Consider the following 55,774-nt stretch of genomic DNA (forward strand, 5'->3'; position numbering starts at 1 on the left):
CCACAAGTACGTGAACGGCGTGCTCAACGGCCTCGCGCCCCAACTGCGCGCCCTCGAAGTGGAAGCCGACAAGGCCAAGAAACCCGCACGCAGCAGCAAGGCCTGACAAGCCCATGCAGATCTCCAGCCGCGCACAGAACATTGAACCGTTTTATGTGATGGAAGTGGCCAAGGCCGCTTCTGCCCTGGCCGCCGAAGTGGCGCACACCGATGCGCCCATGGTGTTCCTCAATATCGGCGAGCCCGACTTCACCGCGCCCCCGCTGGTGCAGGAAGCCGCCGAGCGCGCGGTGCGCAACGGCCATTCGCAGTACACCCAGGCCACGGGCCTGCCGCAGCTGCGTGAACGCATCAGCGCCTGGTATGCCAGCCGCTTTGGCGTGCAGGTGCCAGCCCGGCGCATTGTGGTGACGGCGGGGGCATCAGCGGCGCTGCACCTGGCCTGCCTGGCGCTGATCGAGTCAGGCGACGAGATCCTCATGCCCGACCCGAGCTACCCCTGCAACCGTCACTTTGTGAGCGCAGCAGAGGGCAAGGCGGTGCTGATTCCCACTACCGCCGAAGAGCGCTTCCAGCTCAGCGCCGCCAAGGTAGAAGCCGCATGGGGTCCGCGCACACGCGGCGTGCTACTGGCCTCTCCCAGCAACCCCACCGGCACCTCAATTCACCCCGACGAACTGCGCCGCATCCACCAGGTGGTGCAGGCCCGCGGCGGTGTCACGCTCATCGATGAGATCTACCTGGCGCTGAGCCACGATGCACAGTTCGGCCAGACCGCGCTGGCCATCGATGACCAGATCATCAGCATCAACAGCTTCAGCAAGTACTTCAACATGACGGGCTGGCGCCTGGGCTGGATGGTGGTGCCCGATGCACTGGTGGACGTGGTGGAGCGCCTGGCGCAAAACCTCTTCATCTGCCCCAGCACCATCGCCCAGCACGCAGCACTGCAATGCTTTGAAGAGGCGAGCATCGCCCTCTATGAACAGCGTCGCGCCGAGTTCAAGGCCCGGCGTGACTACTTCATTCCCGCACTCAATGCGCTGGGCCTGCAGGTGCCTGTCATGCCCGACGGCGCCTTTTACGCCTGGGCCGACTGTTCGGAACTTTGCCGCAAACTGGGGCTCAAGGACAGCTGGGACTTTGCCTTTGAAGTCATGCAGCGTGCCCATGTAGCGATCACGCCGGGGCGCGACTTTGGCACGGCGCAGACGGCCCAGTTCGTGCGTTTTTCCACCGCCAGCTCCATGAAACAATTGGAAACAGCGATTGCCCGCCTGCGTGCGATGCTATGACCCTGCCGACCTGAAAACACCGATGAACCAAGATCTCTCCATCCTCCATTTGGTCCTCAATGCCAGCATCGTGGTGCAGGCTGTGATGTTGCTGCTGATGCTGGTGTCCATTGCCAGCTGGGCCGCCATCTTCCGCAAGCTGTTTGCGCTCAAGCGCGTGAAGGCACAGAACGAAACCTTCGAGCGCGAGTTTTGGTCTGGCTCCAGCCTCAATGACCTGTTCAACGCCGCCACCCGCAACGCCCAGCATTGCGGCCCCATGGAACGGATTTTTGCCAGCGGCATGCGCGAGTTCCAGAAACTGCGCGAGCGCCGCGTGGCCGATGTGGGTACGCTGATGGACGGCGCCCGCCGCGCCATGCGCGCGAGCTTCCAGCGCGAGATGGACTCGGTGGAGAGCAACCTCTCCTTCCTCGCCTCGGTTGGTTCGGTTTCGCCCTATGTGGGCCTGTTTGGCACCGTGTGGGGCATCATGCACGCCTTCACCGGCTTGGCCGCCCTCACCCAAGTGACACTGGCCACCGTGGCACCCGGCATTGCCGAGGCCCTGGTGGCTACGGCCATTGGCCTGTTTGCCGCCATCCCTGCCGTGGTGGCTTACAACCGCTTTGCGCGCGACCTGGACCGCATCGCCATCCAGCAGGAGACCTTCATCGAAGAGTTCTCCAACATCCTGCAACGCAATGTGAGCGCCCAGGCCACCGCGGCCGCGGCCCGCTGAGCCAGGAGCGACTATGCCCGCAGTAGCCGGACGCGGCCGAGGCCGCCGCACCATCAACGAAATCAATATGGTGCCCTTCATCGACGTGATGCTGGTGCTGCTGATCATCTTCATGGTGACCGCTCCGCTCATCACACCCAGCATGATTGACCTGCCCAGCGTGGGCAAAGCGGCGCGCCAGCCGGACCAGATCATCCAGATCGTGATCGGCAAGAACGATGCGCTGGAGATGAAGGTCAAGGACCAGAGCAGCAACATCTCCCTCAAGGAACTGGCCGCCGCCGTCAAACGTGCCCAGGGCGCCAAGGACAGCGCAGCTGCTACCAACTCGGCCGTGGTGATCAGCGCCGACAAGGCCGTGAAGTACGAGAGCGTGGTCCAGGTCATGGACACGCTGCAGCGCGCCGGCATCCAGCGCGTGGGCCTCTCGGTACAGCTGGCCAACTGATTGCCCAGCATGAGCGCCGCGCACCGCTACAACGAATTTGCCCCGCCTCCGACGCCGGGTCTGGTTCGGGCCATTGGTCTGGCGCTGGTGGCGCATCTGGTGCTACTGGCAGTGCTGACAGCCGGCGTAGCCTGGAAGCGTGAAAGCCCGCAGGTTGCGGTTGAGGCAGAGTTGTGGTCTTCCGTGCCTCAAGAGGCCGCGCCCTTGCCGCAACCCGATCCGGAACCGGAACCGCCGCAACCCGAACCACCGGCCCCCGTGCGCCCAGCTCCTCCACCGGCTCCGCCCGTGGCTGATACCCCCAAGGCTGCAGACATTGCTTTGGCCCGGGAAAAAGAAAAGGAAAAGGCTCGCCTGGAGAAGGAAAAGGAACTGCAACAGGCCAAACTGGAGCAGGAACGCAAGGACAAGCTGCAACGCGAAAAGCAGGCAGCGGAGAAGCTCGCCGCCGACAAGCAGCGCAAGGAACAGGAAGCCAAGGCCAGCCGCGAGAAAGCCGAAAAGGCCGACAAAGCCAAGGCCGAAGCGCTGGCCAAGCAGAAGGCTGCCAAGGCGGCAGAGCTGGCCGCGCAAAAAACCCGCGAGGACAACCTCAAACGCATGGTGGCGATGGCGGGTGGGTCTACAGGTAGCGGTGGTGCCGGAACAGCGGAGAAAAGCGCCGGCCCTGGCGGCAACTACCTGGGCCGTGTCGCCGCGCGCATCAAGCCCAATGTGACCTACACCGACATCATTGCGGGCAACCCCGTGACCGAGGTGGAAGTCTCGCTGAGCCCCAGCGGCGACATCCTGAGCCGCCGCATCGTCAAGAGCAGCGGCAACAAGTCCTGGGACAACGCTGCACTCAACGCCATCGACAAGACCGAGAAGCTCCCTTCGGACAACGGCAAGATCTGGTCGCCCATGACCATCGTCATGTCACCCCAGACCCTGCTGGCACCCTGATCGCATCCGCTATCGTTCTGATAGCTTCTTGCGCACATTCCACGTGGGCTGAAAGCCAGTTTTCCTATAACTCGTACACAATGGCCGCCTTGCCCTGGTAGGCCTGTGCGCGCCAGCTGGCCAGGGCTGCGTCACTGGGGAAGAACTTGGCGGCCTCGCCCAGGTGCAGCTCGGTGCCAGCGCCGGCCAAGCCCTCAGCACCGGGGGTCATGCATTGCAGCTGCAGGCGCACCGACAAACCGCGCACCACTTCCCCCTGTTCGGACTGCTCCCGCTCGGCGGGGAATTCGCGCACCATGGCCCGCACATCCGGCCCGCGATGCTGGCCGTCGATTTGCACCGCCACGCGCAGGAATTTACCGAAGCGGCAACGCGCCTGTTCCAGGCTCCAGACCTGCTGCACGACAAAGCGCGCCGCAAAGCCGTTTCGCCCCGGCTGCAGGCGTCCGCTTACGATGACCAACGTGTCGTCCTGCAACAGGTTACGGTAGGTGCCCAGCATGGCTTCGTCTGCGGTGGCTTCGATCGCAGCAGACTTGTCATCCAGCGTGAAGATGCCAACCCGACCGCGGTTGCCATTGATGACGCGAAAGCCGCTGATGATGCCGGCCAGCACCTGGGGCTCGCGCGTCTCCAGCACCTCTTCAATCGGCCGCTTGGCAAAGCGACGCACCTCCAGCGCCACCTCGTCAAACAGGTGGCCCGAGAGGTAGAAGCCCACGGCCGTCTTTTCCTGGGTCAGCTGCTCGCGCACGCCCCAGGGCAACACATCGACCAAATCAGGCTCCTGCGTGCTGGAACCGTGGTCGTCTTCGCCGCCCATGTCAAACAGGCCGTGCTGGTTGGCGTTGGCTGCGCTGGCAGCGGCAAAGTCGAAGGCACGGTCAATGCTCTCCACCAAGGCAGCGCGGTTGAGCTGCAGGGTGTCAAAGGCGCCCGCCTTGATGAGGGCTTCCACGCAGCGCTTGTTCAGGCGGCTGCGGTCCACGCGGCGCGCAAAGTCGAACAGGCTCTTGAAGGGACCGGATTCTTCGGTCGGGCCCCGACCCTCGCGCGCGGCCACGATGGCCTCGATCGCCTGCTGGCCGGTTCCCTTGATGGCCCCCAGGCCGTAACGGATTTCCTTGTTGGAGATGGGCTCGAAACGGTAGACGCCGCGGTTGATATTGGGTGGTTCAAAACTAAGGCCCATGCTCACGGCATCTTCATAGAGCACCTTGAGCTTGTCGGTGTCGTCCATTTCCACCGTCATGTTGGCGCAGAAGAACTCAGCCGTGTAATGGACCTTGATCCAGGCCGTGTGGTAGGCCAGGAGCGAGTAGGCAGCGGCGTGCGACTTGTTGAAGCCGTAGCCCGCGAACTTCTCCATCAAGTCGAAGACTTCGTCGGCCTTGTCCTGGGGGATTCCATGCGTCTTGAGCGCACCAGCGCGGAAGATGTCCCGGTGCTGGTCCATCTCCTCTTTCTTCTTCTTGCCCATGGCGCGGCGCAGCAAGTCGGCGCCACCCAGCGAGTAGCCGCCCAGGATCTGCGCGGTCTGCATCACCTGCTCCTGGTAAACCATGATGCCGTAGGTCTCGCTCAGCATCTCGGCCACCGCAGGGTGCGGGTACTCTACCTCTTCCTTGCCGTGCTTGCGCGCCACGAAACTGGGAATCAGGTCCATGGGGCCCGGACGGTATAGCGCGTTCAGCGCAATCAGGTCTTCCAGACGGCTGGGCTTGGCGTCCACCAACATGCGTTGCATGCCCACGCTTTCAAACTGGAACACGGCCTCGGTCTTGCCTTCGGAGAACAGCCTGTAGACCTTGGGGTCGTCCAGCGGCAAGTTTTCATACGCAAACTTTTCTTGCCCCGGATGGCGCTTGCGGATGAACTCGGCCGCGATCTCCAGAATGGTGAGCGTGGCCAACCCCAAGAAGTCGAACTTCACCAGGCCAATGGCTTCGACGTCGTCCTTGTCGTACTGGCTCACCGCGGATTCGCTACCGGGCTGCTGGTACAACGGGCAGAAATCGGTCAGCTTGCCCGGCGCGATGAGCACGCCCCCGGCGTGCATGCCGATGTTGCGGGTCATGCCTTCGAGCTTGCGCGCCATCTCCAGCAGAGTCTTGACGTCTTCTTCCTTGGCTTCGCGCTCGGCCAGAATGGGCTCGGCCTCGGTGGCATAAACGTACTTGTCGTTTTTCTTGCCATCCGTGGGCGGCAACTGCAGCGTGACGTTGGTGCCAGGCTTGTTGGGGATGAGCTTGCTGATGCCGTCGCAAAAGGTGTAGCTCATGTCCAGCACCCGCCCCACGTCGCGCACCACGCCGCGCGCGGCCATGGTGCCGAAGGTGGCAATCTGGCTCACCGCGTCCTTGCCGTACTTGTCCTTCACATAGTCAATCACCAGATTGCGGTTGGTCTGGCAGAAGTCGATGTCGAAGTCGGGCATGGAGACCCGCTCAGGGTTCAGGAAACGCTCGAACAGCAGCTTGTAGCGGATCGGATCCAGATCGGTAATCTTGAGCGCATAGGCCACCAGCGAACCGGCGCCCGAGCCCCGGCCCGGCCCCACGGGGCAGCCGTTGTTCTTGGCCCAGTTGATGAAGTCCCCCACGATGAGGAAGTAGCCCGGGAAGCCCATCTTCAGAATGGTGGTGAGCTCAAACTCCAGGCGCTCCACGTATTCGGGCATGCGCTTTTCGCGCTCAGCCGCATCGGGGTAGAGGTGCACCATGCGCTCCTTCAGCCCTTCGTGCGAGGCATAGCGGAAATACTCTTCCGGCGTCATGCGCTGGCCATTGACCTCGGGTGTAGGGAAGGCTGGCAACTGAGGCTTGCCCAGCACCAGCGTCAGACTGCAACGCTTGGCGATCTCCAGCGTATTGGCAATGGCGGATGGAATGTCTGCAAACAACTCCTCCATCTGCGCGGCCGTCTTGAAATACTGCTCGCGCGTGAACCGGCGCACACGTTTGGGGTTGCTGAGGATTTCGCCATCGGCAATGCAGACACGCGCCTCGTGTGCCTCAAAGTCATCGGGCTCCGTGAATTGAATGGGGTGGGTAGCAACCACCGGCAGCATCATCCGCGCGGCCAATTGCACCGTGGCAACCACATGCGGTTCATCATCGGAGCGGCCCACGCGCTGCACTTCTAGGTAGAAGCGATGCGTAAAGACATTGGCCAGCTGCATGGCGGCCTCGTATGCACGCCCCGTGTCGCCCTGCACCAGCGCCTGGCCCACAGGGCCGGCCTGGGCGCCAGCCAGACAGATCAGGCCCTCGTTCAGTTCCTTGAGCCAGGCCATTTTCACCACGGCTTGGTTCTTCACCACGTTTTGGGTGAAGGCGCGAGCAATGATTTCGGAGATATTCAGATAGCCCTGCTTGTTTTGCACCAGCAGGATGACGCGGGATAAGGCCCCGGTATCCGCGCCAAGCCCTTCGAGGACGATTTCTGCGCCCAGAACCGGCTTGACGCCCTTGCCACGGCCTTCTTTGTAGAACTTGAGCGCCCCGAACAGGTTGTTCAGGTCGGTGATGGCCATGGCGGGCTGGCCATCCTTGGCCGCCGCCTTGACCACCTCATCAATGCGGCAGGTGGAATCCACCACGGAAAACTCGGTGTGAAGGCGCAGGTGTACAAACATCCTGCCATTGTAGTTTTGCCACCCCGCCGCAAGCGGCTACAGGGACATCGCCTTGCGTCACAATGGCAGCACACGAGCCCCCCCAACGCGGGCCCACTCGCCAGTCCCCCCGGAGCACAGTAGCCATGTCCAGCCCCCTCTTCCGCCCTCACGGAGCAGCCCAGGTCGAGCGATCCGGCTCCGTCCTGACCGTGCACATGCGGGGCGACTGGAACCCGGAAATGCGCCGCCTGGTGGCCCAGCAGATGATGGAGCACGTGCCGCAACTCAGCGGGCTGGGGCCCTGGGGCATCATTAACCACCTGCACGACACCCTGGTCTACAGCGAAGAAATCTATGCCCAGACCCGCCAGGACTACGCGGCGCGACCGCCACACTCGCTGTTGCGCGCCGTGGCCTTTGTGATCGACTCGCGCGTGGAAGGAGCCCGCCTGCTCAAGCCCCGCTTTGAGGTCCTGCTGGATGGTGTCATCGAATCCCGCGTTTTTTCTGACAGCGCCAGCGCGCAGAACTGGATACAGCAGCAGCTGGCCGCGGGCTGAAAAAACTAAAATCAGGGGGTGAACACCATCCTGAACATCTCCACCTACAAGTTTGTGCCACTGAACGACGCGCCCGCGCTGCGCGAACTGCTGCTGGCGCGTGCCACGGCACTGAACCTCAAGGGCACCATCCTGCTGGCCGAGGAAGGCATCAACATGTTCCTGGCCGGACCGGCCGATGATGTGCGCGGCTTTGTGGCCCAGTTGCATACCGACCCGCGTTTTGCCGATATCAACCCCAAGGAAAGCTGGTCGGACACACATCCCTTCAAGAAGATGCTGGTGAAGGTCAAGGGCGAAATCATCCGCATGAACCATCCCGCCATCAAGCCGGCCGATGGCCGCGCGCCGGCGGTGGCACCGGCGACTGTCAAGCGTTGGCTGGACCAGGGCCACGACGATGAGGGCCGCCCCGTGGTGACGCTGGACACACGCAACGACTTCGAGGTAGACGAAGGCACCTTCGATGGCGCCATTGACTGGCGCATCACCAAATTCACCGAATTCCCCGGTGCGCTGCGCAGCCACCTGGATGAGCTGAAGGACAAGACCGTGGTGAGCTTTTGCACCGGTGGCATCCGCTGCGAGAAAGCCGCCATTCTGATGCGCGAAGAGGGACTGGAACACGTCTACCAGCTCGAAGGCGGCATCCTCAAATACTTCGAAGAAACCGATGGCAGCCACTACCACGGCGGCTGCTTTGTCTTTGACGAGCGCCGCGCCCTGGGCGCCGACCTGCAGACCGTGGGCCTGGCAGCCGGCGAAGACCAGCCCGCCTGAGCCAGCTAGCGCAGCTTGGTCACCGGCTGGCTGGTGAGCTTGGCGCGCTGCATCCAGTCAAACACCGAATCCACCGTCACCGTTTCAATGCGGTCGGAAAACCGCTTGGAATTGGGGTGGTCGTCGAAGGCGATGTTGGCCGCCGTCATGCGGCCACCCAGACGTGTCAGAGCGCCGATCTTCAGTGGGGTGGGCTGGTAGTCGCGTGACTGCAACCAGGCCTGTGCCTGCTCCCGCCCGACCTGCCCTCCCCGGTCCGTGCCACCCATGGCCAGCGCCAGGGTTTCTATGGCCCACTGGTTGGACTGCTGGTACTTCTGGCTCCAGGCATAGCTCACCATGCTGTAGGGCCTGTGGTGCAGCGAGACGGAGCGCGGCTCGTCGCGCAACACCTTCAGCAGCTGGGCCTGTACCTCAGGTGTAGGCATCGCCCAGGCCGCTTCGTAGCGCCATAGGTCATCCAGAAAAAATTCGCCCAGCCCCTGGCGGTAAATGGCCGATACGGCCGTGCCGCAGAGGTTGAGCTTGTGCAGCACACGCCAGACATGACCGTTGGCACCATCGGGCTGGCGGTAGGCAAAGCCCAGGTGCGAGTAGTACACGCCGTACTTGCTCAGGTCTTGCCCGGCGCGGGCCAGCACCACCACATCCGCACCACTGGCGTCCAGCGCGGTGAGCGTGCGCGCAGCCAGCCCCATGCCACGCTCCAGCACGCTGGATTTCAGCGGCAACTGCACATCGCAGTTGCGCCCCGCCAGGGCTTGCGCAGGCGCCAGAGCCACCCCAGCCAGCACGCCGCCGGTTACCCACCCGGCAAGCCGGGCCCTGCATACCATGCTGATGCTCACAAGGCCACGCGCTCGTTGTGCAACAGGGCGCGGCCCAAGGCGTTGGGAATGAAAGCCAGCACTTCACCCGCCGCAGACAGCACAGTGCCTGCGCCGATCACGCTCACCGTCACGGCAGTGCCGACGGCTGCGGAGGCCAATATGGCGCCACCCGACGCCACCTGCACGCTGACCTGGGCACCATCCGACGCACGCTCCAGCAGGTAGACCGTGCCCTTGGCGCTGACCTCGATGGTCTTGATCACCAGCACCGTGCCGGCTGTGGACAGCATGACCGGAATGGCCACCACTGCCCCCGCCGCTGCGCTGGCACCCACCACCACCGAGGCCACCGGCATGGCCGAGATGGCGCTCAGGGCCGAGGCTTCACTCTGGGCCTGGGCATGAAAACTGGCTCCAGCCCCCACCAACAGTGCGCAAACAGCTACCAAAACAGTAGCAATCGGACGACGAACAGGCGTGTGCATACGAGGCTCCTTTCGGACGTTGGCTTACTCAGTGTCAGCGCTGGCGCGCTGCATGCGGCCCTGCAGGCGGGCTTCGGCCATGTCAGCCTCGTGACGGTCGCGCAGGGTCTTGGCCAGGGTGAAGGTGCAGGTGATGAGGTAGAGCCAGCTCACGCCCAGGAAGGCCTTGTAGGTGTCGTTCACCTCCATGCGCACCAGGCCCCAGCCTGTCAGGCCCATGGCCAGGAAGAAGCCGCCCCACACCACCATGCCGAACATGGGGGTGTCGCCACCACGGTCATCGCGACGGTTGCGCTCGTTGTCGCGCACAAACTTCGCCAGCACGAAGGCCGCAGAGAGGCAGAAGAAGTAGCCCATCACCATGAACACGCGGTCCAGATCGGCACCGGGCAGATAGGCCAAGCCCACTGCGCAGAGAAAAACCGCCAGACCGAAAGACACCCAGACCTGCAGCGTCCAGGCCTTGGTGTCGCGTTGAATCAGAACTTTGGAAGCAACTTGCATGGTGATCCCCGAAAAAGAAGGAAAGAAAATGAAGACGAAACGGATGCTAGCCAGCCCCGGAGCCCAAGTCTCGCGAAACTAAAGCAGTAGAAATAGACACAACAAGAAGTACCGGATTACGGTACTTTCAGGTCCCCAGAAGGGCCGCCACACGCTGCTGCAGCAACGCAGGTTGCACCTCGCTGGATGCCAGCGGCGCGCCAGCGTTCAGGCCCACGCGGGTAAACATACCCCGGCGGAAGGGACGCACCATGGCGTCACCCTGCTCCACGCGGCTGAAGAAGGAGCCCCAGAGGTTGGTCAGCGCCATGGGGATGACCTGCACCGGCACGCCTGCAGCCTGGGTGCGCTCCAGAATCTTCATGATGCCGCCCTTGAACTCCTGCAGCTTGCCGTCGCGGGTGATGCCGCCTTCAGGGAAGATGCAGACCAGATCACCCTCGCCCAGCTTGCCGGCTGCCGCCTCGAAGGCCGACTCATAAGCCTGCGGGTCTTGCGTGCGCGGCGCGATGGGGATGGCCTTGGCCAGGCGGAACAGCCAGCCCAGCACGGGCACCTTGAAGATCTGGTGGTCCATGATGAAGTAGATGGGGCGCGGGCTGGCCGCCATGAGCAGCACCGCGTCCACAAAGCTCACGTGGTTGCACACCAGGATGGCGGCACCGGTGGTGGGGATGTTGTCATCGCCCTGCACCTTGAAGCGGTAGACACAGCGCGACAGCACCCAGGCCACAAAGCGCAGTAGGTACTCGGGCACCAGCAGGAAGATATAGCCCGCCACCACCGCATTGGCCAGGCCGGTGAACAGGAAGATCTGCGGAATGCTGAAGCCCGCCCCCAGCAGCGCACCGGCGATGACCGAGCTGGCGATCATGAACAGCGCGTTGAGGATGTTGTTGGCCGCGATGATGCGGGCGCGGTGCGTGGGCTGGCTGCGCATCTGGATCAGCGCATACATGGGCACGCTGTAGAGGCCGGCGAAAAGGCTCAGCAGCATCAGGTCCATCAACACGCGCCAGTTCGCGCCCACGTCCAGAAAGGCGCCCACGCCCATGGCCGCGCTGGCGGGCAGGCCTCGGGTGGCGAAGTACAGGTCGATGGAAAACACGCTCATGCCAATGGCGCCCAGCGGCACCAGACCGATCTCCACCTGGCGGCGGCTCAGGATCTCGCACAGCAGCGAGCCCACGCCAATACCAATAGAGAACACCACCAGCAGCAGCGAGGCCACATGTTCATCGCCATGCAGCACTTCCTTGGCCAGGCTGGGGAACTGGCTCAGGAACACAGCGCCGAAGAACCACATCCAGCTGATGCCCAGCAGCGAGCGGAACACCACCACGTTTTCGTTGGCCAGTTTGAGGTTGCGCCAGGTCTCCGTCACCGGGTTCCAGTTGATCTTGAGCTGCGGATCGGTGGCGGGCGAATCGGGAATCCAGTGCGCGGTCAGGCGCCCCACAATGGCCATGCCCACACAGGCAAAGCCCACGTGGTGCGCGCCAATCTCGGGCACGGCAATGATGAGCCCGCCGGCCACATTGCCCAGCAGGATGGCCACAAAGGTGCCCATTTCCACCATGCCATTGCCACCGGTCAGCTCCCGCTCGTTCAGCACCTGCGGCAGGTAGGCAAACTTGACCGGACCAAACAGCGTGGAGTGCACGCCCATGAGGAAGGTGCAGAGCAGCAGCACCGGAATCTGGGCGCTGAAAAAGCCCCAGGCCGCCAGCGCCATGATGAAGATCTCCAGCCGCTTCACAAAGATGATGAGAATGCGCTTGTCGTACTTGTCTGCCAGCTGGCCGCTGGTAGCGGAGAACAGCAGAAACGGCAGGATGAACAGCGCACCGATGACCAGACCGGCCATAGCCGGCGGCAGCCAGCTCACTTGCAGCTGGTAGGTCACCATCACGGTGAAGGCGAATTTGAAGAGGTTGTCGTTCGCGGCGCCGGAGAACTGCGTCCAGAAGAAAGGCGCAAACCGGCGCTGTGACAGCAGCGCGAACTGATTGGGGTGCTCGGGGTGACTCATATGCATTCCTCGGGTCTGTGGGTCATCGTTGCATGCAGGTCACTTGAGGCTCAGGCCCAGTGACTCTTGTGTTGGGCGCCATTGTGCATGAGGCGCAAGACCGGCCAGGCGGCACACGCAGCAGCCACGTGTTTGAGGCTGTGGCCAGATACCCAGCCGCCGCTCAACGCATACACGGGGTGGTCTGCGAGCTCCAGAAACTTGGCCAATCCATACCAGCCGATGCTGGCCAGCAGCGGCAAACTCCAGGCTCCGGCCAAAGGCCTGCGCATGGCCATGACCACTACCAGCAACACGCCGCCGCCCTGCAGCACAGCCCAGGGCAGCAGATTGCCGTTGTGCCACCACAGCAGCACGCTCAGCGGGCCCAGCGCCAGCACCAGGGCGGCTACCAAACTGCCCATGCGCAGGCTTACGCGGTCTGCCACCGCAGCCCCCAGCAGGCCGGCAAACGCCAGCACCATGCCGCCGCGGTCAATGGCCAGACCGGTGTTGTCCGGCTGCCAGTGGTAGTAGCTGGAGCAGGCTGCAGTCACAAGCAAGCCTGCAAAGAAAAGCGCTGCCAATTGCCAACGGGCGTCACCCCGCAATGCGGCGCCCTGCTCCGCCACGCGCACCAGTCCCCACATGCCGAACACGGCAAACGGCAGGTTAGACAGCACGTCCATCGCGTGGGGCAGGCCCGGCCAGCCGCGCTGGTCCGCAAAGGCGTGGTAGTCCGCGTACTGCGCCACCGCCGGTCCGAACACGGCCAGACAGACTGCGGCCAGCAAGCCGAGCAGCAGCAGCACTTCTGCGCGTGACAGGCGGGACCGCCCGGGCGCCAGCGGCTGGGAGGAAGACAGGGAGTGAAGCAACATACATGTGTCTCTTGAGGCTTGTGATGGACGCAGTGTGCAAAGCCGCCCCCTTTACATCATCAAAAAGTGCCTCCGTATTGCACCCATCGCCACAAAGTATCAATAATCGATACTTATGAGCACCACCACCGACCTGGTCATCGCCCTCAAGAAGGAACTCAAGGCCGCCCAGATGACCTATGCCGACCTAGCCGTCGCGCTGGGTATGGCCGAATCCAGCGTGAAGCGCATGCTGGCCAAGGGCGACATGCCGCTCTCCCGCATTGACGCCATCTGCCGCGCGCTAACGCTGGACTTTGCCGACCTGGCCCGTACGGTGGCGGACAACCAGCCCCTGCTCAACCAGCTGACGCAGGCGCAGGAGAGTGCCGTGGTGGCCGACAAAAAGCTGCTGCTGGTGGCCATCAGCGTGCTGAGCCACTGGACGCTGGAACAGATCGTCGGCAGCTACCGGCTGAGCGAGGCCGAATGCATCCAGGCGCTCGCCCAGCTGGACCGCATCGGCATCATCGAGCTGCGCCCGCTCAACCGCTACCGGCTCAAGCTGGCCAAGACCTTCCGCTGGCGCCCGCACGGGCCGGTGATGACCTTCTTCCGCGAGCACGCGTTGCTGGACTATTTCTCCGGCGGCTTTGACGGCAATGACGAAGGCCTGATGTTGGTGCACGGCTCCATCAGCCGCAGCCTGGCACCAGCCTTCCTGGAACGCATGCAGCGCGTGGCGCTGGATTTTTCACGCCAACACCTGGCGGACCAGAAGGTGCCAGAGCATGAGCGCGAGGGATACACCCTGCTGTTGGCGATTCGGCGGTGGGAGTTTGGAGCCTTTACGCAGTTGCGGCGCTAGGAACTCTGGCTCCCCAAATTCTCAATAACCAAGGCATCCAGCGACGGCAATGAACTTCCAGTTCTGGAAGTTATAGGCATCGGGTGCCAGCGTGGCCAGCCGGACGAGTTCCTGCATTTACGTGTTGCTGACCGGACGTATTGTGTCAAACGCATTTGCAGAAATACGGGATTCGATGAGTTTTTGGACCGTGGACATGGTTGTCTCCTGATGCGATTGAGGGGGGAAGATTTATTCGGTTAGCCCGGCGACGTCCTGCATGCGGCGCGAGATTTCTGAATTGCGTTTGAGCAGAAAGGCATGCAAAAGCTCGGGGTAGTTCGGCCGAACAGCAGCCTTGACTGACGGACGACTTTGCAGGGCGCTACGCCACTGACAGACTCGGGGTACGTTGGTGAAGACACCAAAATCGCCAATCGTGTCGAAGACGTCGAAATACCGAAATACGGGACCAAAGGCAGCGTCCACAAGACGGAAAGTCGCGCCGTCAAAGAAGGGGCCCTGATTGCCCGCTGCTGCCAGTTCAGCCTCCAACTGGCGGAACTTGCTGTTGATCTCTGCTGCCTTCGCATCGAACGTCTTTGTATCTTGTGCGCAATACAAGCCGCCGATGCCGTTCAAGGTGGCAGATGCAAACTCCATCCATGACCGGTGACGCGCACGCTGCAACGGATCGGCGGGATGGAGGGCAGGAACTTGCGTGTCTTCCAGGTATTCGCAAATCACCGCTGACTCAAAAATCGGTTGCCCGTCCACCAGCAAGACCGGCGTCTTGCCCAGGGGTGAAATCTTGAGGAACCAATCAGGCTTGTTGGCAAGGTCAATGTCAATGCGCTCAAACTCGACCTTCTTTTCATTGAGAGCGATAACTGCGCGCTGAACGTAAGGGCACAACACGTGGCTGACGAGCGTAAGTTTTTGGGTCATGGCGTTCACCTCAGAGGCTGGGTGTAAAACGCTGTGATGCACGGGTGGTGCAGGCACCGTCACCCAGAAGCCAAAGCGCTAGCGACGCCACAGTGAGAAAAACGGGGTACTCCCATCCACCGTTTGGGCTGGTATGAACCCAGCCGTTGCCAAAGTGTACCGATGCGGCCACAGCCATTACCGGAACCAGTGCCAATGAAACCTGCCGGGCATAAAAGCCCAGTGCCAAGGCGATGCCACCCAGCAACTCAACCGCGAAGACCGGATAAGCCAAGAACCCAGGAAGGCCGATGCTCTGAAAGAACTGGGCTGTGCCAGGGAGTGTGAATACAAGCAGCTTGAGCAAGGCATGTGCAATCCACATGACGCCAAGGCTTACGCGCAAGAGCATGATTCCAAAGCTGGTTGATCGTGTGTCTCGGTTTGAAGTCATTGCATGGTTCCATTGAAGTTGCGAAGAATGGAATGTAGTTTTGCGATTTCGCAATTGAAATAGGCAAAAATTCAAACTATGAATGCAAAAACGCAATACAAAATTTCCGCTGCAGACCTGGAAGTCGTTTTGGCGCTGAGCCGCACTGGCACCCTCGCCATGGCCGGAGAGCGCTTAGGCCAGGACGCATCGACTGTCTTCAGAAGCCTTCAAAGGATCGAAAAGGGAATGGGGCAACGCCTGTTTGAACGATCCCGTCAGGGATACCAGAGTTCTGAGCTCGCGCAAGAATTGGCCACCGAGGCAGAACAGATGGAAGTGCATCTGGAGGCAGCTCGTTCGTTGACCCAACTCAGTCCTGAACATGTCTCTGGATCAGTGCGGATAACTACAACCGACACGATCCTTCATGCCCTGGTAGCACCCGCGCTACATGCCTTGCACAAGCAATATCCCTTGCTGTCGTTTGATCTGCACGCGGGTAATGAGCTTGCAAGCCTCACGCGAAGAGATGCTGACATTGCTGTGCGTGCCACACGTCGGCCTCCGAACCACCTTGTGGGAAAGCATGTAGGTCCCATTCGCGTGGCCGTTTATGCCGCCCGCTCTTCATCTGTACGCAAGTTTGACGAAACTTTGGCCAGAGACTATTGCTGGATTGCGCCTGATGATGCTTTGCCCGAACATCCATCTGTGGTCTGGCGCAAAAAGCATTTCCCAAAGGTCATGCCCACTTACCGTGTTAACAGCATTCTGACGGTGGCAGATTTGGTTGCGAAGGATTTCGGCATTGGACTGCTCCCACTGTTTCTTGCGGAAGGCAATGTGCAACTTCGAAGAATCTCAGACGTGCTGGACGAGTGCCAGACAGAGTTATGGCTGCTAACCCATACCGAATCCCGACACCTGCGTCGCGTCTCCACCGTTTTCAGCCACTTGTCGCAGTGCCTTAGTTTGGAATAGTCGGCGGAATCCATGGTGATGAATGGCAACTCAACGAGCTTCAATCCGGGGACTGCTCCGAACTTGACATCGGCAATCATCAGCGAATGATGGCGACTGGGCCCTACCCATCTCAGCAACCGACCCAAATCGGCCCTCTAGCAACCCGGATTCATGACCCGCAAGCGGACATTCAACGGAAGCTTACAAGGTAGGTACGATGGGCAGTCTATGAACGCCTTAGCAGAAGCACTTGTCTAGCAACGGGGTACGTTGCCGCCCAATGTGATGCGCCCGATTGCGACCGAGCAATTTGGGTCAAAAATGAGGTGAGCAGTGCATTGACAAATTGTTACAAGTCGCCGACGATTTGATTTCGGCTCAACAAACAACCAACTAACAGGGGGAATCAATGCTGAAGAAACTGCTATGGGCGACGATGTTTGTCTTTGCGCTAATCCCACAAATTGCAAGCGCACAAGTTGGGGTCATCTTGGGTGGAGTTGTCGTCAAAGATGCACTAAACAAACTAAATGAAAACGTCACGGGCAAGATCACACAGGCCGCAATGTCTGGTGATTACCTTATGGAAAAAGCTGCACGTGAGCTGCAGATGTTGCTGGCCAATTCTGATGTCGTGTTGAAAGACAACACAGACCGCACGTTCGACAAACTGACACAACAACAGCAGCAATTTCTCAAAAGTGCGCTGGAGATGAGCAACAACTTGGATTCATTGGCCAACAGGGTCATGAGTATCGAGCAGTTCGCAGCGATGGACCTCAATACCATTCTTGGGCAACTTCCATTCATTAAGGCTGACACCTTCCTTCTGCGACAGGTGCGTGGGTATAGCCAGGTCTACCGGGAGAAGGGTTCTTACAAAGTCCAATTCACCGGACAAGCCTTTAAAAGAAATCGTCAAGTCAAGGTCTCCGTCAATGGGCAAGCGATCCAGTTGCTGCCATTCTCACAGGACTACGTGGCAGTAGCCGAAGTGCCAGTGGAGTTAGTCAATGCCGCTTTTGACGATCGCAAAGTGCAACGCCTGAAAATCAAAGTGGAGTCGTGGGAGCAACGTGGACGTATCGCAGCCGCTCTCTTTGGTGCGCAGAAAAAAATCTTGGACTACGAGACTGAATTACTACTTCTACCAAAACGACCAACAAGCTTGGAGCTGTTGGAGGTGACCGCGGGCAAGGGTTGGAGCGATCAAGTGCTTTCTGTATCTGCACAAGGAATGGCCTATCCGACGGGTTCTAGCGGCAATTGGCGTACCTACGAAGTATCAGTCGCGATTCCAATGGGTACTCATATGATTCAGGAGCGGACCAATAGCTGGGTATCCGCAGGTGTTGGTGCAGGTACATGGGGTAATTGGTGCTCCGGGTACACCTTCTCCGACCTAGGGGACGGAGGACCGCAGCGAGTCAGCCGTCAGTTCTGCCACCAGATTCACGACCAGAGTCGCACATTGGTCATTGAGGCCTTCTACCGCAAGCCTGTTGTGGTGGAGGGGCGGCGTCTAGTTCCCTTGAAAGAGGCCTTGTCAGGCGCTGAGGCAAAGGATGGCCTAGCTTACGGTGTACTTTATGAAGGTGCCTTTACCAACGAATACGCAGGCTTCTATGCGGGATTCAAGCTGTTCAATGGACAGGTGATACAGCTCACACAGTCCTCTGCTGGCGAAGCTGGAATTGAAATCCAGCCCAACATTCAGTCGGGTATCAAGAAAGTGACTGTAAAGCTGAATAACCCTTACGAGAAACTGCTCGACTGATGGAATCAGCAGAATACGAATACTCGGCCGCCACTTGCAATTGATCTCTGTGTGTCCACAGTTTTAGCCCCTTCAACTCAAGGAGCTCATCGTGGAAGTGTCTAAGTTAAAAGCAGTCGTTGTTCGACTTCCGCTCCTGGCCCTCAGCTGCCCAACAATCGTTGAAGGGCGGGAAGCAGCTCGCGATAGCGGTTCAAAAATCCATTGTTGTCGGAATGCCTAGACGCACGTGCAACGAAAAAGAGTTCGTTGCGTATCTCCGATAGTGAAGAGCGTCGCTGCTCGCGAGCAGCGGCGGCCGCGTCCTTAAATGAGCCGTATGCTTCGTAGCCATTGAACGACATTGCAAACTCGAAGATGGCCTGTTCGTCGTCCGGACTTGGTAAGTCGGCCAACTTCAAGGTTGCTGTCTCTGACATTTATTTTCCCCTCTTAACGTACCGCCCGAAAGCAGACATTGTCCAACGCCTGCTCGTGGCCCAAGGCAGCTGCTGGCAATGACATCTCCCCAACTGCAGAAACAGAAAAGCCTCCTGTGCTCGCACACAGGAGGCTCAAAGTAAGCGCCTAGCGCCGATTGCTTAACCGCGCTTGGCAGCCAGCGCAGCAATGCGCTCGCCGTACTTGCGGCCGGTTTCCAGGTCACCGGCGTTCATCTCGTCCGCGCTGGCATCGCCAGGGGTTTGGGCGATGGGGCCGGCGTTGGAGGCCAGGTAGTTGATGTCCGTCCGCTGCGAACCCTTGTGGTTGTTGTAGGCCATGCCGGTGCCAGCCCACAGGCCGCCGTGTTGCATGGCCAGGGTCATGAAGTAGTGCAGTGTGGAGTGCTTGTCGCCGTCCACGTTGGCGCTGTTGGTGAAGCCGCCAAAGATCTTGTCTTTCCAGGCTTGCACATACCAGGGCTTGCTGGAGGCATCAGCAAACTTCTTGAACTGCCAGCTCACGCTGCCCATGTAGGTGGGCGAACCGAAAATGATCGCGTCAGCGGCGGCCAGGGTGTCCCAGGCGGCTTCGGGCACATTGCCTTCGGCGTCGATGGTGATCAGATCCGCGCCGGCGCCTTGCGCCACGGACTGGGCCAGGCGCTGGGTGTGGCCATAACCGGAATGGAAAACGACTGCTACTTTTGCCATGTCAAAACTCCTTGGTTAAAAAAGAAAGTACGAAACGCAAAAAGGGCCCGCACGCGGCGGGCCCGGGACCACAAATTAACGACCTTGCTTGGCGTCCAGGCTCAGCTTGCCGGGGCCAAAGGCCACCAGAGCCAGCAGACCGCCCGCAATGGCGATGTTCTTCATGAACATGATCTGGTTGATCATGACCTGCTCAGCGGGCATGGACCAGTAGGCGTGGAAGAAGATACCGGCCACGACCGAGAAGATGGCCAGGGCCAGGGCGGCCAAACGGGTCTGGAAGCCCAGCAGCAGGGCCAGGCCGCCGCCCGCTTCAGCCAGGATGGCCAGCACGGCGCCTACGGCAGGCAGGGGCAGGCCCACGGAGCTGATGTAGCCCACGGTACCGGCAAAGCCGGCGATCTTGCTAATGCCGGCAGGCAAAAACAGGGCAGCCAGCAGAATGCGCGCGGCCAGGGCCAGGGGGTTTTGGAACTTGTCAAACATGAGGATCTCCTTCGTCGGTTAAAAAATAAAGCTCAGGCCTCCAGGTCGAACACCAAGACTTCGGCGTCCTTCCCGTGGGCCAGTTCAATCCGGCTTTCGCCTTCCAGCAGTGCAGCGTCGCCCGGGTTGAGCTTGGCTCCATTCACCTCCACCGCGCCACGCAGTACCTGTACATAGGCTTTGCGTGCGGGGTCCAGGTCCAGTTGCGCCTGTTGTCCGTCATCGAACAGGCCGCTATACAGTTTGGCATCCGCGTGGATCAGCACGCTGCCTTCAGCGCCGTCGGGCGACGCTACCAGCCGGAGCTTTCCCTCTTTCTCGGCAGGGGCAAAGCTTTTTTGCTCGTAGCTGGGCGGGATGCCGCGCACATTGGGTTCAATCCAGATCTGGAAGAAGTGCGTGGTCTCGCCTTGGGCGTGGTTGAACTCGCTATGCATCACTCCGGTGCCTGCGCTCATGCGCTGCACGTCGCCGGGCGGGATGCCCTTGACGTTGCCCATGCTGTCCTTGTGGGCCAAGTTGCCGGACATCACGTAGCTGATGATTTCCATGTCGCGGTGGCCATGGGTGCCAAAGCCGGTACCGGGGGCGATGCGGTCTTCGTTGATGACGCGCAGGTTGCCCCAGCCCATGTGGGCCGGGTCGTAGTAGCCGGCAAAAGAAAAGCTGTGGAACGACTTGAGCCAGCCGTGATCGGCGTGGCCGCGGTCCTGGGATTTGCGTAAGGTCAACATGGTGGACTCCTTTCGTGTCGTCGCTGGTATGGACTGAACTTTAGGACTGGCAAGGCACTTTTCCATCCACGCTGTTTGATGGCATCATTCAAACAAATTCAACTTAAATGCACCAACCATGCAAAACGCCCGCGACTTTCTGACCCCTGACGCGCTCGCCATGCTGCAAACCATTGCGGCCGCCGGCAGCTTTGCTGCGGCAGCGCGCGAGATGGGCATGGTGCCCAGCGCCCTCACCTACCGGGTGCGCCAGATCGAGGATGCGCTGGACGTGTTGCTCTACGACCGCAGCTCGCGCCAGGCGCGGCTCACCGAAGCGGGCGCCGAGCTGCTGCGCGAGGGCTCGCGCCTGCTGGAGGAAATCGATGCCGTGGCCAACCGCGTCAAGCGCGTGGCTACGGGCTGGGAGCCGCAGTTCACCATTGCCATCGACACCGTCATCTCCAAGCCCACCATCATGGAGTTGTGCGATGCCTTCTTCAGCCAGTCGCCGCCCACACGCATCCGCATCCGCGAAGAAACACTGTCGGGCACGCTGGAGGCGCTAAGTACCGGGCAGGCCGACCTTGCCATCGGCGTGGGCCCGGATTCGGCCCGCACGGCCGGTGTTCACAGCAAGCCACTGGGCCACATCACCTTCGTCTACGCTGTGGCGCCGCACCACCCGCTGGCCAGCGCCCCAGAGCCGCTGACGGACGAGATGATTCGCAAGTACCGCGCGGTGGCCGTGGCGGACTCCATCCAGCGCGGCGCGGGCGAGACCTTTGGCCTGCTCAGCGGGCAGGACGTATTCACCGTGCCCACCATGCACGCCAAGCTCGACGCGCAACTGCGCGGCCTGGGCGGCGGCAACCTGCCGCGCTGCATGGCCGACAGCTACATCGAAACCGGCCGCCTCGTCGTCAAGCGCACCGAGCGCGCCCAGCGCCAGGTGCCCCTGCACTACGCCTGGCGCCAGGGCAAAACCACCACCCAGGGCCGCACCCAGCAGTGGTGGTTGCAGCAACTGGAAAGCCCCACCACACGCCTGGCCCTGCTCGAAGAGCACCGCAGCAGCTGAAACCCCGAGCAACTCGTCTGGACGGCCCCGCCCACCGTGTATAAAGGGACCAAGACAACAACCGGAGACCGCGCCCATGACATCCTCCCGACACTTTGCCATCGTGGGCGCCGGCATGGCCGCCATCACTTGTGCGCGCACCTTGATGCAGGCGGGCCACCGGGTCACCGTCTTCGAAAAAAGCCACCGCCCCGGTGGGCGCATGTCCACGCGCGACAGCGCCTTTGGCACCTTTGACCACGGCGCCCAGTACTTCACCGTGCGCGACCCACGCTTTGCGCTGGCGCTGCAGACCACGCCCGGTCTGTGCCGCCCCTGGAGCGCCAACACCGTGCGCGTGCTGGACTCGCACGGCCGCGTGGCCGCTGCCGGCCTGCCCCCGCGCGACCCGCACTGGGTGCCAGCCCCTGGCATGAACGCCCTGGTACAAGCCTGGGCCAAGCCCCTGCTGGCCACAGGCAACGTGGAGCTGAACACGCGCGTAGTCCGCATCGCCCCCGACGCACTCAACAAGGCGCAGTGGGAATTGCACACCACCGGTGCCGACGACAGCCAGCACGTCTTCAGCGGCTTTGACGCCGTGGTGCTGGCCATTCCCCACCCGCAGGCGCAAGCCCTGCTGGCTACGAGCCCCAAGGGTGCGGCCCTGGCCAAGAAGACCTTAGCCGTCTCGGTGGCGCCGTGCTGGACGCTGATGCTGGCTTACCCGCAGGCCGTGCAGCCCGGCCTCACCACCCTGGGCCCGCAATGGAACGCCGCGCGCAGCACCCACCACCGCGTGGCCTGGCTCACGCGCGAATCGAGCAAGCCCGGCCGCAGCCGCGTAGAACGCTGGACCGTGCAGGCCAGCGCCGCGTGGTCCCAAGAACATCTGCAGGACGACCCGGGCCGCGTGCAGGCCAAGCTCATCAAGGCCTTTGCCGAGATCACCGGCATCCGCGCCGAACCGGCCCACGCTGAAGTGCACCGCTGGATGTACGCCAAGACCGAACAGCCCCTGGGCACCAGCCACCTCTGGGACGACAAGGCCGGCCTCGGTGTCTGCGGCGACTGGTGTCTGGGCCACCGCGTGGAAGACGCGTTCATCTCCGGCTTGGAACTCGCTCTGCAAATCGCTTGAAGTACAGAGGTCGCTTCGCTCCCTCTCCTACCGGCCTGCTCCACGCGGGCTCGCTGGTAGCCGCCCTGGCCAGCTGGCTGGACGCACGCGCACACCACGGCGCATGGCTGGTGCGCATCGAAGACGTGGACACGCCGCGCTGCGTACCCGGCGCGGACACCACCATCCTGCAGCAACTGGCCGCCTGCGGCCTGTTCCCTGACGAAGCGCCGGTGTGGCAAAGCGCGCGTGGCGCGCAGTACCAGCAGGCGCTGGACCAACTGGTGAGGGCCGGCTTGGCCTACCCCTGCGCCTGTTCGCGCAAGGACATCGAGCTGGCGCTGGCCAGTTTGGGCGGCGGCAAGCCGCGCCATGGCGAGCTGGTCTACCCCGGCACCTGCCGCAGTGGCTTGCGTGGCAAGCCGGGCCGCGCCTGGCGACTGCGCACCGACAGCGCCATTTACAAGGAAAAATTGCCACCAGCCCCCATGGATATTGCGCGAGCAGCTCCTGAATCCATAGCAAATAACGTGCTGTATTGGAACGACCAGCGCCTGGGCGCGCAGCAGCAGAACGTGGAACAGGCGGTGGGCGACTTTGTGCTCAAGCGCGCCGATGGCCTCTGGGCCTACCAGCTGGCGGTGGTGGTGGACGACGCGGCGCAGGGCATCACGCATGTGGTGCGCGGCGAAGACCTGGCCGACAACACGGCACGCCAGATCCTGCTGCAGCGCGCGCTGGGCTTGCCCACGCCCAACTACCTGCACACGCCGCTAGTCATGGGCCTGGATGGACACAAGCTCAGCAAGCAGAACGGTGCCACCGCCATAGACACCGCAACACCCCAGGCCGCCCAAGAGGCCCTGCGGCAGGCAGCGCAGGCACTGGGTCTGCCAGCAGCGTCAGAGGCGTCATCCACCGCAGATTGCCTGGCCGGCTGGACGCAGGCCTGGCCCGGGCTTTACGGCAGGGGCTGACCGGCAGGCGACACCACGTCGCCCTCGCGGTCACTGCGCCGCTTCTTCATTTGGGCCTTGGCCTCGTACATGCGCTGGTCGGCCTGCGCAATGCACTGGGCCAGCGACTGCTGCGCACTCTCGCGCAGCGCGTAGCCCAGCGCCGCGCTGGGTGCGCCCCAGGCTTCAGACACCGCCGGCACACGGGCAGCCTGGCAGCGCTGGCGCAGCGCGTCCATGCCAGCCTGGGCCTGCTCGGCATCGGTAGCCAGCAGCACGATGAGGAACTCGTCACCCCCCATGCGGAAGCAATGCCCCTGCGGCCACTGCTCGCGCACCAGGCTGGCAAACAGGCGCAACAGGGCATCGCCCGCGGCATGGCCGTGGTTGTCATTGACCAGCTTGAGGTTGTTGAGGTCAGCCACCACCACCGCCTGCGGGTAGGTGTGCGGCAGGGCCTTGCCGACCTTGTCGTTGAAATAGTTGCGGTTGTGGAAGCCGGTGAGCGTGTCGGTATAGAGAACGTGTTCGCGCTCCGTGAGGAACTGGGTGCGCGCCTTCTGCACGGCCAACTTGCGCACCACACGGATCACCAGCAGCAGGATGCCACCCAGCGCCACCAGCAGCACCGCCACGATCAGGATGAGTCGGCGGTTGGCCTCGTTGCGCAGCGCCGGCACGCTCTGGATGCCGGCGTACTTGGCGTCCTCGAAGCGGATCAGCGGGATCACCTTGTCCATGATGGAGGCCAGCTCGGGCTGGCGCCGGCTCACCCCGAAATAGACAAAGGAATCCTTGGAAGTGTTGCCGCGCTTGACCAGGTCGGTATAGCCCAGGCCATTGATGTAGAACTCCACCACCGTGGGGTTCTCGATCATGTAGTCCACCTCGCCATCGCGCACCATGCGCAGCGACTCCACGATGTCATTGGTGCGCACGATCTGCGGGTTCTTGAGGTTCTTCTGCAGGTATTCCTCGTGCCAGAAGCCGTCGATCACCGCCACACGCCGACCATCCAGGTCGTACACATCGGGCACCGGCGGGCTGCTCTTGCGGCCCACGATGATGTCACGCTCGGTGCTGATGGCGTGGGGAAACAGGAAGTCCTTGAGCCGGTCTTCCGTGCGGGCCATGTTGACCACATCCACCCCACCGGCGCGGGCCCGGTTCATCACTTCTGCAAACGGCGCACTCACCACGCTGAAGCGGATGCCCACCGTGTCGCCAACGCGCTTGAGCATCTCGCCCGCGATGCCACGGTACTCGCCCTTCTCGTAGTAGTCAAAAGGCAGGTAGTCCTCGGCCACGCCCACTACGGCCGTGCCGCTCTGCTCCAGCCAGCGCAGCTCGGCCTCGCTCAGACGCAGGATCTTGCGGTTATAGAGGCGCTGGGCCGCGCTTTTCATCTCGCCAATGGCGGCCTCGCGCTGCGCGATGTAGCGGTCCAGTATCTGGGCCAGCAGTTGCTGGTCACGCGCCACGGCCATGGTCATGTCGGAGGTAATGGCACGCAGCTCGGCCACCAGCGCCAGCTTGGGGTGGGCGTAGAGGAACTCGTACTCCAGCCCGCCACCGGCGGTCACAAAGCCGTCCACCTCGCCACGCTCCAGCGCGCGCAGGCCAGCTTCCTGCTCGTCAAACTCCACGCGCTGCAGATGGACGTTGGGAAACTCACGCGGCAGCTGCTCGATCACGAAGTCGTTGCGGATGAAGCCGATGCGTTTTCCATCCAGATCGCCCAGGGATTGCACCGCCGAATCCTTGCGCCCAAACACGGTGTAGGGGTACTTCCAGACCGGGCGCGTGAAGCGCATGATGCGCTCGCGCTCCGGCGTGGGGTTGGCGCCATAGAGGATGTCGATCTGCCCCGCCACAAAGCGGCTGTAGGCATCGTCCCAGCCCTTGACTTGGGCGGGCACCACCTGCAGGCCCAGCTGCAGCTGCATGTCCTTGAGCAGCGCATGCAAGAGACCCATGCGCTGCCCGCGGAATTCGAAGCTGTCCATGCCGGCATAGGGATCGAACCCCACCGTATAGGTCTTGCCGCGGTGCGCGTCCAGCCAAGCCTGCTCGTCCGTCCCCAGCAGCAGCGCCGACGAGCCCCCGGCCTGCGCCAGACCCGCCAGCAGGCAGCCCAGCCCCATCAGCACCAGGCCACGCAGGGCAGACAGACGACGCTGGATCGCAGGGAACAGGGGCACCAACAGTCTCCGGAAGTTCAGGCGATTGTGTACGGTGCGGCGGCCTGCGGACAAGGGATAAACCCGGCCTGGAGCCGGTGGGCCGCGTCAATGGACAGAGCCCGCTGGCTGCCCGAGAGGGCCAGCAGCCGCATCACCACTTGGGCAGAATGCGTTCGCCAGGCATCAGCGCATACGGGTCCACCCAGCCGGGCAGCACCTTCATGCGCTGCGCCCAGGCGCCCACATGGGGGTAGCGGGTGTGCAGGTCCAGGCCGTTTTCTTCTTCGGGGTAGAAGGCGTAGCCGCTCATGGAGAAATCGGCAATCGTAGGCGTGCTGCCCACCATGAAAGGTGTCTTGGCCAGGTGCTTGTTGGCAATGTCAAAAGCCACCTCCAGCCGGCCCTTGAGCCAGGCCATCACGGCTGGATCGGGCGCCACGGGGCCAAAAGACTTGCTGAAGCGGTAGCTGGCAAAGTAGCTGGTGAACTTGTGGTTGTCGAACAGCATCCAGCGCAGCACTTCCAGCTTTTCTTCCGGCGTGGTGCCGCCATAGGCGCCGTGCTTGTCGGCCAGATAGGTGAGGATGGCGCCGGACTGCGTGATGCGGCGTGCGCCGTCTTCGAGGATGGGGGCCTCGCCCATTTCGTTGTTGGATTCGCGCCATGCAGGATCGCGCGAGGCACCGTTCATGAAATCCACAAACACCGGCTCATAGGGCTGGCCCAGCGCGCGCAGGAAGAAGGCGACCTTGAAACTGTTGCCCGATTGGGCGAAGCAATGCAATTTGTACATGGTTCACATCACAGGTTGAAAAGAAAGCTCACAGGTCCTGCACATAGCCGCGCTCTGCGGCCAGTGCCTGGTCGGCAAAGATGGCCATGGCAGTGCGCATGCGCCAGAAGCCGAACTTGCGGTAGAAGGGCTCCTTGCCCGGCACCGCATAGAGAATGATTTTTCCGTGGCCGCGCGAGCAGTCCACCAGGCGCTGCACCAGCTGCGCACCCAGGCCTTGCCCCTGGTAGTTGGGCAGCAAGGCCACGTCGCAGACGTAGGCGCAGTCCACGCCATCGGCCAACACCCGCCCGGCGCCGACCAGGACCCCGTTGTCATGCACAAAGCAGCGGTACATGCTGTTGCCATAGGCGGTTTTCAGGCCCTCGGCGGTCTTGTTGCCCAGGGGCGCGGCGCGGTACAGGGCCGCGAGTTCGTCCCAATCCATGGTTTCGATGGCATCCGACCAGACCAGTGACATGCGCAGTTTCTCCTCGCGGCGGCGGGCAACGGGTGTGGCCCCTCTGCGTTATAGCAGCCCCCGCCGGACCGCCCTCCCTACAATGCAGGCCTGACTTTTCTTCTACCGACCATGACCTCCTCCGCCCCGGACACCCCTGAGACCCCCGCCACCGACAGCCCGGAGGCCGCCAAGCCCTTCATGCGCACCATCAAGAGCTTTGTGAAGCGTGCAGGCCGTATGGGCAGTGGGCAGGAGCGTGCCATGGCCGAGCTGGGCCCCAAATTCCTGGTGCCCTACCAGCCAACTGCTATTGATTTCGAAGCTGCTTACGCAGAAGCTGCGCGGGCTGCAGGCCAAAAACATGCTGAACGCCCGCTGGTACTGGAAATCGGCTTTGGCATGGGCGAAGCCACCGCCAAGATTGCCGCCACGCTGCCAGACACCAACTTTCTCTGCTGCGAGGTGCATGAGCCGGGCGTGGGCGCCCTGCTCAAGCGCATTGGCGAAAACAACATCACCAACATCCGCATCTGCAACCACGACGCAGTGGAAGTCATCGACCACATGCTGCCCCTGGCCAGCCTGGACGGCGTGCATATCTTCTTCCCCGACCCCTGGCACAAGACCAAGCACAACAAGCGCCGCCTGATCCAGAGCCCGCTGGTGGCCAAGCTGGCCGCGCGCCTCAAGCCCGGTGGCTACCTGCACGCCGCCACCGACTGGGAGCCCTACGCCCAGCAGATTCTGGAAGTGCTCACCGCCGAACCCAAGCTGAAGAACCGCGCCCTGCCCGACCACCCCGAGCTGGGCGGCTACGCGCCCAAGCCGCACTACCGCCCCCTCACCAAGTTTGAGAACCGCGGCATCAAGCTCGGGCACGGCGTGTGGGACGTGGTGTTCGAGCGCCGCTGAAAACTGCCCTGCGAGCATGAGCCGCTACCGGCCCAATGCCCCGCCTGCGCGCCAGGGCGTGAGCCCAAGCTGCGTAGTGCTGCCACCGGGCCCCTGGCCCACGCTGCTCGACTTTTTTGCCCAGCGCTTCCCGGCCGTGTCGCGGGCAGACTGGCAAACCCGCCTTGACAGCGGCGATGTCATCGACGCCGAAGGTCGCCTGGCCCGCCCCGACGATGCCCCCGCGCCCGGCCGACGCCTCTACTATTACCGCGCGCTGACCCAGGAGCCGCGCATCCCCTTCGAAGCCACTGTGCTCTGGCAAGACAGCGAGCTGCTGGTGGCCGACAAGCCGCACTTCCTGCCCGTCATTCCCTCGGGCAAGTACCTGCAGGAGACCCTGCTGGTGCGGCTGAAGGCGCAGTTGGGGCTCGAGCATCTCTCGCCCATCCACCGCATTGACCGCGACACGGCGGGCCTGGTGCTGTTCTCCGTGAACCCTGGCACGCGCGGCGCCTACCAGGCCCTGTTCCGCGACCGGGTGGTGGACAAGACCTACGAATGCGTGGCCCGCTGGGCCCCCGCCCTGCCCTGGCCCATCCACCGCGAGAGCCATATCGGCGAGTCCGCCCATTTCATGCAACAGACCGAGGTGCCCGGCCCGGTCAACGCCGTCACCGACATCGCCCCATTGGAGGTGCTGGGCGACTGGGCCCGCTACGAACTGCGCCCGCTGACCGGCCAGCGCCACCAGCTGCGCGTGCACATGGCGGCGCTGGGCCTGCCCATCGCGTTTGATGGCATCTACCCCGTGCTGACACCCGAGGGCGATTTTGACCACGCCCGCCCCCTGCAACTGCTGGCGCGGCAGATTGCCTTTACCGACCCGGTGAGCGGCCAAGCACGCCGCTTTGCCAGCCAGCGTGGACTGCTGCCCCTTCAGGATTTTCAATGAAAATGGCACCCAGCCCCTGTGGATACTACGCGAGCAGCTCCTGAATTCATAGCAATCCAGACGCCCCATATAGCGCAGTACACTGCGCGGGCGTCCAGCGTGTTCAACCGGGTCCGAGGTGTTTTTGAACAAGAAACAAACCATCACCATGGCAATCATGGCCAGCCTCTTGGCAGGGGCCATACCCATCGCGGTCACGCTGGAGATGGCCCAGCGCCAGGCCCTGAAGGCCAACCAGCAAGACTTGCTGGAGTACGCAGAGGCAGTGCTGCAACGCTCCGAACGCGCCACCCGGCAGGTCTACACCGGCATCGCCCTGCTGCAGGCCGCACAGGCGCAAGACCCCTGCTCCACCGAGCAGATTGCCCGCATGGGCGAAATTGACCTTGTCTCCGCCGACATCCAGGCCATGGGCTACATCGCCAACGGGCAACTGCTGTGCACCTCGTACGGCAAGCTGGCCCAGCCCTTCACGCTGCCGCGCAACAATGTGCCAGCGGCACCCAGCCAGGATGGCGTAACCCTGTACACCCAGGTCCAGCTGCCGTTTGCCCCGGGCATGACCTTCATCATCGTGGAACGCGGCGGCTATGCCGCTATCGTGCACGAGGCCATCACCATCGACATCCCCACGCCACCCGAGGTGTCGGTAGCCACCTTCTCCACCCGCAACAACAGCTTCCGCTCCAGCCGGGGGCCCATACAGCGCAACTGGATTGACCACCCGCGCACCAACGGCCGGGCCACCTTCATTTCCGATGGATTTCTGGTGGCCACCATGGACTCCGGCAACTTCACCACCATCACCCTGGCAGCGCTGCCACTGGCGCGGCTGAAAGAGCACACCACGGCGACCATCAAGGAGCTGCTGCCCCTGGGCATCCTGGCAGGGCTGGCGTTGGCCGTGCTGGCCTTTCTGGTGACGCGCCAGCAAATGGCCCTTCCGGCCATGATCCGCAGTGGCCTGCGACGCAAGGAGTTCTATCTGGTCTACCAGCCCATCGTGGACCTGAAAACGCGCCGTTGCATTGGCGCCGAAGCCCTGCTGCGCTGGCGCCACCGCGATGGCAGCCACACCGGGCCGGACCAGTTCATCCCCGTGGCGGAGTCCTCCGGCCTGATCCAGGCCCTGACCCAACGCGTCCTCCAGCTGTGTGCCCATGACCTGGGCGACCTGCTCACCCGCTACCCGGAGCTGCACATCGGCGTCAACCTGTCCTCGGCCGACCTGCATTCGCCGCAAATCCTCGACCAATTGCAAATGCTGCAACAGCGCAGTGGCGCCGGGCCCCGGCAGCTGGTGGTGGAGGCGACGGAGCGCGGCCTGATGGACGCGACCCGCGTGCGCGAGGTCATCAAACGCATCCGCGCGCTAGGCATCGAGATGGCGGTGGACGACTTTGGCACGGGTTACTCCAGCCTGTCCTACCTGGGCACCTTCGAGCTGGACTACCTGAAGATCGACAAGTCCTTTGTGGACACGCTGGGTACCGGCGCCGCCACCAGCCATGTGGCCATGCACATCATCGACATGGCCAAGGACTTGCAGCTCACCATGATTGCGGAGGGCGTGGAAACCGAAGCCCAGGCCGGCCTGCTGCAGGCACGCGGTGTGCAATTCGCCCAGGGCTGGCTGTTTGGCAAGCCCATGCCCATGGCGCAGCTGGTCGCGCTGCTGGAGCAACAAGCGCGCACCTAGGGGTGCGGTTGTTTCCCGGGCCCACCAGGCGCCGACGCCGGGCGCCGGGCCTGTTCCAGCGCTTCGGGGTCGCCCCGGCGCAAGCCTTCCGACAACTCGCGTGCCGCATCGGCACGCTTGGCGGCATACGTCTGCAGGGCCTCCAGCGCCGCCGCCGAGGGCGCCGCACCGCCCGGCGCAGCCGCCGCCAGGCGCTCGAAACTCAAGGCGTAGCGGTCGGCCACCTCGGCATCGATGCGGCCCGCCAACTGCTCAAAACTCTGGCCATCCCGCTCACCCGCCTGCAACAGGCTGTCCCAGCGCTGGCTCAGGCGCTGGTCTTCCTGCAGAAACTGGGCAATGCCGGCGCGCGCACGCAGCTCTTCACCCATCAGATAGGGCGGCGCCGGCACGGCGCGCCACAGCGCCACCACCATGCCCAGCAACGCCAGCGCCGATACCAGACGCCAGCGCCGCACTGGCGGGCTCTGCGCCGTCCACGGGCGCGCCAGCAAACCACCCCAGAGCGCGCCCGCCAACAGGCCGCCGCCATGGGCCGCGTTGTCAATGCCCGGCAGCAGAAAGCCCAACCCCAGCATCAGCCCCGTGAACAAGAGCGCGCCACCAAACAGCCAACGGAAGTCGGTACGGTCCACCTGTGCGCGTTCGCGCCACAGAAACACCAGCAAGGCCCCGTAGAGGCTGAACACCGCACCCGAGGCCCCGCCCGACACCGCCTCATTGCCCCGCACCACCAACGACACCGCGTTGCCCAGCACACCGCTGCCCAGGTACAGGAGCGCAAAGCGCCCGTGCCCCAGCAGGCGCTCCATGAGCCGCCCCACATCCCACAGCGCCCACATGTTGAGCGCCAGATGCAGCACGCCAAAGTGCACAAACATGGCCGTACCCAGACGCCACCACTGCCCGTCCTGCGTGGCCGGCCCGAAGTTGGCCCCCCAGGCCAGCGGCACGCCCTGGGCCGCATGCCACCAGCCCGCACCCGCCAGCTGCATGGCCAGAAACACCAGCACGTTCAGCCCCAGCAGCGCGCACACCGCGGGCGCCGTATGCGCGGGGCTGCGCATGAGCTCAATCAGGTCAGGACGGGAGGAAGAAGACGACAAGGCGGATGGGGATCAGGACAACAAAGGCGTATTACACACGCCCTGCAAGACCCGCCTGGGCGGGCGCAGTTCCGCGGCATAGTCCAAAGAGACCAGCCGCATCCGCTAGCGCCCGAACGGTGCCGCCAGCGGCTCGCCCACAAACACCCCCTGCGCCGGCCAGGCCACGCTGCGCCAGTAGGCCTCCACTGCGCTGGCGCCCATGGCGTAGTACGCCAGCAAGAGACTAGGGTGGGGAAACTTCTGCTGGTGGTTGCAGGGCTCGCTCACGGTGCCGTAACTGGCCGTGGCGCCGGCCTCCAGCCAGTCCAGCACACTCATCTGGCCCTGCGCGTCCAGCAGGCGCCCGCCGAACGAGGTGAGGTGATCGGCCAATGCTCCGGGCAACCACTGGATGCGCGACATCTGCTCCTCCCGAACCACGCCGGTCTGGTAGAGGATGACGCGGGGCAAGGCATCCCCGGGGCCACTTTGCACCCGGTCAATCTGCAGGCCCAGGGCCGGCACCGCTGCTGCCACCGGAAACAGCGGCTCGCGCACATTGCGCGCCTTGTCCGTGGTGGAGACGAACACCGCGTGCGCGGCTGGCACGCCACGCTTGCCCAGTTGCCGGTCGGCGGCCACACCGCGGTCGATCAGGGCCTTGGCCGCCTCCACCGTACGGGCCGCCAGCAGCATGGAGGGTCTGAGCCCCTCTTCCGTCTGCGCGACCGACAGCGGCTTGCCGAATAGCGGAGAAAGTTTCGACGGGCCACAACTGGCCCGGCAAATGTCAGGATCAAAGCCCAGCGACACAGCAGCCGTGATGCCGTTGCACTCCACGGCATAGGGCTGGGCCCAGGCCAGTGCGAGGGCACGTGTGCTACTGCCAAAGGCCTTGCGGATCTGGGCTTGCAAGGGCTCGAACTCCGCCGGGCTGAGCACGGGTTTGACCGGCAGCTCCAAGTACAGCACCTGGCTGGCCTCCAGCCCGCGCTGCTGCACGTAGTACTCGCCCACGGCCACCGAATACGGGTCCGACAGGTTCACCACCAGCCCCAGATCGGCCGCCACCAAGCGCTTGGGGGTCGGCCCTGGCATCTGCGCCACAGCGCTGGCACTAAGGCCCAGCGCCAGCAGCAGAGCCGCAACGGCCTTAGGCCACCAACTCGGCATCCAGCCACCCGCGCAAACTGTTCACAAACGCCAGCCCTTGGGCGCGGCGAAGGTCGTCCACCCGCACCACGGCTTCGTGCAGGCGCCCGCTTTGCAGGTAGACCGCCCGCCCCACGCCGGGCAACAGGCCACAGGCCAGTGGCGGCGTGACCCAGCGGCCGTCCAGCAGCACGGCAATATTGCCGCGCGTGCATTCCGTGATTTCGCCGGCGCGGTTGAACAACACCGTGTCAAACACGGCCGGGTCGGCGGGCGCCAGGGCCTCGTAGTGGGCGCGGCGCGTGGTCTTGAAGCGCACAAACTCGCTGTGCGCAGCGTCCAGCGGCACCGCAGCCAGCTGCAGGCGCACAGGCCGGGGCGTATCCGCCATGGCAAGGGCCTGGGCCGCGAAATGCCCCTGGGCCGACAGCAGCAGGCGCACACGGTAGCTGCCCTGCGGGTGCGTGCTGGCCACGGCCTGCAGGGCCTTGTGCGCACGTTGCGCGTCCCAGGGCGTGCCAAAGTGCTGTGCGCCAGACGCCATGCGCTCCAGATGCAGGGGCAGGTGCTGCAACACGCCGTCGCGCAGGGCCAGGGTTTCCAGCAACTCAAAGGGCTGGCTGGCGCGCTCCAGGAACATGCGCTTGTTCTGCCACTCCTGCCACTCGCCCTCGGGCTGCGCATCAAAGGTCATGCCGCTGCCAATGCCACACACCGCCTCACTGCCCCGCACAGTCACCGTGCGGATGGCCACGTTGAAGGTGGCGTGGCCACCGGGCCGCACCAGGCCCACAGCGCCGCAGTACACGCCGCGCAGCGCAGGCTCCAGCGCACAGATCTGGCGCATGGCCTGGACCTTGGGCGCGCCGGTGATGGAGCCGCAAGGGAACAGCGCACGGAACACATCCACCAGCGTGGTGCCGGGCCGGGTCTGCGCTTCCACGTCGGAGGTCATCTGCCACACCGTGGGCAGGGGCTCCAGATGGAACAGGCGCGGCACCTTGACGCTGAAGGGCAGCGCAATGCGCGAGAGGTCATTGCGGATCAGGTCCACGATCATCACATTCTCGGCCTGCTCCTTGGGCGTGTGGCGCAGGCGCTCGGCGTTGGCGGCGTCCTCGACGGGCGTGACACCGCGCGCGGCTGTGCCTTTCATGGGGCGGCTCAGGATGCGCTGGCCGTCCCAGTCGAAGAACAGCTCGGGCGAGACAGACAGTACCTGCTCCGCACCCGCATCGATGAAGGCGCTGTAGGCGCGTGGCTGGGCGCGGCGCAGGGCCTCGAAGCAGGCGCGCGGATCCCCCGCAAACGCCGCGTGCAAGGGCGCGGTGTAGTTGACCTGGTAGAACTCGCCGGCCGCAATGGCGCGGTGGATCTCGGCCATGTTCTGGTCAAAGTCCGCGCGCGCAATCTGCGATTCCCAGCGCAGGCTGGGCTCGGCAGCCCTAGGCGCCGCCACCCCGCCATCCGGCAACGGAGCCGCGTGAACACCAAACCAGGCCAGCGGCCCGTCGGCGGCATGCACCTGCAGTGCGGCGTCAAACGCAGGCGCCGCCTCGTAGCGCACATAGCCCACACACCAGTGCCCCTGCCGGCTCAGCGCATCCACCTGCGCCAGCACCTGGGGCACCTGCTCCAGCGTGTGTGCCACCAGCACCTGCTGCGGCACGCCAAAGGCCAATTGCAGGGGGCCGGCGCCCGCCTGGTGCGGGTCTACAAAATCGATCAGGGCGTGCGGCTGGGGCATGGATGGCGGCGGGGTGGGTGCAGGCCCGATTATCAGCGCTGCCTGTATAGTCAGCCCTCTCTCCTGCCCCCCGATGGGGCCTGTCTGCGCCCCCTTTCTCCCTGCCCCTGTCCTGCCCCGCGTGAGCTCCGATTTTTCCTCCCTGCCGCCCGCCAGCGCCGCCCTGGCCCAGCATGCCCTACACGCCTTTGAAACCGTGGTCGGCAGCACTGCGGGCTTCCGCATCCGTCCAGGCCAACACCAGATGGCAGAAGCCGTGGCCGCCACACTAGCCCAGGCCGACATCGGCGAGCACCCCAACCCCACCAAAGCGATTGCCGTGATCCAGGCCGGTACCGGCGTGGGCAAGAGCGCAGCCTATGCCAGCACGGCCATTGCCATGGCCCTGGAGCGCAAGACCCGGGTCATCATCAGCACCGCCACCGTGGCGCTGCAGGAGCAGTTGATGAGCAAGGACCTACCAGCCCTGGCACGCAGCATGGACCAGCCCTTTGCCTACGCGCTGGCCAAGGGCCGCGGGCGCTATGTCTGCAAGGTGAAGTTGGAGCGACTGGTAGGCAGCGGCGCGGGCGAAGACGATCTGTTTGAGGACGACCTGCCGCAGCCCAAGGCCAGTGCGCTCTCGCAGGAAGCCATTGAGGAACGCCGCCAAGCCCTGTTCGAGAGCATGGCGCACAAGCTGGCGGTAGCCAGCTGGGACGGCGACCGCGACAACCTGCCAGACATGCCGGACCCGCGCGACTGGTCGGCCGTGGCCGCCGAGCGCCACACCTGCACTGCACGCCACTGCCCACGCTACAAGGAGTGCAGCTACTACAACGCCCGCACCAAGCTGGCCGAGGCCAATGTCATCGTGGCCAACCACGATCTGGTGCTGGCCAGCCTGGGCATGAAGACCCTGCCCGACCTGGACAACTGCCTCGTCGTCTTTGACGAAGGCCACCACCTGCCTGCGGTCGCGCTGGACCAGTTTTCCAGCGCCATGGACCTGAGCAACCTGCGCTGGCTGGACAAGCTGCCCAAGACCATGAACGAGGTGGCAGGCAAGCTGGCCCTGCATGTGGGTGAAGACGTGCAGACCGTAACCAGCCAGCTCAAGGGCGCGCTGACCACGCTGGCCCGCATGGCCATGGACCTAGTATGGGCCCAGACCGGGCGCGACGCGCATGGCGGCGGCAAGGACGGTACGCTGCGCTTTGCAAATGGCGTACTGCCGGAGGCGCTGCACGAGCCCGTCAACCAGATCCACGCGCAGGCCAATGGCCTGTCCAAGGCGCTGGAAGCCCTGGGCGTGGACGTGAAGGCCATCGCCAAGGACGACCCCAGCCAGGCCGCGCTGTGCGCCCAGCTCTACGCCCAGTTGGGCGGGCTAGCACCGCGCCTGGGCAGCCTGGTGAGCACCGCGGGCCTGCTGCTGGAACATGGCGAGCAGCCGTTGGCCAAATGGCTGCAGGCCGAGAGCGAGAGCAGCTTTCTGACCATGACGGCGCACGCCTGCCCCATCGTGCCGGGCGATCTGTTGCGCCAGTTCCTCTGGAGCCAGGTGCGCGGCGCCATCGTCACCAGCGCCTCGCTCACCAGCTGCGGCAGCTTCGATTACTTCCTGAAAGAAGCCGGCCTGTCCAACAAACCCTATGTCAGCGCGCTGGAAGTGGCCAGCCCCTTCAACTACAGCCGCCAGGGCAGCCTGACCGTGGTGCACACGCGCGCCGACCCCAAGCAGGCCGATGCCTACACCGCCGAAATGGTGCGCGCATTGATGGAGGACATCGAACAGGTGAAACGCGGCGCGCTGGTACTGTTCACCAGCCGCGCGCAAATGCGCACGGCCACCGATGCGCTGCCCGGCCACCTGATGGACATGGTGCTGGTGCAGGGCACACAGTCACGCACGCGCTTGCTCGAAGCCCATGCACAGCGGGTGGAGAGCGGCTTGCCTTCGGTGCTGTTTGGCCTGCAAAGCTTTGGCGAGGGCCTGGACTTACCCGGCGCACTCTGCGAAACCGTGTTCATCGCCAAGCTACCCTTCGCTCCCCCCAGCGACCCGGTGGACGAGGCACGCGCCGAATGGCTCAAAAGCGTGGGGCGTGATCCGTTCAACGAGCTGGTGATTCCAGCCACCGGTGTGAAGCTGCTGCAATGGACCGGCCGCGCCATCCGCACCGAAGAAGACCGCGCCCAGGTCATTTGCTACGACAAACGCCTCACCCAGACCAGCTATGGCAAGCGCATGCTGGCGGGGCTGCCATCCTACAAGCTGGGCACGCGCGCACTTGGCCACTGAGTTCAAGCAGGCCCTAATGACTTCGTCCCCAGTCCACGCCGACCTCATCGCCACCTACCGCGGGGCTGCGGCAGAGGCTGCGCACAAGTTCGGGCTGATCCAGGCGGCGGTTAACAAGGGGCCCAAGGCCCTTCAAGCCGCGACTGATACCGCGGCCAAGGCGGCGAAACGCAGGGATGCGTACGCCAAGAAGCTCAAGGCTTTGGGGATAGAGCTCAATCCATGAGGGGACGACCCGGCCTTTGCGATGGCGGATCGGCATAAAAAAAGCGCCCCATAGGGCGCTTTTTTATTGGCTAGGCCGTCTCGAAGCTTATTGCTCGACGAATGCGCGCTCGACCACGTAGTCGCCGGGCGTCGTGGTGTTGCCTTCCTTGAAGCCCTTGGCGTCGAGGATCTCGCGCATGTCCTTGTTCAGGCCGGGGCTGCCGCAGATCATGATGCGGTCGGTGGCCGGATCCAATGGGGGCAGGCCTAGGTCGGCGGGCAGCTTGCCACTCTCGATCAGCGTGGTGATGCGGCCCTGGTTCTCGAAGGCTTCGCGCGTGACCGTGGGGTAGTACAGCATTTGCTTGCTGACCATCTCGCCCAGGAACTCATGCTGGGGCAGCTCGGTCTTGAAGAGCTCGTGGTAGGCCAGTTCCTTCACTTCGCGCACGCCGTGCACCACGATGACCTTTTCGTACTTTTCGTAGGTTTCAGGGTCGCGCGCCACGCTGAGGAAAGGTGCCAGGCCGGTGCCGCTACCCAACAGGTAGAGGTTCTTGCCGGGCAAGAGGTAGTCAATCAGCAAGGTACCCGTGGGCTTGCGGCCCACAACGATCTTGTCGCCGACCTGGATGTGTTGCAACTTGGAGGTGAGCGGGCCGTCCTGCACCTTGATGCTCAGGAACTCCAGGTGTTCTTCGTAGTTGGCGCTGGCGATGGAGTAGGCACGCAACAGGGGCTTGCCGTTGTCCTGACGCAGACCAATCATGGTGAAGTGGCCATTGGAAAAGCGCAGGGCCGGGTCCCGAGTGGTAGTGAAGCTGAACAGGCGGTCGGTCCAGTGGTGTACGCTTAAAACTGTTTCTTCCAGAAATGCACTCATGGGGGCCTTGGTGGGGGTCAGTCGGAGGGAAATGCCTGCAGCCGCGAGGGACTAGGGCGAATACCTATATTATAAAACGCCATACCCCAGCGCCTCGTTATATCGATATTGATTTGAGTCATTAGAGCGACCCGTATGTCCAGCCCCGTTTTGTCCCCTGCCACTGCCCACGAATCCCTGCTGGTGGTCTGCCTCTGCGCCGCTTGGTGCGGCACCTGCACCGAGTACCAACCGCTCTTCGCGCAACTGCAGGCGGAGTTTGCCCCGGCGCGCTTTGAATGGGTGGACATTGAAGACGAGTCGGATCTGGTGGACCCCATTGAGGTGGAGAACTTCCCCACCATCCTGATCGCACAAGGCAGCGAGCCACGCTTCTTTGGCACCGTGATGCCACATCTGGACACGCTGCGCCGCCTTATCCAGAACAGCGCGGCTGCAGACGCTGTGCTCCTGAAAGACCCGGAAGTCAGCGCGCTGCTGGCACGCCTGCGCACGCGCTGAGGCGCGCTGCGTTTATGTATCCAACAGGGCTCCAGCCCGCGTCGAATCTGCGCGAGCAGCTCCTGCTTTGATAGCAAGAACCACTCGCAATCGGATTACAGCTTGGCGCTGACCCAGGCCTGCACGCTGGCCAGGGCCGCGGGAAGCTTGGCGGGCTCGGTACCGCCGGCCATGGCCATGTCGGGCTTGCCGCCGCCCTTGCCACCGACCTGCCCGGCCACAAAGTTGGCCAGCTCGCCGGCCTTGACCTTGGCCACCGCGTCGGCCGTCACGCCAGCCGCGATCTGCACCTTGTCGCCATCCACCGCACCCAGCACGATGACCGCGCTCTTGAGCTTGTCCTTTAGCTTGTCCATGGTGTCGCGCAGGGTCTTGGCGTCAGCACCTTCGAGCTTGGCAGCCAGCACCTTGATGCCGTTCATGTCGACCGCGCTGCCTGCCAGCTCATCGCCCTGGGCGGATGCCAGCTTGCCCTTCAAGGCCGCCACTTCTTTTTCCAGCGCCTTCACCTGGTCCAGCACCTGGCCCAGTCGGTGGCCCAGCTCGGCTACTGGGGCCTTCAGGGTAGAAGCGGCAGCTGTGACGGTGCTTTCCAAGTCTTGCAGGTAGGCCAAAGCGCCCTGGCCGGTTACGCCTTCAATACGGCGCACGCCGGCGGCCACGCCACCTTCAGCCACCACCTTGAACAGGCCGATATCGCCCGTGCGCTGCACGTGAGTGCCACCGCACAGTTCGGTAGTGGTACCGATGTCTAGCACGCGCACCACTTCACCGTATTTTTCGCCGAACAACATCATGGCGCCGGTTTGTTTAGCGGCCTCAATGTCCATCAGGCGCGCCTGGGTAGCCGCGTTGCTCAGGATTTCCGCGTTCACGATGGCCTCGATCTGCTGCACTTGTTCGTCGGTGACGGGCGCGTTGTGCGCGAAGTCAAAGCGCGTGCGCTCGGCGTTCACCAGGCTACCTTTTTGCTGCACGTGGTCACCCAGCACTTCGCGCAGGGCTTTGTGCAGCAAGTGGGTGACCGAGTGGTTGCGCTGGGTGGCAGCGCGCTTGGCAGCGTCCACCTGGGCGGTCACGCTATCACCCACCTTGAGGCTGCCGCTCTTGAGCGTGCCGTGGTGGCCAAACACATCGGCCTTGATCTTCTGCGTGTCGGCCACTTCAAACACGCCAGTAGAGGACGACAGCGTGCCCTCGTCACCGACCTGGCCACCGCTCTCGGAGTAGAAGGGGGTGGTGTCCAGCACCACCACGCCATCCTGACCGGCTTTTAGCTCGGTAACCGGCGTGCCATCTGCGTAAAGCGCTACGATTTTGCTAGCTTGGGTCAGGTGGTCGTAGCCCACAAAGGTGTTGCTCGCGCCGGAGTATTCCAGCGCCTTGTCCATCTTGAACTTGCCGGCCGCACGGCCCTTGGCCTTTTGCTGCTCCATGGCGGCCTTGAAGCCAGCCTCGTCCACATCCACACCGTTTTCGCGGCACACGTCGGCCGAGAGGTCCAGCGGGAAGCCATAGGTGTCGTGCAGCTTGAAGGCCACTTCGCCGGGCAGTACCTTCGCGCCGCCAGCCAAGGCTTCGTCCAGGATCTGCATGCCGGTGGCAAGCGTTTCGAAGAAGCGCTCTTCTTCTACGCGCAGCACTTCGGTGATGCGGGCTTCCTGCGATGCCATGTGCGGATAGGCGGCGCCCATCACCTGCACCAGGTCTTTCACCAACTTGTGGAAGAAGGGAGTCTTCTGACCCAGCTTGTAGCCGTGGCGGATGGCGCGGCGCACGATGCGGCGCTGCACATAGCCGCGGCCTTCGTTGCTCGGGATCACACCATCGCTCACCAAGAAGGCGGTGGCGCGAATGTGGTCTGCAATCACGCGCAGGCTCTTGTTGCCCAGGTCGGCGCAGCCGGTCTCGCGCGATGCGGCCTTGATCAGCGTGTCGAACAGGTCGATCTCGTAGTTGCTGTGCACATGCTGCAGGATGGCGGCCAGGCGCTCCAGGCCCATGCCAGTGTCCACACAAGGCGCGGGCAGCTTGGTGACCGAGCTGTCGGCCGCCATGTCGAACTGCATGAACACGTTGTTCCAGATTTCGATGAAGCGGTCGCCGTCTTCCTCGGGGCTGCCGGGGGGGCCGCCGGGGATGTGGGCACCGTGGTCGTAAAAGATTTCCGAGCAGGGGCCACAGGGGCCGGTGTCGGCCATCATCCAGAAGTTGTCGCTCTTGTAGCGGCCACCCTTGTTGTCGCCGATGCGGATGATGCGCCCCTCCTGCTTCACGCGCTCGGGCGTCCAGCCGGACTTGACAAAGATATCTTCCCAGATGGCGTACGCCTCGTCGTCTTCCTGGTAGACCGTGGCGTACAGCTTCTCGGCGGGCAACTTGTATACCTGGGTCAACAGCTCCCACGCCCAGTTCAGGCTTTCCTTCTTGAAGTAGTCGCCAAAGCTCCAGTTGCCCAGCATCTCGAAGAAGGTGTGGTGGCGCGCGGTGTAGCCCACGTTCTCCAGATCGTTGTGCTTGCCGCCGGCACGCAGGCAGGCTTGCACGGAAGCGGCGCGCACGTACGAGCGCTTGTCGGTGCCCAGGAACACATCCTTGAACTGCACCATGCCCGAGTTGGTGAACATCAGCGTGGGGTCGTTGCCCGGCACCAGCGGGCTGGACGCCACCACGGTATGGCCCTTGGAGGCAAAGAAGTCGAGGAAGGTTTTGCGAATGTCGGCAACACTCATTACGGGCTGGGTCATGTCTGGTTTTCTTCGCGCAAGGGGTGACAAGAGGTCGTAGGAACCTTCTATTATCGCCGCCCCGCGCCGGGCGCCAGCCGGTATGCGCAGGGCGAAGCAAGCAAGGGTAAATACCGAGGGGAGTTTTACTGAGATCTAACTAACATGTCAGTCATGACACAGGCTGCAGCCAGCATTTCCGACGAATCCACCAGCCAACGTGCGCGGGCCTACCAAGGCTTTACGCAGCAAATCTTCACGGGTGGCATCCGCGCCGGGCAATTTGTGTCCCAGCGCGAGCTCATGGCCCTGCTGGACATGCCGCTGGGCGCTGTGCGGGAGATGATTCCGCGCCTGGAAGCGGCTGGACTGGTCAAGACCGTGCCCCAGCGCGGCCTGCAGATTGCCCATGTGGACCTGAAACTGATCCGCAACGCCTTCCAGGTGCGCTCCATGATCGAGCGCGAGGCGGTGCTGAACTTTGTGCGCAGCGCCAGCGAGGCCGAGCTGGCCGCCATCGAAGCCAGCCACCGCGACATCCTGCGCCGCGCCGAAGCGCCCGACGCGCTGAACGACACCGCCCTGCTCGACGACGCGCAGGCCGTGGACTGGGGCCTGCACGACCGCATGGTTGATGCCCTGGGCAACGACATCATTTCCGACCAGTACCGCGTGAACAGCCTGCGTGTGCGCCTGATCAAGCTGGAACACAGCGTGATCACGCCGGGCCGCCTGATCCCGGCCATGCAGGAACACCTGCGCTTCATCGAAGCCCTGCGCCAGCGTGACGCGGCCCTGGCCATGGAGCTACTGGAAGACCACATCAGCAGCGCGCGCAGCCGCGTGATGAATGCGCCCCTGGAGCAGGTGCGCAGCGAATGGACCACCCCCGACACCTCAAGGAGAAACGTTTGAACCCCGATATCCACGGCCTCTGGCCTGCCCTGCTTCTACCGGTTGGCGCCGATAGCGCACTGGACACCCCGCGCGCCATTGCCCACGCCAAGCGCATGCTGGACGCAGGCTGCGACGGCGTCACCCTGTTTGGCACCACCGGCGAAGGCCCCGCCTTCACGCTGACCGAACGCAAGGGCCTGCTTGAATCCTTCCTGGGCGCCGGCATCCGCGCGGACCAGATCATCGTCACCACCACCGCGCTGGCACTGGGAGAAGCCATTGAACTGGGCCAGCATGCCAGCCGCTTGGGCGTGCACCGCCAGATGCTGATGCCGCCCTTCTTCTTCAACCAGCCGCGCGAAGCCGGCGTCATCGAAGCCGTCTCGCAAGTCGTGCGCGGCATTGGCGACGATGGATTGAAGCTTCTGCTCTACCACTTCCCCTTCATGAGCACCTTCGGTTTTTCACACACGGCCATCGCCGAGTTGGTGCGCCGCCATCCGGGCCAGGTCGTGGGCGTGAAAGACAGCAGCGGTGATCGCGAGCACTCACTGGGACTGGCACACGCCTTCCCGAAGCTGGCCATCCTGGTCGGCGCCGAACCCGATGTGGCTCCGGTGATGTGCGAAGGCGGCTCGGGCTCCATCAATGGCCTGGCCAATATTGCGCCGCGCCTCATGAAGCGCGTCATGAGCGCCCCCGACAAGGTGGCGCCCAGCGATGCCCAACTGATCCTGGATCTGCTCAAGTTGCTCTCCATCCGGCCCGGCATGCCTTTCGTGGGCGTGTACAAAGCCATGCTGGCCGAGCAAACCGGCGATGATGCATGGCTGGCCATGCGCGCGCCACTGAGCCCCCTGGACAGCGCCGAGCTGGAAGCCGTGCGTAGCGGGTATCGTGCCATCGGCGCCGCTTTGAGCCACGTGTAAGCCGAAGTCAACATTGCCATAACTAAAGGAGACAAGACCATGACTGCATCCCACCTGAACCGCCGCACTCTGCTGGGTGCCGCCGCCGCGCTGGGCGCCAGCACACTGCCAGCTCTGCCCGCCATGGCCCAGGGCAAGACTGTGCTGCGCATTTCCACCCCCGCCGTGCCGGACGACTGGCACGCCAAGATGTGGACCGTGTTCAAGGAACAACTGGAGAAAACGGCCCCCGGTGAGTTCGATGTCCAGATCAACCTGAACGCCACCCTGTTCAAGCAAGGCACCGAGCCCGCTGCCATGGCACGCGGCAACCTGGAGCTGTCCAGCATCTCGGCCTTCGACATTGCCAAGCTGGTGCCCGAGTTCTCCATCTTCACGGCCGGCTACGTGGTGCGCGACCCCGACCAGCAACAGAAGATCTTCAACGGCCCCATTGGCACCGAGCTGTTCAAGCTGGTGTCCGAAAAAATGGACGTTACCCCGCTGTCCACTGTCTACCTGGGCACACGCCAGGTGAACCTGCGCGAAGCCAAGCCCGTCAAGACCCCAGCCGACCTGAAGGGCGTGAAGCTGCGCATGCCCGGCTCCAAGGAATGGCTGTTCCTGGGCGACGCCCTGGGTGCCACGGCCACGCCGCTGGCCTTTGGCGAGGTGTACATGGGCCTGAAGACCGGCACCATCGATGGCCAGGACAACCCCCTGCCCTCCGTGCGCGCGGCCAAGTTCTATGAAGTGACCAAGCAACTGGTGCTGACCAGCCATCTGGTGGACGGCATCTTTATCGCCATCTCCAACAAGAGCTTCAACGCGCTGACTCCCGCGCAGAAGCAAAAGGTAACCGCCGCAGCCCAGGCCGCTGCCGCCTACAACAACGAAAACCGCGTCAAGGAAGAAGCGCAGCTCGTGGAATTCTTCAAGAAGGAAGGCCTGCAGGTCAGCACACCGGACGTGAACGCCTTCCGCACCACGGTGCAAACGGCCTACCAGAACTCGGAGTACGCCAAGGTATGGCCCAAAGGCCTGCTGGACCGCATCAACGCCACAAAGTAAGACGCCACCACCATGCTGCGTCGACTGCAACAGGCCGCCAACCTTCTGGGCGGCGGCCTTTTTCTCGTCCTGTTCATCGTCTTCATCATTCAGATCGTGGCGCGCTTTGTGTTCAACAAACCGCTGCCCTGGACCGATGAAGCGGCGGTCATTCTGTATGTCTGGGTGATTCTGTGGGCCGCTGCTGCGGTGGTTCCCGAGCGCGAACACGTGGTGTTCGACCTGCTATGGAACAGCGTGAACACCCCGACCCGTCTGGTGCTGCGCATCGTGGGCAATCTGCTCGTCGGTGGCCTGGCACTGGTCGCCATCCCGGCTAGTTGGGACTATGTGCACTTCATGGCGCGCGAAGGTTCGCCCGTGCTGGGCATTCCCTTCAGCTGGATTTTCTTGCCCTTTGTGCTGATGCTGATCGGTCTCGTGATCCGCTGCGCCTGGGCCATCTGGAACGCCGTGCGTGGCATCGGCCTGGAAGCGGAGTTGCGACTATGAATTGGGGTATCTGGAGTATGGTGGCGGTGCTTGTGGGTGGCATGTTGCTGCGCATGCCCATCGGTTTTTCGATGATCGCCTCGGGCATTGCCTACCTCCTAGTCAAGGGCCAGGACATCGGCCTGGTCGCCGAACAGATCGGCAACGGCCTCTACAACAGCTATGTGCTGCTGGCCGTGCCGCTGTTTGTGTTCGCCGCCAACATCATGAATGCAGGCACCGTCAGCGAACGCATTTTTGACTTCTGCCGCATTCTGGTCGGCCGCATGCGCGGCGGGCTGGCGCAGGTGGACATTCTGGTCAGCGTGATTTTCTCCGGCATGAGCGGCAGCGCCATTGCCGATGCGGCCGGCCCCGGTCTGGTCACGATTCGCCAGATGCTCAAGAAGCCCGAATACACCCGCGGCTTTGCCGGCGCCGTAGTGGTGGCCAGTGCCACGCTGGGCCCCATCATTCCGCCCAGCATCCCCATGGTCATCTACGCCCTGGTGTCAGGCGCTTCGGTCGGCGCGCTGTTTCTGGGTGGTGTGGTGCCGGGCTTTCTGATGGCAGCTCTGATGATGGGCACGGTCCACGTCATCGCCGTCAAGCGCAATATGCCCAAAGACGACCCGGTGCCGCGCTCCGAGTGGGCCGGGCTGATCTTCCGCGGCGCACTGCCCCTGTCCATGCCCATCGTGCTGCTGGGGGGCATCTACTCCGGCGCCTTCACGCCGACTGAAGCCGCCGCCGTGGCTGCATTGCACGCATTGATCCTCGCGGCAGTCGTGTTCCGCGCGCTGACCTGGCGCAGCTTCTGGGGCGTGGTGCTGGAATCCACGCGCGGCAGCGCCGTGATCACCCTGATTCTGGCCGGCTCCTTCATGCTCAACTACGCCTTCACCGCGGAAGGCGTACCGCAAAGCATGGCGCAATGGGTGGAAAGCATGCACCTCACGAAGATCCAGTTCCTGCTGCTGGTGAACGTCATGTTCCTGGTGCTGGGCTGCTTCCTCGACGTATCGGTGCTGCTGCTGGTCTTCGTGCCCATGCTCTTGCCTGCTGCCAAGCTGCTGGGTGTGGACCTGGTGCACTTCGGCGTGCTGGTCGTGCTCAACATGATGATTGGCCTGATTCACCCGCCCTTTGGCATGCTGCTGTTCGTGACCAAGGCGCTCACCGGCATCCCGATCGGCGAGATGATGAAAGAGGGTTGGCCCTTCCTCGTCATGCTGCTGTGCTTGCTGCTGGCCATGACCTTCTTCCCCCAGATCGTGCTGTGGCTACCACAGACCATGGGCTATGTGACCGGATAAACCACCATGCAACTGACAAGCGACAACACCCTCCCCGCCGACGGTACAGCCGGTGCCCTGCTGGGCCGCGTCTGGCGACCCGATGTGCAAGGCCCCAGCGTGGTGGCCCTGCGCGCCGGCCAGGTGGTGGATATCAGCGCGCAGTACCCCACGGCGCGCGATATCTGCGAAGCACCCAACCCGGCCACCGCATTGCGCGAAGCCCAAGGCGAGGTGCTCTGCACGCTGGAGGAGCTCCTGGCCAACAGCAGCGCCGCCACGCGCCAGGCCGACCGCCCCTGGCTGCTCGCGCCCTGCGACCTGCAAGCCGTGAAAGCGGCGGGCGTCACCTTTGCCACCTCCATGCTGGAGCGCGTGATCGAGGAGAAAGCGCGCGGCAATCCGGCCGCAGCCGCGGCCATACGCAAAGAGATCCAGGCCCTGATTGGCGATGATCTCTCCCAACTCAAGCCCGGCTCCGAACAGGCCTTGGCACTCAAGCAGGTGCTGATTGCCCAGGGTGCCTGGAGTCAATACCTGGAAGTGGGCATTGGCCCGGACGCCGAGATATTCACCAAGGCTCCGGTGCTGGCAGCGGTGGGCAGCGGATCGGATGCCGGTCTGCACCCGGCCTCCAGCTGGAACAACCCCGAGCCTGAGGTGGTGCTGGCAGTGAACTCACGCGGTGAGATCGTGGGTGCGGCGCTGGGCAACGATGTGAACCTGCGCGATGTGGAAGGCCGCTCGGCCCTGCTGCTGGGCAAGGCCAAGGACAACAATGCCTCGGCATCGATTGGCCCGTTCATTCGCCTGTTTGACGCCAGCTTCACCCTGGACGACGTGCGCCAAGCCACACTCACGCTGCGTGTGGAAGGCACAGACGGTTTCGTGATGGACGGGTTCTCCAGCATGGCGCGCATCAGCCGCGACCCGGCTGACCTGGCCGCGCAGATGATCGGCCCACACCACCAATACCCCGATGGAGCCATGCTGTTCCTGGGCACCCTGTTTGCCCCGGTGCAGGACCGCGACACGGTGGGTGGCGGCTTCACCCACAAGCTGGGCGATGTGGTGACCATCACCACGCCCAAGCTGGGCACTTTGCGCAACCGCATGCAGCGTTGCGACCAGTGCCCGCCATGGACGTTTGGCGCGTCGCACCTGATGCGCAACCTCGCAGGACGCGGGCTGCTCTGAACGGCTAGTCCTGCGCCACGCGCTGGCCCATTTCGATACGCTGCTCCAGGAAGCGCCACAGGCGTTCATCCGAGCAAAAGGCCACATTGAAACGGAGCCAGCCCGTGGTGCGGGGCTCCACCAGAAACAGTTGGCCCGGGCCCAACATGATGCCTTCACCGGTTCCAGCCTGCGAGAGCTCTGCGCTATCCGGCAAGTCAGGATGGCGCGCCCAGAGGTACATCCCCGCCTCGGGCTCGTGAAAGAGCTCGAAGCCCAAGCTGTCCAACCGTCGCCCCACCTGGCGCTGGGCTTCTCCCAAGCGGTCACGCAGAGACTTCAGATGCTTGCGCCAGCGGCCATCGGTAATGACGCCAAAGGTCACCCGTTCGGCAATCTCGGATGAGGTCAGGCCGGCCACCATCTTGAGCTGCACAAACTCCGCCAGCAGATCCGCGCGAGCCAGGATGTATCCCACCCGCAAATTGGGCGAGATGGTCTTGGAATAGCTGCCAACATAGACCACGCGCCGCAACTGGTCCAGGCTGGCCAGCGTGGAACGTGTGGCCACGTCCATGTCGGCATAGATATCGTTCTCCACCAGCACAAAGTCATGCTGGTCCGCCAGTTGCAACAGGCGGTGCAGCTGCGCTGTGGACGCCACCGAGCAGGTGGGGCTCTGCAAGCGCGGCTGCGTGAAAAAGGCCTTGGGCCGGTGCTGCTGCAACAGGGCTTCCAGCGCAGGGAGGTCGTAGCCAGTGGGGGTGCGCGGCACGCCAACGAGCTGCACGCCCAGGAAGCGCAACATGTAGAGCAGGTTGGGGTAGCCCGGGTCATCCACCAGCACGGTGTCGCCGGGTTTGAGCAGGCAGCGGGCCACCAGGTCCAGCGCCTGGCTGGAGCCATGGGTCATGAGCACCTGGCTGGCTTCCACCGAGATATGGCGCTCACTCAGGGATTCCGCAATGATCATGCGCAGGGCCATATGTCCGTAAGGCAGACCATAGCCATCCAGCTCCGGACCTTCGGTCGAGAGCTGGCGCATGCTGCGGCGCACCGCGTCGCCAAACAGCCAGTCGTGTGGCAGCCAGCCGCAGCCGGGCTTGAGTGGCAGGTTTCGGTTCTCGAAAATTTGCTTGAGGTACCAACGCGCATCAAAACGGGGCACTTCCGGAGGCAGCGGGTTGCCGCCACCGGCCACCGCAGCGGCGTCGTCCCGCCGTTTGACAAAGAACCCCGCATGCGCACGGGACACCAGCCAGCCTTGCGCTACCAGCCGGTCATAGGCCTCGACGACTGTGAAGATGCTGACATTGTGCGTCGCAGCAAATGCGCGTATGGAGGGCAGTTTGCTGCCAGGCTTGAGCACCTGTCCGGCTATCAGGCCACGCAGTCCGTCCACGATCTGGCTGACCAAGGGGGTTGAAATGTCCGGACTTAGAGTGAGCATCGGGAGAAAACGGCGAACTGAAGGGCGGGTGGAGTATGCGCCACGCGCACCAAACTAGGGAAAGCCTGTACAGGATTCTAGACCTGCACAGTGTTCTGGAATTTGGCGCTGTGTGTACATGGACGGGCTGTAAACAGATTCCTATAGTTCTGCCATCCGTTTTCAACCACTTCCACTAACGCCATGCAAACAGACCGCAAGCTTCTCAACTCCGCCCTCCTCGCCCGCCGCCAGACTGCCGTGGCCCGCGGCGTGGGCCAGGCCCACGAGATCTTCATCAAGAACGCACGCAATGCCGAGTTCTGGGATGTGGAAGGCCGCCGCTTCATCGACTTTGCCGGCGGCATTGCCGTACTCAACACCGGTCACCTGCACCCCGAAGTGATCGAAGCCGTAAAAGCCCAGCTCGACCTGTACACCCACACCTGCTTCCAGGTCGTGGCCTACGAACCCTATGTGGAAGTCTGCGAGCGCCTGAACCAGCTGGCACCCGGCAACTTTGCCAAAAAGAGCCTGTTGCTGACCACCGGCGCCGAGGCTGTTGAAAACGCCATCAAGATCGCCCGCGCTTATACCAAGCGCCCCGGCGTGATCGCCTTCACCGGCGGCTACCACGGCCGTACCAACCTGACGCTGGGCCTGACCGGCAAGGTAGCCCCCTACAAGATCGGCTTTGGCCCCTTCCCCGGCGAAGTGTTCCACGCCCTGTTCCCCAACGCACTGCACGGCGTGAGCGTGGCCGATGCGCTGCACTCGGTGGAACTGATTTTCAAGAACGATGTGGAGCCCGAGCGCGTGGCAGCCTTCATCGTGGAGCCTGTGCAGGGCGAAGGTGGTTTCTATGTTGCCCCGCCCGAATTCATTGCCGGCCTCAAGGACCTGGCCGACCGCTACGACATCCTGCTGATTGCCGATGAAGTGCAAACTGGCGCTGGCCGCACCGGCACCTGGTTTGCTTGCGAACAGTGGCCCGTTGCGCCTGACCTGATCACCACCGCCAAGTCGCTGGCCGGCGGCTTCCCGCTCTCCGGCGTGGTGGGCCGTGCGGACGTGATTGACGCCCCTGCGGCGGGTGGTCTGGGCGGCACCTACGCCGGCAGCCCGGTAGCCTGCGCAGCCGCACTGGCCGTCATCAAGGCATTTGAGGCCGAGAAATTGCTGACCCGCAGCCAGGACATGGGTGCACTGCTGGTACGCAATCTGAAAGACCTGGCCACCAAGGTACCCGCCATTGGCGATGTGCGCGGCCTGGGTGCCATGGTGGCGATTGAACTGTTTGAAGACGGTGACACCGACCGACCCGACGCCGCCTTGACCAAGAAGGTGGTGGCCGAAGCCGCCCGCCGTGGCCTCATCCTCCTGTCTTGCGGCACCTACGGCAACGTGGTCCGCATTCTGGTGCCGCTCACCGCCTCCGACGCCCTGCTGGAAGAAGGCCTGGCCATCCTCGCCGAGAGCTTCGCTGCCGTCGCCTGATCGCCCCAACGACCACCACCATGCAACACACCTCTTCCTCAGAACCGCTAGTGCGATTTGCCGGAGTACAGAAAACGTACGACGGCGAACAGCTGGTGGTGCGCTCGCTGGACCTCGACATCCAGCGCGGCGAGTTCCTGAGCCTGCTGGGCCCTTCGGGCTCGGGCAAGACCACCACGCTGATGATGCTGGCCGGCTTTGAGTCGCCCACGGCGGGTGACATCTTGCTCGACGGCAAACAGATCACCCGCACCCCGCCGCACAAACGCAACTTCGGCATGGTGTTCCAGAACTACGCGCTGTTTCCGCACATGACCGTGGCGCAGAACGTGGCCTACCCGCTGACCGTGCGCAAGGTACCCCAGTCCGAGCAGGAAACGCGGGTCAAGAAGGCACTGGACATGGTGCGCCTGAGCGGCATGGGCGATCGCATGCCGACCCGCCTTTCCGGCGGACAGCAGCAGCGCGTGGCACTGGCCCGTGCTCTTGTGTTTGAACCGCAGCTGGTGCTCATGGACGAGCCCCTGGGCGCCCTGGACAAGCAGTTGCGCGAACACATGCAACTGGAGCTGAAGGAGCTGCACCGCCAGCTCGGCGTCACCTTTGTCTATGTGACGCATGACCAGGGCGAAGCCCTGACCATGAGCGACCGCGTGGCTGTGTTTAACGAAGGTGTGATCCAGCAACTGGCCGATGCGCAAAGCCTGTACGAGGCACCCATCAACCGCTTTGTCGCCGGCTTTGTGGGCGACAGCACGGTGCTGCGCGGTACGTTGAACCATGCCGGCGAGGTCGAGCTGGAAGGTCTGCCGCAACGCTTGTCCGGCGTGAACGTCAACCAGAGCACCAGCGGCACCAAGGTGGAGGTGTGCGTACGCCCCGAGCGCATTGCGCTGCATGTGCAAGCCCCCGCCAGCGACAACTGCCTGCCAGCGAGGGTCAGCGGCATCGTCTACTACGGCGACCATGTGCGCCTGCAATGCGAGCTAGGCAGTGGCCAAGCCGCGGCCACCGTCAAGCTGGCCCTCACACACCCCTGCGCCATCACGCCGCCGCCCATGGGCAGCGTGGTGCACCTGGAGTTTCCCGCTGCGTTTGCGCGCATCTACGCGCTCTGAATTTTTCCCCCGTCCCCTGTCCTTCACTTCACTACCCAAAGGAACTGTTCCCATGAAAAAAAGCCTGATCGCTCTGGCATCGCTGAGCGCCTGCCTGGCATTCACTGCCCACGCGGAAGACGCCATCACCGTCGTCAACTTCGGCGGTGCCAATGCCAACGCCCAGAAGGCGGCCTACTACGAGCCCGTTGCCAAGGAAGGCATCAAGGTCACCGCCGTGGAATACAACGGTGAGCAGGCCAAGGTCAAGGCCATGGTGGAAACCAAGAACGTGACCTGGGACCTGGTGGAAGTGGAATCCCCCGACGTGGCCCGCGGCTGCGACGAAGGCCTGTTCGAGAAGCTGGACTACAGCAAGATCGCCCCCAAGGCCGACCTGCTGCCCTCCGCCGTGAGCGAATGCGGTGTCGGTATTTTTGTGTGGTCCACCGTGATGGCCTACAACGGCGACAAGCTCAAGAAGGCCCCCACCAGCTGGGCTGACTTCTTTGACACCGCAAAGATCCCTGGCAAGCGCGGCATGCGCAAGGGTGCGCGCTACAACCTCGAATTTGCACTGCTGGCCGATGGCGTGAAGCCCGCCGACGTCTACAAGGTGCTGGGCACCAAGGAAGGTGCCGAGCGTGCCTTCAAGAAGCTGATGGCCCTCAAGCCCAGCATCCAGTGGTGGGAAGCCGGCGCCCAGGCGCCCCAGTTCCTGGTGGCGGGTGACGTGGTGCTGTCCACCGTGTACAACGGCCGCATCGACGCTGCCAACCGCGAAGGTCGCAACCTGCAGATCTTCTGGCCCGGCGGCATCTATGACCTGGACTACTGGGTCATCCCCAAGGGCACGGCCAAGAAGGACGCTGCGTACAAGTTCCTGAACTTCGCCATGAAGCCCGAGAACCAAGCTGTTTACGCCCAGAACATTGCCTACGGACCGACCAACAAGAAGGCCCTGGCCAAGCTGGACAAGAAGATCTTGAGCGACTTGCCTACATCTGAGAAGAACGCCAAGGAAGCCCTGCAGTTCAACACCACCTTCTGGGCGGACCAGGGCGAAGCCCTGGAGAAGCGCTTCGCTGCCTGGGCAACCCAGTAATCCGCAGAAGACCGTCAGGAGCCTGAATCCATGTCCATGCAAGCCAGTGCCATCCAGCCCCCGGGCAATCTCCGTGCGGCACTCTCGCGCGCGGAGTCCCGCCGCAAATGGCGGGCCTTCAGCCTGACACTACCCTTGCTGGTGTTTCTGCTCCTGACGTTGCTGATCCCTATTGGCGCGCTGCTCATGCGCGCGGTCGAGAACCCCGAAGTCGCCAAGGCACTGCCCAACACGGTGGAAGCCCTGGCCGACTGGGACCACAGCTCTGCCCCCAAGCCCGCGGCCTACTCGGCGCTGGTGAAAGATTTATCGCACCTGCCAGACACCGCCGATGCCGGCGCGCTTGCCCGCCGCCTGAACACCGAAGCCCCCGGTGCGCGCTCTCTCATCATGGGTGCCTACAAGGCTTTGCCGTTGGAAGGCGATGCAGAATCCCTGCGCCAGCAGCTGCTGGACAAAGACCCGCGCTGGGCCGAACCCGGCTTCTGGCAGGCGATTGCCAAGAACGGCTCCCGCTGGACGCCGGACTACCTGCTCGCCTCTGTCGACCTCAAGCGCGACGCAGCAGGCCACATCGAACGTATGCCCGAAGAGCTGCGCGCCTACAGCGGCATCCTGCTGCGCACCTTCCACATCGGCTTTGTCGTCACCCTGCTGTGCCTGCTGCTGGCCTACCCGCTGGCCTACTGGCTGTCCACCCTGCCCGAGCGCAAGGCCAATGTACTAATGATTCTGGTGCTGGTGCCGTTCTGGACATCCATCCTCGTGCGCGTGGCGGCGTGGATTGTGCTGCTGCAGTCTGAAGGACTGGTCAACGGCGCCCTGCTCAGCGTGGGCATCATCAGCGAGCCGCTGGCCCTGCTGTTCAACCGCACCGGCGTGGTCATTTCCATGGTGCATATCCTGCTGCCTTTCATGATCCTGCCGCTCTACAGCGTGATGAAAAGCGTGCCGCCCACCTATGTGCGCGCCGCCGTCTCGCTGGGCAGTGCGCCGCTGGCCGCCTTTGTGCGGGTCTATGTGCCGCAGACCTTCCCCGGCGTGGGCGCTGGCGCCCTGCTGGTGTTCATCCTGGCCATCGGCTACTACATCACGCCGGCCCTGCTGGGCGGCGCGGATGACCAGATGCTGAGCTACTACATCGCCCGCTATACCAACGTCGAAGTCAACTGGGGCATGGCCTGCGCCCTGGGTGCCCTGCTGCTGGTGACCACCCTGGTGCTCTACGGCGTGTACCGCCGCATTGGCAAGACCGACCTGGCCCTGGCCTGAGGAATGCGCCCATGTTCAAACTGCCCGAATTCCCCCTGTACTTCACGCTGGCTGACAAGGCCGGCTGGTGGCTGCTGCGTATCGTCTGCGTGCTGGTGCTGGGCTACCTGCTCGCGCCCATCCTGGCCATCATCCCGCTGTCCTTCTCCAGCAGCTCCTTCCTGACCTACCCCATCCCCGGCTGGTCGACCAAGTGGTACAGCCACCTGTTTACCGCACCCGAGTGGTCCAGCGCCGTGCGCAACAGCTTCATCGTCGCGCCAGCAGCTACGCTGGTGGCCACCGTGCTCGGCACACTGGCGGCCGTGGGGCTCTCACGCACCGAGTTCCGCTTCAAGGGCCTGCTGATGGCGATCCTCATTGCGCCCATGGTGGTCCCCATCATCGTGGTGGGCGTGGCGACCTATCTGTACTTCGCGCCACTGGGCCTGACGGACAGCTACGTGGGGCTGATCGCGGTACACGCCGCGCTGGGTGCCCCCTTTGTGCTCACCACCGTGCTGGCGACGCTGGCCAACTTCAACCACAACCTGGTGCGTGCCTCGCTGAGCCTGGGCGAAACGCCGTTCAACACCTTCATGCGCGTCACCCTGCCGGTGATTGCGCCGGGCGTCATCTCGGGCGCGCTGTTCGCGTTTGCCACCTCGTTTGACGAAGTGGTGGTTACGCTCTTTCTGGCGGGCGCGGAGCAGACCACCCTGCCGCGCCAGATGTTCACCGGCATCCGCGAAAACATCTCGCCCACCATCGCCGCCGTGGCCACCCTGCTGATCCTCTTCACCACCAGCATGCTGCTGGTACTGGAATGGCTGCGTGGCCGCAAGGGATGACACATTGCAGGCCTAATATCGTCTGAACCGATCTGCGCAAGCCGGGCAAAGACCCGATAAAGACCCGATTTCGCTACATATTCCATAGCTGCTCGCGCAAATTCCACGAGGGCTAGAGGCCAATTTCATTGAATTTTCAGGAGCCACGATGTCCAACTCTCCCCTCTCCCTGCTCAAAGACCCCAGCCTGCTCAAGACCGACGCACTGCTCAACGGCGCCTGGCTGCCCGGCGCCAGTCGCTTCGACGTGCTGGACCCCGCCACCGGTGAAAAACTGGCTGACGTGGCCAACCTGGGCCCGGCCGACGCCGAAGCCGCCATCGCGGCGGCCAACGCCGCCTGGCCCGCCTGGAAGGGCAAGACCGCCAAGGAGCGCAGCATCTTGCTGCGCAAGTGGTTCGACCTGCTCATGGCCAACCAGGACGACCTGGCCCGCATCATGACGGCCGAGCAAGGCAAGCCATTTGCCGAGGCCAAGGGCGAAATTGCCTATGGTGCGAGCTTTGTGGAATGGTTTGCCGAAGAGGCCAAGCGCGTTAACGGCGAAACCCTGCCCCAGTTCGACAACAACCGCCGCCTCATGGTCATCAAGCAGCCCATCGGCGTGTGCGCGGCCATCACGCCGTGGAACTTCCCGCTGGCCATGATCACCCGCAAGGTAGCACCCGCGCTGGCCGCCGGCTGCACCGTGCTCATCAAGCCCGCCGAACTCACCCCACTGACGGCGCTGGCTGCGGCCGAACTGGCCATCCGCGCCGGCATTCCGGCCGGCGTGCTCAACATGATCACCGCCGACAGCGACAACTCCATCGCTGTGGGCAAGGTCATCTGCGCCAGCGACGTGGTGCGCCACCTGAGCTTCACCGGCTCCACCGAAGTCGGCCGCATCCTGATGGCGCAAAGTGCGCCCACCATCAAGAAGCTGTCACTGGAGCTGGGCGGCAACGCACCCTTCATCGTGTTTGACGACGCCGATGTGGATTCCGCCGTCGAAGGCGCCATCGCCAGCAAGTACCGCAACGCGGGCCAGACCTGTGTGTGCGCCAACCGCTTCTATGTGCAGGCCGGCGTGTACGACCAGTTCGTCGCCAAGTTTGCTGCCCGGGTCAAGACCATGAAGGTGGGCAATGGCTTTGAAGACGGCGTGCTGCAAGGTCCGCTGATCGAAGATGCAGCCGTGGAGAAGGTCAAACGCCATGTGGCCGACGCCGTGGCCAAGGGTGGCAAGGTGGAAACCGGCGGCCACGCGCTGCAGGGCCAGTTCTTTGAGCCTACCGTGGTGTCCGGCGCGACGGCTGACATGCTGTGCGCCCGCGAAGAAACCTTCGGCCCATTTGCGCCAGTGTTCAAGTTCAACACCGAGCAAGAAGCCATTGACGCCGCCAACGCCACCGAATTCGGCCTGGCCAGCTACTTCTACAGCCGCGACATCGGCCGCATCTACCGCGTGGGCGAAGCGCTGGAGTACGGCATGGTGGGCGTGAACGTGGGCATTCTGGCCACCGAACACGTGCCCTTTGGTGGCGTCAAACAATCCGGCCTGGGCCGCGAAGGCTCGCATTTCGGCATGGACGACTATGTGGAGGTGAAATACCTCTGCCTGGGCGACATCCTCAAATAAGCCCCACCTCCCCCACCCAAGCCCGCTCCGGCGGGCTTTTTTTCGCCTAATCAATTGCCGAAGCAAAAACAGCCCATG

At 63.4% G+C, this 55,774-nt stretch carries 52 protein-coding genes (1 of these 52 cut by a window edge); 31 read left to right on the top strand and 21 right to left on the bottom strand.

Going from position 1 to position 55,774, the window contains the following annotated elements; translation table 11 throughout:
- The 5 genes in view from nusB to tolA are tightly spaced (at most 22 nt apart) and all read left to right on the top strand, a layout consistent with a single transcriptional unit that may run on beyond the window.
- Positions 1-106, top strand: partial view of a transcription antitermination factor NusB gene (gene nusB, locus AC1RNN_RS07305; RefSeq protein WP_493087391.1) — the 3' end only. Its footprint begins 443 nt before the window's first position; the window shows 106 of its 549 coding nt (coding positions 444-549); its start codon lies beyond the left edge, outside the window; the stop codon is at positions 104-106.
- A gap of 7 nt (positions 107-113) precedes the next feature.
- Positions 114-1,295 carry a pyridoxal phosphate-dependent aminotransferase gene (locus tag AC1RNN_RS07310; RefSeq protein WP_493087390.1) on the top strand — a complete coding sequence of 394 codons (1,182 nt, stop codon included), beginning with the start codon at positions 114-116 and terminating at the stop codon, positions 1,293-1,295.
- 22 nt (positions 1,296-1,317) lie between these two features.
- Positions 1,318-2,016 carry a protein TolQ gene (gene tolQ, locus AC1RNN_RS07315; protein WP_493087389.1) on the top strand — a complete coding sequence of 233 codons (699 nt, stop codon included), beginning with the start codon at positions 1,318-1,320 and terminating at the stop codon, positions 2,014-2,016.
- A 13-nt stretch (positions 2,017-2,029) separates the two neighbouring features.
- Positions 2,030-2,464: an ExbD/TolR family protein gene (locus AC1RNN_RS07320; RefSeq protein WP_493087388.1), complete on the top strand. Its 435-nt coding sequence runs from the start codon at positions 2,030-2,032 to the stop codon at positions 2,462-2,464.
- A 9-nt stretch (positions 2,465-2,473) separates the two neighbouring features.
- The gene (tolA, locus tag AC1RNN_RS07325; protein WP_493087387.1) at positions 2,474-3,409 is read left to right on the top strand and encodes a cell envelope integrity protein TolA; all 936 of its coding nucleotides are present in this window, start codon (positions 2,474-2,476) and stop codon (positions 3,407-3,409) included.
- A 64-nt stretch (positions 3,410-3,473) separates the two neighbouring features.
- Here the strand turns inward: tolA and dnaE are convergent, their stop codons facing one another.
- Positions 3,474-7,046 carry a DNA polymerase III subunit alpha gene (gene dnaE / locus AC1RNN_RS07330; protein ID WP_493087385.1) on the bottom strand — a complete coding sequence of 1,191 codons (3,573 nt, stop codon included), beginning with the start codon at positions 7,044-7,046 and terminating at the stop codon, positions 3,474-3,476.
- Between the two features lie 125 nt (positions 7,047-7,171).
- On the opposite strand from dnaE, the gene AC1RNN_RS07335 reads away from it, so the two are divergent.
- Positions 7,172-7,588 (top strand): hypothetical protein, encoded by a 417-nt coding sequence (locus AC1RNN_RS07335; RefSeq protein WP_493087383.1) that lies wholly within the window; start codon positions 7,172-7,174, stop codon positions 7,586-7,588.
- A gap of 18 nt (positions 7,589-7,606) precedes the next feature.
- On the top strand, positions 7,607-8,368 hold the full coding sequence (locus AC1RNN_RS07340) for a sulfurtransferase (protein ID WP_493087382.1): 762 nt from the start codon (positions 7,607-7,609) through the stop codon (positions 8,366-8,368).
- A 5-nt stretch (positions 8,369-8,373) separates the two neighbouring features.
- On the opposite strand, the gene AC1RNN_RS07345 is transcribed toward AC1RNN_RS07340, so the two are convergent.
- The 5 genes from AC1RNN_RS07345 to AC1RNN_RS07365 form a co-directional block, all read right to left on the bottom strand.
- Positions 8,374-9,204, bottom strand: a complete 831-nt coding sequence (locus tag AC1RNN_RS07345; protein WP_493088222.1) for a DUF2145 domain-containing protein — start codon at positions 9,202-9,204, stop codon at positions 8,374-8,376.
- A gap of 8 nt (positions 9,205-9,212) precedes the next feature.
- Positions 9,213-9,683, bottom strand: coding sequence for a hypothetical protein (locus AC1RNN_RS07350; protein ID WP_493087380.1), 471 nt, complete (start codon positions 9,681-9,683; stop codon positions 9,213-9,215).
- Positions 9,684-9,707: 24 nt separating this feature from the next.
- On the bottom strand, positions 9,708-10,187 hold the full coding sequence (locus tag AC1RNN_RS07355) for a YiaA/YiaB family inner membrane protein (protein ID WP_493087379.1): 480 nt from the start codon (positions 10,185-10,187) through the stop codon (positions 9,708-9,710).
- Between the two features lie 127 nt (positions 10,188-10,314).
- On the bottom strand, positions 10,315-12,225 hold the full coding sequence (locus tag AC1RNN_RS07360; protein WP_493087378.1) for an MFS transporter: 1,911 nt from the start codon (positions 12,223-12,225) through the stop codon (positions 10,315-10,317).
- A 44-nt stretch (positions 12,226-12,269) separates the two neighbouring features.
- Positions 12,270-13,079, bottom strand: a complete 810-nt coding sequence (locus AC1RNN_RS07365; protein ID WP_493087377.1) for a hypothetical protein — start codon at positions 13,077-13,079, stop codon at positions 12,270-12,272.
- Positions 13,080-13,194: 115 nt separating this feature from the next.
- Between AC1RNN_RS07365 and AC1RNN_RS07370 the strand changes: the two genes are divergently transcribed.
- Positions 13,195-13,926 carry a helix-turn-helix domain-containing protein gene (locus tag AC1RNN_RS07370; protein WP_493087375.1) on the top strand — a complete coding sequence of 244 codons (732 nt, stop codon included), beginning with the start codon at positions 13,195-13,197 and terminating at the stop codon, positions 13,924-13,926.
- A gap of 231 nt (positions 13,927-14,157) precedes the next feature.
- Here the strand turns inward: AC1RNN_RS07370 and AC1RNN_RS07375 are convergent, their stop codons facing one another.
- Entirely contained in the window at positions 14,158-14,853 is a 696-nt protein-coding gene (locus AC1RNN_RS07375; protein ID WP_493087373.1) for a glutathione S-transferase family protein, read from the bottom strand.
- Between the two features lie 10 nt (positions 14,854-14,863).
- The gene (locus AC1RNN_RS07380) at positions 14,864-15,244 is read right to left on the bottom strand and encodes a DoxX family protein (RefSeq protein ID WP_493087372.1); all 381 of its coding nucleotides are present in this window, start codon (positions 15,242-15,244) and stop codon (positions 14,864-14,866) included.
- 120 nt (positions 15,245-15,364) lie between these two features.
- Here AC1RNN_RS07380 and AC1RNN_RS07385 point away from each other — a divergent pair, with 120 nt between their 5' ends.
- Together AC1RNN_RS07385 and AC1RNN_RS07390 are read left to right on the top strand one after the other, a co-directional pair.
- Positions 15,365-16,249 carry a LysR family transcriptional regulator gene (locus tag AC1RNN_RS07385; protein ID WP_493087371.1) on the top strand — a complete coding sequence of 295 codons (885 nt, stop codon included), beginning with the start codon at positions 15,365-15,367 and terminating at the stop codon, positions 16,247-16,249.
- 391 nt (positions 16,250-16,640) lie between these two features.
- Positions 16,641-18,008, top strand: a complete 1,368-nt coding sequence (locus AC1RNN_RS07390; protein ID WP_493087369.1) for a hypothetical protein — start codon at positions 16,641-16,643, stop codon at positions 18,006-18,008.
- A 143-nt stretch (positions 18,009-18,151) separates the two neighbouring features.
- On the opposite strand, the gene AC1RNN_RS07395 is transcribed toward AC1RNN_RS07390, so the two are convergent.
- From AC1RNN_RS07395 to AC1RNN_RS07410, 4 genes are all read right to left on the bottom strand, one after another.
- The gene (locus AC1RNN_RS07395; RefSeq protein WP_493087368.1) at positions 18,152-18,427 is read right to left on the bottom strand and encodes a hypothetical protein; all 276 of its coding nucleotides are present in this window, start codon (positions 18,425-18,427) and stop codon (positions 18,152-18,154) included.
- A 162-nt stretch (positions 18,428-18,589) separates the two neighbouring features.
- Entirely contained in the window at positions 18,590-19,141 is a 552-nt protein-coding gene (locus tag AC1RNN_RS07400; RefSeq protein ID WP_493087367.1) for a flavodoxin family protein, read from the bottom strand.
- A 75-nt stretch (positions 19,142-19,216) separates the two neighbouring features.
- Positions 19,217-19,627 (bottom strand): DoxX family protein, encoded by a 411-nt coding sequence (locus tag AC1RNN_RS07405; protein WP_493087365.1) that lies wholly within the window; start codon positions 19,625-19,627, stop codon positions 19,217-19,219.
- A gap of 32 nt (positions 19,628-19,659) precedes the next feature.
- Entirely contained in the window at positions 19,660-20,361 is a 702-nt protein-coding gene (locus AC1RNN_RS07410; protein ID WP_493087363.1) for a pirin family protein, read from the bottom strand.
- 118 nt (positions 20,362-20,479) lie between these two features.
- Between AC1RNN_RS07410 and AC1RNN_RS07415 the strand changes: the two genes are divergently transcribed.
- The 3 genes from AC1RNN_RS07415 (at position 20,480) to gluQRS (ending at position 23,497) form a co-directional block, all read left to right on the top strand.
- Positions 20,480-21,421, top strand: coding sequence for a LysR family transcriptional regulator (locus AC1RNN_RS07415; RefSeq protein ID WP_493087361.1), 942 nt, complete (start codon positions 20,480-20,482; stop codon positions 21,419-21,421).
- Positions 21,422-21,497: 76 nt separating this feature from the next.
- Positions 21,498-22,541 (top strand): NAD(P)/FAD-dependent oxidoreductase, encoded by a 1,044-nt coding sequence (locus AC1RNN_RS07420; protein WP_493087360.1) that lies wholly within the window; start codon positions 21,498-21,500, stop codon positions 22,539-22,541.
- The gene (gluQRS, locus tag AC1RNN_RS07425; RefSeq protein ID WP_493087358.1) at positions 22,538-23,497 is read left to right on the top strand and encodes a tRNA glutamyl-Q(34) synthetase GluQRS; all 960 of its coding nucleotides are present in this window, start codon (positions 22,538-22,540) and stop codon (positions 23,495-23,497) included. The genes AC1RNN_RS07420 and gluQRS overlap by 4 nt, the downstream gene beginning before the upstream one ends.
- On the opposite strand, the gene AC1RNN_RS07430 is transcribed toward gluQRS, so the two are convergent.
- The 3 genes from AC1RNN_RS07430 to AC1RNN_RS07440 form a co-directional block, all read right to left on the bottom strand.
- Positions 23,482-25,677 carry a diguanylate cyclase domain-containing protein gene (locus AC1RNN_RS07430; RefSeq protein ID WP_493087356.1) on the bottom strand — a complete coding sequence of 732 codons (2,196 nt, stop codon included), beginning with the start codon at positions 25,675-25,677 and terminating at the stop codon, positions 23,482-23,484. The two genes, gluQRS and AC1RNN_RS07430, sit on opposite strands and share 16 nt — an antisense overlap.
- Positions 25,678-25,810: 133 nt before the next feature.
- Positions 25,811-26,452: a glutathione S-transferase family protein gene (locus AC1RNN_RS07435; protein ID WP_493087354.1), complete on the bottom strand. Its 642-nt coding sequence runs from the start codon at positions 26,450-26,452 to the stop codon at positions 25,811-25,813.
- A 28-nt stretch (positions 26,453-26,480) separates the two neighbouring features.
- Positions 26,481-26,912 (bottom strand): GNAT family N-acetyltransferase, encoded by a 432-nt coding sequence (locus tag AC1RNN_RS07440; RefSeq protein ID WP_493087352.1) that lies wholly within the window; start codon positions 26,910-26,912, stop codon positions 26,481-26,483.
- Between the two features lie 111 nt (positions 26,913-27,023).
- Here AC1RNN_RS07440 and trmB point away from each other — a divergent pair, with 111 nt between their 5' ends.
- The 3 genes from trmB to AC1RNN_RS07455 all read left to right on the top strand — a co-directional run bounded on the left by trmB (position 27,024) and on the right by AC1RNN_RS07455 (position 30,439).
- Positions 27,024-27,806, top strand: coding sequence for a tRNA (guanosine(46)-N7)-methyltransferase TrmB (gene trmB / locus AC1RNN_RS07445; protein ID WP_493087350.1), 783 nt, complete (start codon positions 27,024-27,026; stop codon positions 27,804-27,806).
- 16 nt (positions 27,807-27,822) lie between these two features.
- The gene (locus tag AC1RNN_RS07450) at positions 27,823-28,740 is read left to right on the top strand and encodes a pseudouridine synthase (protein ID WP_493087348.1); all 918 of its coding nucleotides are present in this window, start codon (positions 27,823-27,825) and stop codon (positions 28,738-28,740) included.
- A 148-nt stretch (positions 28,741-28,888) separates the two neighbouring features.
- Positions 28,889-30,439, top strand: a complete 1,551-nt coding sequence (locus tag AC1RNN_RS07455) for an EAL domain-containing protein (RefSeq protein ID WP_493087346.1) — start codon at positions 28,889-28,891, stop codon at positions 30,437-30,439.
- On the opposite strand, the gene AC1RNN_RS07460 is transcribed toward AC1RNN_RS07455, so the two are convergent.
- The 3 genes from AC1RNN_RS07460 to pabB form a co-directional block, all read right to left on the bottom strand.
- Positions 30,436-31,545 carry a rhomboid family intramembrane serine protease gene (locus tag AC1RNN_RS07460; protein ID WP_493087344.1) on the bottom strand — a complete coding sequence of 370 codons (1,110 nt, stop codon included), beginning with the start codon at positions 31,543-31,545 and terminating at the stop codon, positions 30,436-30,438. The genes AC1RNN_RS07455 and AC1RNN_RS07460 overlap by 4 nt on opposite strands.
- A 105-nt stretch (positions 31,546-31,650) precedes the next feature.
- The gene (locus AC1RNN_RS07465) at positions 31,651-32,700 is read right to left on the bottom strand and encodes a TIGR03790 family protein (RefSeq protein ID WP_493087343.1); all 1,050 of its coding nucleotides are present in this window, start codon (positions 32,698-32,700) and stop codon (positions 31,651-31,653) included.
- Positions 32,681-34,426: an aminodeoxychorismate synthase component I gene (pabB, locus tag AC1RNN_RS07470; protein WP_493087341.1), complete on the bottom strand. Its 1,746-nt coding sequence runs from the start codon at positions 34,424-34,426 to the stop codon at positions 32,681-32,683. Before pabB ends, AC1RNN_RS07465 begins: the two co-directional genes overlap by 20 nt.
- Before the next feature lie 121 nt (positions 34,427-34,547).
- Here pabB and dinG point away from each other — a divergent pair, with 121 nt between their 5' ends.
- Both dinG and AC1RNN_RS07480 read left to right on the top strand, forming a co-directional pair.
- Positions 34,548-36,710 (top strand): ATP-dependent DNA helicase DinG, encoded by a 2,163-nt coding sequence (dinG, locus tag AC1RNN_RS07475; RefSeq protein ID WP_493087340.1) that lies wholly within the window; start codon positions 34,548-34,550, stop codon positions 36,708-36,710.
- Positions 36,711-36,726: 16 nt separating this feature from the next.
- Positions 36,727-36,936, top strand: a complete 210-nt coding sequence (locus tag AC1RNN_RS07480; protein WP_493087339.1) for a hypothetical protein — start codon at positions 36,727-36,729, stop codon at positions 36,934-36,936.
- 87 nt (positions 36,937-37,023) lie between these two features.
- On the opposite strand, the gene AC1RNN_RS07485 is transcribed toward AC1RNN_RS07480, so the two are convergent.
- Positions 37,024-37,800 carry a ferredoxin--NADP reductase gene (locus tag AC1RNN_RS07485; RefSeq protein WP_493087338.1) on the bottom strand — a complete coding sequence of 259 codons (777 nt, stop codon included), beginning with the start codon at positions 37,798-37,800 and terminating at the stop codon, positions 37,024-37,026.
- Between the two features lie 135 nt (positions 37,801-37,935).
- Between AC1RNN_RS07485 and AC1RNN_RS07490 the strand changes: the two genes are divergently transcribed.
- Entirely contained in the window at positions 37,936-38,301 is a 366-nt protein-coding gene (locus tag AC1RNN_RS07490; RefSeq protein ID WP_493087336.1) for a thioredoxin family protein, read from the top strand.
- Positions 38,302-38,396: 95 nt separating this feature from the next.
- Here the strand turns inward: AC1RNN_RS07490 and alaS are convergent, their stop codons facing one another.
- Positions 38,397-41,048, bottom strand: coding sequence for an alanine--tRNA ligase (gene alaS / locus AC1RNN_RS07495; protein ID WP_493087335.1), 2,652 nt, complete (start codon positions 41,046-41,048; stop codon positions 38,397-38,399).
- Between the two features lie 144 nt (positions 41,049-41,192).
- On the opposite strand from alaS, the gene AC1RNN_RS07500 reads away from it, so the two are divergent.
- From AC1RNN_RS07500 to AC1RNN_RS07525, 6 genes are read left to right on the top strand one after another with little or no spacing between them, the layout of a single operon-like run.
- Positions 41,193-41,942: a GntR family transcriptional regulator gene (locus tag AC1RNN_RS07500; protein ID WP_493137356.1), complete on the top strand. Its 750-nt coding sequence runs from the start codon at positions 41,193-41,195 to the stop codon at positions 41,940-41,942.
- Positions 41,906-42,853, top strand: a complete 948-nt coding sequence (locus AC1RNN_RS07505) for a dihydrodipicolinate synthase family protein (protein ID WP_493137358.1) — start codon at positions 41,906-41,908, stop codon at positions 42,851-42,853. Before AC1RNN_RS07500 ends, AC1RNN_RS07505 begins: the two co-directional genes overlap by 37 nt.
- A gap of 39 nt (positions 42,854-42,892) precedes the next feature.
- Positions 42,893-43,903 (top strand): sialic acid TRAP transporter substrate-binding protein SiaP, encoded by a 1,011-nt coding sequence (locus AC1RNN_RS07510; protein ID WP_493087329.1) that lies wholly within the window; start codon positions 42,893-42,895, stop codon positions 43,901-43,903.
- 12 nt (positions 43,904-43,915) lie between these two features.
- On the top strand, positions 43,916-44,395 hold the full coding sequence (locus AC1RNN_RS07515) for a TRAP transporter small permease (protein WP_493087327.1): 480 nt from the start codon (positions 43,916-43,918) through the stop codon (positions 44,393-44,395).
- On the top strand, positions 44,392-45,690 hold the full coding sequence (locus tag AC1RNN_RS07520) for a TRAP transporter large permease (protein WP_493087325.1): 1,299 nt from the start codon (positions 44,392-44,394) through the stop codon (positions 45,688-45,690). Before AC1RNN_RS07515 ends, AC1RNN_RS07520 begins: the two co-directional genes overlap by 4 nt.
- A gap of 6 nt (positions 45,691-45,696) precedes the next feature.
- Positions 45,697-46,866 carry a fumarylacetoacetate hydrolase family protein gene (locus AC1RNN_RS07525; protein WP_493087323.1) on the top strand — a complete coding sequence of 390 codons (1,170 nt, stop codon included), beginning with the start codon at positions 45,697-45,699 and terminating at the stop codon, positions 46,864-46,866.
- 4 nt (positions 46,867-46,870) lie between these two features.
- Here AC1RNN_RS07525 and AC1RNN_RS07530 read toward each other — a convergent pair whose 3' ends face one another.
- Positions 46,871-48,295, bottom strand: coding sequence for an aminotransferase-like domain-containing protein (locus AC1RNN_RS07530; protein ID WP_493087321.1), 1,425 nt, complete (start codon positions 48,293-48,295; stop codon positions 46,871-46,873).
- A gap of 183 nt (positions 48,296-48,478) precedes the next feature.
- Between AC1RNN_RS07530 and gabT the strand changes: the two genes are divergently transcribed.
- The 6 genes from gabT (at position 48,479) to AC1RNN_RS07560 (ending at position 55,696) form a co-directional block, all read left to right on the top strand.
- Positions 48,479-49,771, top strand: coding sequence for a 4-aminobutyrate--2-oxoglutarate transaminase (gene gabT, locus AC1RNN_RS07535; protein ID WP_493087319.1), 1,293 nt, complete (start codon positions 48,479-48,481; stop codon positions 49,769-49,771).
- 20 nt (positions 49,772-49,791) lie between these two features.
- On the top strand, positions 49,792-50,889 hold the full coding sequence (locus AC1RNN_RS07540; protein WP_493087317.1) for an ABC transporter ATP-binding protein: 1,098 nt from the start codon (positions 49,792-49,794) through the stop codon (positions 50,887-50,889).
- A gap of 52 nt (positions 50,890-50,941) precedes the next feature.
- Positions 50,942-51,973, top strand: coding sequence for an ABC transporter substrate-binding protein (locus AC1RNN_RS07545; protein WP_493087315.1), 1,032 nt, complete (start codon positions 50,942-50,944; stop codon positions 51,971-51,973).
- Positions 51,974-52,003: 30 nt separating this feature from the next.
- A complete protein-coding gene (locus AC1RNN_RS07550) occupies positions 52,004-53,245 on the top strand; it encodes an ABC transporter permease (RefSeq protein ID WP_493087313.1) in 1,242 nt (413 codons plus the stop codon).
- A gap of 11 nt (positions 53,246-53,256) precedes the next feature.
- On the top strand, positions 53,257-54,075 hold the full coding sequence (locus AC1RNN_RS07555) for an ABC transporter permease (RefSeq protein WP_493087311.1): 819 nt from the start codon (positions 53,257-53,259) through the stop codon (positions 54,073-54,075).
- A gap of 148 nt (positions 54,076-54,223) precedes the next feature.
- Positions 54,224-55,696 carry an NAD-dependent succinate-semialdehyde dehydrogenase gene (locus AC1RNN_RS07560; RefSeq protein ID WP_493087309.1) on the top strand — a complete coding sequence of 491 codons (1,473 nt, stop codon included), beginning with the start codon at positions 54,224-54,226 and terminating at the stop codon, positions 55,694-55,696.
- Positions 55,697-55,774: the final 78 nt, after the last annotated feature.

The sequence above is a fragment of the Rhodoferax sp. GW822-FHT02D07 genome (assembly GCF_058802405.1).

What these genes read in the sequence shown, in the direction of transcription:
- AC1RNN_RS07310 (WP_493087390.1), top strand. Translation starts at nt 114, where the DNA reads ATGCAGATCTCCAGCCGCGCACAGAACATTGAACCGTTTTATGTGATG.
- tolQ (WP_493087389.1), top strand. Translation starts at nt 1,318, where the DNA reads ATGAACCAAGATCTCTCCATCCTCCATTTGGTCCTCAATGCCAGCATC.
- AC1RNN_RS07320 (WP_493087388.1), top strand. Translation starts at nt 2,030, where the DNA reads ATGCCCGCAGTAGCCGGACGCGGCCGAGGCCGCCGCACCATCAACGAA.
- tolA (WP_493087387.1), top strand. Translation starts at nt 2,474, where the DNA reads ATGAGCGCCGCGCACCGCTACAACGAATTTGCCCCGCCTCCGACGCCG.
- dnaE (WP_493087385.1), bottom strand. Translation starts at nt 7,046, where the DNA reads ATGTTTGTACACCTGCGCCTTCACACCGAGTTTTCCGTGGTGGATTCC.
- AC1RNN_RS07335 (WP_493087383.1), top strand. Translation starts at nt 7,172, where the DNA reads ATGTCCAGCCCCCTCTTCCGCCCTCACGGAGCAGCCCAGGTCGAGCGA.
- AC1RNN_RS07345 (WP_493088222.1), bottom strand. Translation starts at nt 9,204, where the DNA reads ATGGTATGCAGGGCCCGGCTTGCCGGGTGGGTAACCGGCGGCGTGCTG.
- AC1RNN_RS07350 (WP_493087380.1), bottom strand. Translation starts at nt 9,683, where the DNA reads ATGCACACGCCTGTTCGTCGTCCGATTGCTACTGTTTTGGTAGCTGTT.
- AC1RNN_RS07355 (WP_493087379.1), bottom strand. Translation starts at nt 10,187, where the DNA reads ATGCAAGTTGCTTCCAAAGTTCTGATTCAACGCGACACCAAGGCCTGG.
- AC1RNN_RS07360 (WP_493087378.1), bottom strand. Translation starts at nt 12,225, where the DNA reads ATGCATATGAGTCACCCCGAGCACCCCAATCAGTTCGCGCTGCTGTCA.
- AC1RNN_RS07365 (WP_493087377.1), bottom strand. Translation starts at nt 13,079, where the DNA reads ATGTTGCTTCACTCCCTGTCTTCCTCCCAGCCGCTGGCGCCCGGGCGG.
- AC1RNN_RS07370 (WP_493087375.1), top strand. Translation starts at nt 13,195, where the DNA reads ATGAGCACCACCACCGACCTGGTCATCGCCCTCAAGAAGGAACTCAAG.
- AC1RNN_RS07375 (WP_493087373.1), bottom strand. Translation starts at nt 14,853, where the DNA reads ATGACCCAAAAACTTACGCTCGTCAGCCACGTGTTGTGCCCTTACGTT.
- AC1RNN_RS07380 (WP_493087372.1), bottom strand. Translation starts at nt 15,244, where the DNA reads ATGCTCTTGCGCGTAAGCCTTGGCGTCATGTGGATTGCACATGCCTTG.
- AC1RNN_RS07385 (WP_493087371.1), top strand. Translation starts at nt 15,365, where the DNA reads ATGAATGCAAAAACGCAATACAAAATTTCCGCTGCAGACCTGGAAGTC.
- AC1RNN_RS07390 (WP_493087369.1), top strand. Translation starts at nt 16,641, where the DNA reads ATGCTGAAGAAACTGCTATGGGCGACGATGTTTGTCTTTGCGCTAATC.
- AC1RNN_RS07395 (WP_493087368.1), bottom strand. Translation starts at nt 18,427, where the DNA reads ATGTCAGAGACAGCAACCTTGAAGTTGGCCGACTTACCAAGTCCGGAC.
- AC1RNN_RS07400 (WP_493087367.1), bottom strand. Translation starts at nt 19,141, where the DNA reads ATGGCAAAAGTAGCAGTCGTTTTCCATTCCGGTTATGGCCACACCCAG.
- AC1RNN_RS07405 (WP_493087365.1), bottom strand. Translation starts at nt 19,627, where the DNA reads ATGTTTGACAAGTTCCAAAACCCCCTGGCCCTGGCCGCGCGCATTCTG.
- AC1RNN_RS07410 (WP_493087363.1), bottom strand. Translation starts at nt 20,361, where the DNA reads ATGTTGACCTTACGCAAATCCCAGGACCGCGGCCACGCCGATCACGGC.
- AC1RNN_RS07415 (WP_493087361.1), top strand. Translation starts at nt 20,480, where the DNA reads ATGCAAAACGCCCGCGACTTTCTGACCCCTGACGCGCTCGCCATGCTG.
- AC1RNN_RS07420 (WP_493087360.1), top strand. Translation starts at nt 21,498, where the DNA reads ATGACATCCTCCCGACACTTTGCCATCGTGGGCGCCGGCATGGCCGCC.
- AC1RNN_RS07435 (WP_493087354.1), bottom strand. Translation starts at nt 26,452, where the DNA reads ATGTACAAATTGCATTGCTTCGCCCAATCGGGCAACAGTTTCAAGGTC.
- AC1RNN_RS07440 (WP_493087352.1), bottom strand. Translation starts at nt 26,912, where the DNA reads ATGTCACTGGTCTGGTCGGATGCCATCGAAACCATGGATTGGGACGAA.
- trmB (WP_493087350.1), top strand. Translation starts at nt 27,024, where the DNA reads ATGACCTCCTCCGCCCCGGACACCCCTGAGACCCCCGCCACCGACAGC.
- AC1RNN_RS07450 (WP_493087348.1), top strand. Translation starts at nt 27,823, where the DNA reads ATGAGCCGCTACCGGCCCAATGCCCCGCCTGCGCGCCAGGGCGTGAGC.
- AC1RNN_RS07455 (WP_493087346.1), top strand. Translation starts at nt 28,889, where the DNA reads ATGGCAATCATGGCCAGCCTCTTGGCAGGGGCCATACCCATCGCGGTC.
- AC1RNN_RS07465 (WP_493087343.1), bottom strand. Translation starts at nt 32,700, where the DNA reads ATGCCGAGTTGGTGGCCTAAGGCCGTTGCGGCTCTGCTGCTGGCGCTG.
- pabB (WP_493087341.1), bottom strand. Translation starts at nt 34,426, where the DNA reads ATGCCCCAGCCGCACGCCCTGATCGATTTTGTAGACCCGCACCAGGCG.
- AC1RNN_RS07480 (WP_493087339.1), top strand. Translation starts at nt 36,727, where the DNA reads ATGACTTCGTCCCCAGTCCACGCCGACCTCATCGCCACCTACCGCGGG.
- AC1RNN_RS07485 (WP_493087338.1), bottom strand. Translation starts at nt 37,800, where the DNA reads ATGAGTGCATTTCTGGAAGAAACAGTTTTAAGCGTACACCACTGGACC.
- AC1RNN_RS07490 (WP_493087336.1), top strand. Translation starts at nt 37,936, where the DNA reads ATGTCCAGCCCCGTTTTGTCCCCTGCCACTGCCCACGAATCCCTGCTG.
- alaS (WP_493087335.1), bottom strand. Translation starts at nt 41,048, where the DNA reads ATGACCCAGCCCGTAATGAGTGTTGCCGACATTCGCAAAACCTTCCTC.
- AC1RNN_RS07500 (WP_493137356.1), top strand. Translation starts at nt 41,193, where the DNA reads ATGTCAGTCATGACACAGGCTGCAGCCAGCATTTCCGACGAATCCACC.
- AC1RNN_RS07505 (WP_493137358.1), top strand. Translation starts at nt 41,906, where the DNA reads ATGGACCACCCCCGACACCTCAAGGAGAAACGTTTGAACCCCGATATC.
- AC1RNN_RS07510 (WP_493087329.1), top strand. Translation starts at nt 42,893, where the DNA reads ATGACTGCATCCCACCTGAACCGCCGCACTCTGCTGGGTGCCGCCGCC.
- AC1RNN_RS07515 (WP_493087327.1), top strand. Translation starts at nt 43,916, where the DNA reads ATGCTGCGTCGACTGCAACAGGCCGCCAACCTTCTGGGCGGCGGCCTT.
- AC1RNN_RS07520 (WP_493087325.1), top strand. Translation starts at nt 44,392, where the DNA reads ATGAATTGGGGTATCTGGAGTATGGTGGCGGTGCTTGTGGGTGGCATG.
- AC1RNN_RS07525 (WP_493087323.1), top strand. Translation starts at nt 45,697, where the DNA reads ATGCAACTGACAAGCGACAACACCCTCCCCGCCGACGGTACAGCCGGT.
- AC1RNN_RS07530 (WP_493087321.1), bottom strand. Translation starts at nt 48,295, where the DNA reads ATGCTCACTCTAAGTCCGGACATTTCAACCCCCTTGGTCAGCCAGATC.
- gabT (WP_493087319.1), top strand. Translation starts at nt 48,479, where the DNA reads ATGCAAACAGACCGCAAGCTTCTCAACTCCGCCCTCCTCGCCCGCCGC.
- AC1RNN_RS07540 (WP_493087317.1), top strand. Translation starts at nt 49,792, where the DNA reads ATGCAACACACCTCTTCCTCAGAACCGCTAGTGCGATTTGCCGGAGTA.
- AC1RNN_RS07545 (WP_493087315.1), top strand. Translation starts at nt 50,942, where the DNA reads ATGAAAAAAAGCCTGATCGCTCTGGCATCGCTGAGCGCCTGCCTGGCA.
- AC1RNN_RS07550 (WP_493087313.1), top strand. Translation starts at nt 52,004, where the DNA reads ATGTCCATGCAAGCCAGTGCCATCCAGCCCCCGGGCAATCTCCGTGCG.
- AC1RNN_RS07555 (WP_493087311.1), top strand. Translation starts at nt 53,257, where the DNA reads ATGTTCAAACTGCCCGAATTCCCCCTGTACTTCACGCTGGCTGACAAG.
- AC1RNN_RS07560 (WP_493087309.1), top strand. Translation starts at nt 54,224, where the DNA reads ATGTCCAACTCTCCCCTCTCCCTGCTCAAAGACCCCAGCCTGCTCAAG.